Consider the following 57,671-nt stretch of genomic DNA (forward strand, 5'->3'; position numbering starts at 1 on the left):
ACGGGTAAACCACCTGTTCATCATTTTCATTGGAGGCGGGCCACCATGTCCTTGCTGGTGATAATAAATTTGTACGGGTAAACCTTTGGCTTCAGCCGCTTTATAAATTCGATAGCTATGTTCAGGCATTACATTCCAGTCATTAAAGCCGTGCGACATCAGTAAGGCCGCTTTCATGGGTTTCATGGCATTTAAATAGTCTCTACCTGCCCAAAATTTATTGTAATCACCAGTTATACGATCCATTCCCTGGGCCATTTCTTCATCTCTTATTGTTTTATTTGCATATGCTCTTTTATCTTCTGCGCCACTGTGTATGTAATCGTATAAAACATCAACATCTTCTCCTAAATAACCGCCAGGACTTCTTACTAAGCCATTTGAACGATAATAATGATAGTAAGAGGTATTTGGCGCGATAGGTATGATGGCCTTTAGCCCTTCAACGCCGGTAGTTGCCGCTGCAAGCGGGATTGTCCCATTATACGAAGTTCCTGTCATTCCAACATTTCCCGTACTCCAATAAGCTTTAACTTTTTCGTTCCCATCAGCAGTGGTATAACCATTATCCTTTCCCCCCAGCCATTCGATAACGGCTTTTGGTGCTAACGATTCGTTTATTCCACCTACTGTTGGAGACCCTTGCGAAAGTCCGGTACCTGGCGAGGAAGAGTGTATTATAATAAAACCTCTTTTAACCCATTCTCTAATTAAAGAGTTTGAGATAATTGGTCTTTTGCCCGTGCGTGTTACCTCTGGGTGTACACGAGTTACAGCAGATTTTTCGCCAATTTCGTGCTTTACATCCCAAAATACACCTTTATCGTTTCCGGCCGTTCCGGCGTAATATGGGCTTGATTCGTAAATGACAGGTAATTTTAGTCCCTCTGTTTCGGTTTGGTAGGGACGTGTAACATCAACATGCATGCGGTCAGGTTTCCCATCGCCGTCAGTATCAAATGTTGTTTCTACCCATAAATCGGTACGGATCCACTTGTCGGGCGTATCGAATAAGGTTACAATTTGTGCTTCACCATCTTTAAATACAGGAATGGTTTTAGCGGCTTCATTTTTTTCTTGTGCAAAAGCAGAAAAAGCCAATGGAATTAATAAAAAGGGGAGTTTAAATAATTTACCTTTTTTAATATTAAGGTTTATCATGGTTTTTAGTATTAAAATAGTTTATAGTTGTTTCCTTTGTGTTGTAAAAACAAAAAACAAGGTTTTTTTTGAAATTTGCTGCTTCGAAATTAATTAATTATAGTTATATAATGCTATTTTAAAGCGAAGCTCCTTGTATTTGATCATCTGGATGAATCTGAACAGATACGCGGCCACTGATTATTATTTCTTATATTTGCCTTGCTCAAAGGGGTGCTTTTTGATCTTGCAATGTCTGTTGCCTTCAATTTGCTGAGATTATACCCATTTAGAGGTTTAAGCCAAAAGGTTTAAGGTATAGGGTTTAGCCTTAGGCCCTACACCCCCAAACCTTACACCTTCTAATGAACCTGATGCGGGTAATGCCGCCGTAGGAAGAGGTTAAAATTTACAAAACTGTTTCGCCCCGAAAACAGGATCTAATTATTTTTACTGGCTGCAAGGCAAATTATTGTAAATGAATTTTCAAGATTGGTTTAAGCTTTTTCAGGAGCAGATTTTACACACCTCATTAATCGAATGGTTGGCTGTAGGTTTTGGGGTATCTGAAGTTTTACTGGCGAAGAAGAATAGTATCTGGCTTTATCCAACAGGAATAATTTCGATCCTGTTATCGATGTTTCTACTCTTAAATGTAAAGCTGTATGCAGAAACCTTACTGAGCATTTATTATCTGGTGATGAGCGTTTACGGATGGATCATCTGGAAGAAAAGAAAACAGGACGGAGAAAATCAGGTTTCATGGTCGAGCAATAAAGAATTAACCATTGCTGTTTTAATTTCTGTGATTGGTTTCGGCGTACTTTATCTTGTATTGAGGCATTATACCGATTCGGATGTGCCTGTTTTTGATGCCTTTGTATCTTCAACAGCGTGGGCAGGTATGTGGCTGTTGGCCAAGCGTAAAATAGAAAACTGGATATTCCTGAACATTTCGAATATTGTTGCCATTCCATTGCTGTTTCATAAAAAGCTTCCACTCATGGCCTGTTTAACTACATTTTTATTCACCGTAGCCATATTTGGATTTTTAGACTGGAAGAAGATCATAAACAAAAGTAGACTCAAATTGGCTTAATTACCTTCCTAGGTAAAGCAAAAAATAATCATGCAAGAAACATTAAGCATCACCTGGCAAGAAAAAGTAAAAGCTTATGCAGCGCTTTCTGAAGAAATGGGTAAACTTCATCCCGAAATTTTAGAACTGGCCTATCAGGAAAATTGGTTTAAGCTTTTTGTGCCCGAAATTTATGGCGGACCAAACAAAAAACTTCCTGAAATTTTAAGATTGGAGGAAGAATTGGCTGAAGCTGATGGAAGTTTAGGCTGGACCATTACACTCTGTGCAGGTGCAGGCTGGTTTGCCGGATTTTTAAATCCTAAATTGGCTGCAGAGATTTTTGCTGATCGTGAAGTTTGTTTTGCCGGGAGTGGTGCCGTTGGTGGGGTGGCCATTAAAACGCAAAGTGGGTATCTGCTCAATGGAAAATGGAGCTATGCCAGCGGGGCATTGCACGCCACTATATTTACAGCCAATTGCACGCTTAAAAACGAAAATGGTGATGATATTTTAGATGAAAATGGAGAACCTGAAATAAAATCATTTATCCTTAAAAAGGAGGAAGTAAATATTTTACCCGGATGGTCTTACTTTGGTTTAATTGCAACAGGCAGTCATGCCTTTGAAGTTTGTGATTTAAACGTCGACGAAAATAGGACCTTTAAAATTAACCAGCATATTGAAGTGGCAGATTCAGGCTTTGATTATCCCTTTTTACAGCTCGCAGAAACCACGTTAACAGTAAACAGTTTAGGGATGACCAATCATTTTATCAAACTGGTAGAGCAATCTTTTTACTCGCGTTCTGGATTGGGGAGATATAATGAAGCGCAAATTTTGTTCTTTAACAACGAACTTAACCGTTGTAAAGAAGAGGTACTAGGTCTTCGTGCCAAATTCTACCATGCGTTTGAGGAGTCCTGGAATCAGTTAATGGGCGATGGTGAAATTAATGAGGATATCTTAATGGAGGTGAGTTCAATCAGTCGTAAATTGGCCCATGCCTGTTGGAAATCGGCAGCTACTTTATTCCCATACTGTGGCTTAGCGGCTGCAAAAAAGGAATCAGAAATTAATAGGGTTTGGAGAGATATTCATACGGCAAGCCAACATGCTTTACTTACTTTCGAAATTTAATTATTCCAAAAGCGCTGGTTTAATTTTATCTTTAAAATCAGTAGCAAACTTATTAAGTTTAGGTTGTATCACAAATGCACAATAAGGTTTCCCCTGATTGTTGCTAAAATAGTTTTGATGATAATCTTCAGCCTCATAAAATTCGGCTATAGGAGAAACTTCTGTCGCAATGGGCTTATCGAAAATATGTTGTTGGGTTAAATCTTCGATCATTTTCTCCGTCTGTTTTTTCTGATCTTCATTTTCATAAAAAACCACCGAGCGGTATTGCGTGCCAACATCATTACCCTGCCTATTTAAAGTTGTTGGATTATGGGTTTTAAAGAATACCAATAAAAGCTCATTGAACGAAATAACACTTTCATCGAATGAGATTCGAATTACTTCTGCGTGTCCGGTATCGCCGTTACAAATTTCCATATAGGTAGGATGCTTTAAATCTCCCCCCATATAGCCTGATGTAACCTGGCTTACTCCATTTAACGTCTGAAAAACGGCTTCGGTGCACCAAAAGCAGCCGCCGCCAAATGTTGCTGTTTGCATATCCTACGTATATAAAATCTATTCCAATTTTTAGATCAATCAAAAAAAGACATTTTTTTGATATTAAAGATTGGTTGGGTATCGATTATTCCTATAAGTTTTAAGGAGGTGCTATTTGGACAGCGCTTTAGGATAAATACTTCAATATCCTTAAGACTAGGTAATCTTAATTAACTACAGATAAAAAAGGATGCATACAGATATAAGAATCTGTGTGTATCTGTGATTAAAAATTAACTAAATGAAATTGATAAATACATCACAAAATGTATCTTATATAGCATGAAAACAAAAAAGCCTGTAATTACGATTACAGGCTTCTACTTTTATTGATATTGAATATATATCGGTTTTGGTGTAAGCTTTAACAGCTCTTCTGGAGTCATCAAACGCTTCGGATCTTTCTTTAGATCATTTTTGTAAAACAATTTAAAGCCAGTAAACTGTACAGGCTCGCCCTGTATAAAGTGGCGGTAGGTGCCTTTTTTCAATTCAGGTTCGCCCCATCCATCCATATGTACCACAACCTGAACCTCAGGACGTAATTTAATATTAGCAGAATTCGTTACCATTTTCTTTGTAAAACGGTGCAATACAAATACTTTTGGAGGCAAGTTGTATTTTTTAACAATATCTGCTAAATATCCGGTTACATAGTTAACATCGGCAGCATCGTAGGTGCCGATTTTTTTGCCTGGCAATGTTCCGTCTTTCATCGAAAATTCAGGGTCGATACCTAAATGAACGTATGGCAATTCCAGGTATTTTGCGATATGAGGTAACTCGGCTTTTATTGTGCTTAAAGCTACCTGAAGATCTAAAAATACAATGGTATTAGGCTGCATTTTGGCAATTTTCAAAACAGAATCAATCTGTTTGTTGCCCATTCTGTTGATGTATTTTCCATCTTTCCCCGGTGTTCCACTTGCTACTGCAGCAATATAGTGTAATCCTGGTTGTACAGGGGTAGAGGGATCAGCCTTTTCCCAATGTTTAACCTCAGCATTTAAACGTTTCCACATTTCTTTAGGCGCATATTCGCCAAGCGCACCCATTTTTTTCGAATGTAGGTTTCCATAATAAACAACGATGCGTTTAAAAGGTAAAATGGCTCCCGCCAAAGGATATGGTTGTTTTTTTACTGGCCATCTTCCGGTAGTATCTCCGTTTGCCAGTTTTTTCACCAACGAATCGTAAAGCTTTGGATCAACAGGTTTCATTACGTTTACCGTTGAGTCCGTTTTCTTTTTAGTTGAATCAGAAGAGAAGATTTTGCCGATACCGCCACTGCTCTTACCGTCTGAATTACAGTTGGCAAATAAGCTGATTGCGGCAAAACCAAGTATTAGTGTGCCTGCTAATTGAGGGAATTTCATAAATATTATATAGATAATTAAAGTTTAGACAGTTTCCGAATCTGTTTTGATGAAAGTAGGGTGGAAATCTGGTAGTTTAAAATAAAGTAATCAACATTTACACATTACAGAATTTGCCAAAAACACCCAATGGCAATTTAATGCCCGAAGTAGCTTGTAGAAACAGTTCTCCGGTTTCGAGGTTTTTAACTGATGGGAATGAGGTACGGATTAAATTTTCTACAATTACCGACGAAAACCCTAATGAATAAGTATTTAGGATTAAGAAGTGTTCTTTTTCATCCAGCAGTTGTACCACATCCTGCATCATTTCCTGAATATGATCTTCCAGTTTCCATTTTTCGCCATTAGGGCCGTGGCCATAAGCAGGAGGGTCTAAAATGATTCCGTTGTATTTTTTGCCTCTTTTTAATTCTTTTTTTACAAACTTTAAGGCATCTTCTACCATCCAACGGGTATCCTTCAAGCCTGAAAGCTCCTGGTTTTCGTTTGCCCAGGTAACAACCTGTTTAATCGAATCTACGTGCGTAGTTTCAGCACCTGCTGCATTGGCAATTAGTGATGCCGCACCAGTATAAGCGAAAAGATTTAAAACTTTAGGCTGTGGCGTTTTAAATTTTTTAATCGATGAAGAGATGAAATCCCAGTTTACTGCCTGCTCAGGGAATACGCCCACGTGTTTAAAAGAAGTTAAACCTAAGCGGAGTTTAATGGCCACTTCATCATTTTTATATTCTACATGCCAACGATCAGGAATAGATTGATTTTTCTTTACCCATTCGCCAGAAGTAGCCGAACGGCCCCTGAAAGTAATGTTGGCCGTTTTTTTCCAATCCTGTTCTGAGTATGTTTTTTTCCATACCGCCTGTGGTTCAGGACGGATAAGGGTTACATTTCCAAAACGTTCTAATTTTTCAAAATCCCCGCAATCAATCAGTTCATAGTCTTTCCAGTGGGTTGGGGCAAGTAATTGTATCATGTATTTAAAATAACTTTAAATTTGGATAGCTTTTGATGTATTGATCATCAGTTATCAGGGTTAGATCATTTGCTAGTGCCTGTGCTATAATAAGTCTATCAAATGGATCCTTATGTATTAATGGTAATGTAGAATAAGTAGTAAAGTCATCTTTAGCAGGCTGAAGAATTTTTACTCGGTACTTATCAAGTAATTCATAAATTGAGTTAATATCGTCTTTTAACTTTAGCTTTCCGATATTAGTCTTTATTGTAATTTCCCAAATGCTTACAATGCTAATATATTTTTCTGTTACAGGATTGTTTATGATCTCTATAATCTTTTTTGAAATTGAGTTATCTCCATTAATAAAGAATAGGAATATGTGTGTATCAAGCAAAAAACGCATTACATATAATCCTTGAGATCATCCAATGGTTCGTTAAAATCATCAGAAATATAAAGAATTGTACCTTTGGCAGCGCCATATAAGCTTTTTGGCTCTTCAACAACATTTGCTTTTTCACTTGCCGATTTAGGAAAGCTCTTCGAATGTTTAGCTTTTAAAAAATCAATAAAATCTTCTACCTCGTTTACCATGCTTTCTGGTAAGGTTTCCAATTTGTGAATGATATTTTTTGTAGCCGTTGTCATAACTAAACAAATATAAGAATTTTCTTAAAACTTATCTTTTGCTGCCTTCATAAAGCGGCTGGCGAATACGAAATCGTTTAATTCTTTAATATCAGTATGTGCAATTTCTTTGTTGCTGCCTTCCCAGAATTTTTTTCCTTCGTGTAGGAATAAAATATAGTCGCCAATACCCATAACCGAGTTCATATCGTGTGTTACTACAATAGTAGTGGTTTTGTATTCTTCGGTAATTTCCTGAATCAACTCATCAATTACGATGGACGTTTTTGGATCTAAGCCTGAGTTCGGCTCATCACAGAACAGATACTTCGGGTTCATAGATATAGCACGTGCAATACCCACACGTTTTTTCATTCCGCCCGATAATTCTGCCGGGAATAATTTGTTTTTACCTGCAAGGTTTACCCGTTCCAAACAAAAATCAACTCTTTCAAGCTTTTCTTTTCTGCTCTGATCAGTAAACATGTTTAAGGGGAACATGATGTTTTCTTCAACAGTCATACTATCGAATAGGGCAGAACCTTGAAACAACATACCAATTTCTTTACGTACTTCGATCCGTTGCTCGTAGGTCATCGGCGTAAAATCGCGGCCATCGTACAATACCGAGCCCGAATCTGGCTGATGCAAACCAACCATGCATTTCAATAATGTTGTTTTTCCTGATCCGGAGCCACCGATAATCAAATTGGTTACCCCTTCTTCAAACTTTCCAGAAATGCCTTGTAATACATCATTTCCGGAGAAAGATTTATAAATATCTTTAATTTCGATCATTACAATAAAAGTTGAGTAACTAAATAATCGCAAACAAGAATAGAGATACAGCTAATTACAACTGCTCTTGTACTGGCCTGCGAAACTTCTAAAGCACCACCACGAACATAAAAACCTTCGTAAGCTGGAACTGATGTAATAATGAAACCAAATACAAATGCCTTTACCAAAGCAACCGTGATGGTGTAAGGATTAAAATCAGTTGTTATACCTTGAATATATTCTGCAGGAGTAACAGCACCCGAAATAGAACCGCCAATATATCCACCGGTAATACTTAAAAACATAGAAATGATTACCAGCATGGGTACCATGGTTATGCCCGAAATAATTTTAGGAAGGATGAGGTAGCCAGGTGCATTTATACCCATAATTTCTAAAGCGTCAATCTGTTCAGTAACACGCATCGAACCAATTTCTGATGAAATGGCCGATCCGATTTTTCCTGCCAGTACAATTGCACTAATGGTTGGGCTTAACTCTAATATACTCGAGTCGCGGTTTACAGAACCGATAATTGTTTTTGGAATAAAATCACTAACCAACTGGAAAGCAATTTGTAGCGTCATTACTGCACCAATAAAAGTAGAGATGATAGCAATTAAACCTAAAGAGCCTACACCAACATAATCCATTTGTTTGGCAATTTCTTTTAGGTATATTTTCAGTTTTTCCGGCTTTCTGAATACAGACTTGAGTAGCAGGATGTATCTGCCGAAATTGGTAAAATTCATTCCGTATGTATTTGCTTAATTTAAATGATCGTTCTATACTACTACAAAGAAACAATAAAAATTTGGAGCACTTTGCTAATTGTAAAAATATTCGTGGTTTTGAATATAAATATGGTTTTTTGTTAACAAAAATTAAACCATAAATAAATGAAAGCTGTAATAACCGGAGCAACTAAAGGAATTGGTAGAGCTATTGCGACTAAATTAGCCCAAAATGGGTACGATTTAGTTTTGGTAGCAAGGGGTTTAGATGAACTTGACAGGCTTCGACAGGAACTAACCCCTTATGGGAATGCTATTTTTACGCAGACAGCAGATTGTTCTGTTAAAGAAGAAGTGTATGCTTTTTTAAATTCGACTGCTATAAATCTTGATCAAGTAGATGTTTTAGTAAATAATGTGGGGATCTTTTTGCCTGGCAGCATGCTCGATGAGGATGACGAAACTTTCGAAAAACAGCAGCATATAAATACAAATGCCTGTTATTACATCAGTAAATTTTTTGGAAAAAAAATGCGCTCAGCTAAGCGAGGCCATATATTCAACATCTGTTCGGTGGCCAGTAAAGCACCTGTAAAAAATGGAGGCAGTTATAGTGTAACAAAAGCAGCGATGTTAAGTCTTAATCATGTATTGCGGCAAGAGTTAGCACCTCACAATGTTAAAGTAACTGCATTTTTGCCAGGTTCTACTAAAACTTCATCCTGGGAAGGAACAACAATTCCGGATGAAAAATTTGTACAGCCTGAAGATATTGCAGAAACTTTGTTTACCATTTTAAACTTAAGTAAAGGGGTAAATGTAGACGAGGTTTTGATTACTCCGCTTGATTTTTAAACACAAAATGAACAACGTTATGGAAAAGAAGCTTTTTAGAAACGAACACGATAAGATGATTGCCGGTGTAGCTTCGGGACTTGCAGATTATATGCAGGTGGAGGTTACCATAATTAGATTATTGTTTGCATTATCGGCTATATTTATGGCTGGAGGTGGCTTAGTTGCCTATATAGTAATGTGGATTATTGTTCCGGTTAATAATGATCCGGCAGCAAGATTTTCTAAATTTAACGATTACTTTGGCAAGAAAAACCCAAATGCACAACCCTTTGGAACTGCCGATCCTTTTGCAGGACCAGCGAACCAAGGAAACCAGAATTGGACACAACCTGTTGATGGTGGACAAAAAACGCCTTTCGAAACACAGCCCGATTTCAATAAATTCAATAAATCTAACGATACTGGTCGCACCATAGGCGGATTAATATTGCTAGTAATAGGATGTTTTTTCCTGATGCGCGAAATGGATTTTATACCCGACTGGTTTAGTATCCACAATTTATTCAAGTACATGTGGCCATTGATATTTATTGCCTTAGGTGTAAGTATTATAGCTAAATCAAAAAGAAAGAATGACTGGGCTGCTTTTCAGAACCAACAGGAGGCTGAACAACAAAAAGAAGCTGAACAACAAAAAACAGCTGATTTTTCTGAAACTATTGTAGAAAATGAACCTACGGCACCAGCTAACAAAGATGATAATTCAACATCCGCTAACCCTCAAGTATAAATAGAATGAAATTAGATAGATTAATTTGGGGTATTATCCTGCTTTTTATTGGCGGTGTACTTCTACTCGAAAACTTTGATGTAATCAACTTTTATTGGCGCAACGTTTGGAGCTTTTGGCCAGTGTTCTTAATTATAGCAGGTTTAAATATCCTGTTCAATAAAAACAACTCGCAAACAGGTAGTATCATTTCTATTGGCGTTTTAGTAGTGGCTTTGTCGTTCCTTTTTTACAAAGGACAGCAAGTACCCGAGCATGGTAACTGGTGGGGGCACCATTTCAAAAAAGATATCGATGTTAATATCGACCATAATGATGGCGACAACGACGATGATGATGACGATAGTGATACCTCATATAATCACTTAAGTTTATCTGAGCCATTTGTAGCTGCAGATAATGCGAAAAAAACAGTACTAAATATTTCCGGAGGTGGCATTTCATTTAATCTTGATGGTGAAACAACCGAGTTGATTAATGCCGACGTAAAGAAAAGACATGGTAACTTCTCTTTAAAGAAATTGCTTACCGATAGCGCTATCGTACTTACTTTCCAGATGGATGATAAAAAGAGTAAATGGAATTTTGGTGATGGTGGTAACGATGTTAACTTTAAATTGAATAAAGAAGCCAACTGGGATATTTTAATGAAACTCGGAGCTGGCGAAGCAAATTTTGATTTTGCCAATTACAAAGTGCGTACCTTCCGCTTTGATGGTGGGGCAGCAGCTTTGGATATTAAATTCGGAGATTTATTGCCAATAACCGACGTAATTGTGAAATCTGGCGTTGCCGATGTTAACATTAAGGTGCCTACCAACTCGGGTTGCCGAATTAAAACCAAAACAGGTTTATCAGCTAAAGATTTCGATGGTTTTGAGAAATTGAGTGATGGTGTTTACGAAACCTCAAACTATAAAACCTCAACCAAAAAAATCTTTATTAATTTAGATGGCGGATTGAGTAACTTTGAAGTAAGCAGATATTAAAAAGGCAGAAGGTTTTAAGGTGGGGGATGTAAGGTTGATTCTTGTAGAAGAAATTTTTATAAAATGCTGATCTTACAATCCCAAAATCTCATCATCCTGATCCAATCCAATGAATCCTGATCAATATATAGTTGTAATTAATGGAAAGCCACAAGGGCCGTATAGTTTAACCGAACTGAAAGATTTAAACATCAGTGCGAATACGTTTATACGTAAACCCGGAATGGACGATTATAAAGAAGCTCACGCAATTCCCGAATTGCGTGAGCTTTTGGGTTTTAGTTATCAAAAAACAGCACCCCAATATTTTGCCGCTTTCGATCAAAGGCTGTTGGCATCGGTAATTGATCATTTTATTATTTTTGGAATATATAGCATTATCATTTTAACGAGTTATATTTTTATTGAAGGCAAAGATCAGCGGATTATGGCTTTTCTAATCCCATTTCCATCCATATTTATTATTAAACTCATTTATGGTAGCATTGCCGAAGCATCAGCCAGTCAGGCCACTATAGGTAAAAAACTTCTCAATATTAAAGTAACCGATTTAGAGGGAAGCCGGGTTTCTTTTTGTGTTTCTCTAGTCAGGAATTTTTCTAAAATCTTATCTGTAATTCCTGTTTTCTTTGGCTATTTATACAGTTTCCTCAATAAGAAAAACCAGTGTTGGCACGATATTGCAGCCAATACGTTGGTGATAAAAGATCGGTTGATATAAGTTAGAAAAGCAAAGTCAATACAACTATTTCGTTACTCGGGCTGTACGCTATATCTTTGGCTGGCCTTCGGCTACGCTCAGGCTTACAGCCAAAGGATGCCGCTTCCATCCCGTTTATGAACCTGGGTCGGTGCAATGATGCCAAACCCACCCACCGTTAAAAAATAAACCAATTTCAATTTCTACTTTCAGTTAAAAGATGTTAAATAAGAATTAAGCTACTATTCTATTGATTAGTTTTAGTGAAATTAATCTAATATGCTACGTATCCTTCTCACCACAATTTTTGTTTTTTATCAACTTACTTCTTTTTGCCAAACTTCAACAGATTCGTTAAAACCTGTTAAGGATGAATATAATTTAGGTTTCGAAAAAACAGTTCCCAAGTCTAAGTCTTCTGTTGGTTGGAGTACGGGTACAACCAAAAGTGGATATAAGGTCGAAATCGATTCAACCCAAAAATATACAGGTAAATATTCCTTGTTGATAGAAAATATCGCCAAAGATGTAGAATCCAATTATGCCATGTCTAATTTAATTATACCTTCAAAATTTGAAGGGAAGGAAGTAGAAATCAAATTTTATCTAAAATTAGAGCATGTTACCGGACATGCAGATTTTCCATTTAGAATTGATGATGAGGATAATGATAAGTTACAATTTACCAATCTACTAGCAAATAGGATATACGGAACGCAAGACTGGAAGCAATATAGCCTAAAGTTACCCCTTCAAAAAGAGGCCACAAAAATTTATCTTTTTCCTATGCTTTACGGTCCAGGCAAACTCTGGCTTGATGATGTTCAGATATTAATTGATGGTGTAGATATCAGTCAGGCAAAAATAAAACCAGATTATAATCCTAATGCCCCACAAGCTATTAATTATGGCAGTAATGCGACGGCATCGGGCAGAGTGAAAGTGAAAGATGCCGAACTGTATTACGAAACCTATGGAAAAGGCGAGCCCCTGTTATTATTACATGGAAACAGCCAATCGATCAGCGTTTTTAAAAAACAGATTAAAGCATTCTCAAAAATTTATAAGGTTATTGCAGTAGATACCCGTGGACAAGGAAAAAGTACCGATTCCAGTACTCAGCCACTTTCATATGACCTCTACGCCGAGGATATGAAAACATTACTTGACTCTTTACATATCAGTAAAACCAATATTTTAGGCTGGAGCGATGGTGGAAATACGGGGTTGATCATGGCGGCTAAATATCCTACATATATAAAGAAACTCGCCGTTACCGGAGCATGTACAAACCCAAATGAAGCAGTTTCGACCAGTACTTTAGAAGAGGTTAGCAAAGCAATTGAAAGTTTGAAAACCAGACAAGATGTTAAATCTAAGTATCAGGTTAGGTTATTTACCATGTTGCTTACCGAACCGCATATTACTGCTTTTGACCTGAAGAAGATTAAAGCACCAGTTTTGGTAATGGCAGGTGAGAAGGATATGATTTTAGAGAAGCACACTAAATTTATTGCGGCTAACATCTCTAAATCGCAACTATTTATTTTTAAGGGCGCTTCACATTATGTGCCTGTAGAAATGGTTTCAGAATTTAATACTAAGGTGCTTGCCTTTTTAGATAAATGAAAAATGTAATTAAGGTTGTTGGTCTTTCCTGACTTTATCTTTTACAACATTCCAACATTAAAACATTCCAACAATCCTTATCTTTGCAAACAGATGGAAAATTTATTGGCAAAACATGATCTGGCAGGCGGATATTGCAACAGTTTAACAACTTATTCGAGGTATTTAACCCGAGAAGTTAACATAGGTGATATTGCTTTAGGCGGGCACAATCCAATCCGGATTCAATCGATGACTACTACCGATACCATGGATACTTTAGGTACTGTAGAACAGACGATCCGCATGGTAGAATCTGGCTGTGAGTATGTTCGTATTACCGCACCGAGCATTAAAGAAGCCGAAAATCTGGCCAATATTAAAAAAGAACTGCGTTTCCGAGGTTATAATGTGCCATTAATTGCTGATATCCATTTTACGCCGAATGCTGCCGAAATGGCTGCGCGCATTGTAGAAAAAGTAAGGGTTAACCCAGGCAATTATGCAGATAAAAAGAAGTTCGAGAATCTAGAATATACACAGGATGCTTACAATGCAGAGTTAAGCCGGATTTACAAAAAATTTATCCCTTTAGTTAAAATCTGTAAAGAGTATGGTACCGCCATGCGCATTGGCACTAATCACGGATCGCTTTCTGACAGGATTATGAGTCATTATGGCGATACCCCTCGTGGAATGGTAGAATCGGCAATGGAGTTTATCCGCATGTGTGAAGACCAGAATTACTATAATCTGGTGATCTCGATGAAAGCCAGTAATACCCAGGTAATGGTTCAGGCTTATCGTTTGTTGGTAGAAACCATGGCTAAAGAAGGGATGAACTATCCTTTGCATTTAGGCGTTACCGAAGCAGGTGATGGAGAAGATGGCCGCATTAAATCAGCCGTTGGCATTGGAACCTTATTAGAAGATGGTTTGGGTGATACCATTCGTGTTTCGTTAACGGAAGACCCTGAATTTGAAGCACCAGTTGCTAAAGCCCTGGCAGACCGTTATGCTTTAAGGAGTCCGAAGTCTGAAGTCGGAAGTCCCGAGTCGACTACACTACGCTCTACGCCCCACGCCCCCCGCCCAACTTATTCCCCTTACGAGTACAATCGCCGTATTACCACTGCTGTACAGCATATTGGTGGGCATCACCATCCGGTAGTGATGATCGATGTTTCGAAGGAAAACTTAAAAGATCCTTACTTTTTAAGTTCAATTGGTTACAATTACAGTGCAGGTTTAGATAAATATAACTTGGCCGATCAGGCTTGCGATTTAGCCTTCTTAGGTGATAATTTGCCATCTTTTTCTTTCCCTGGGAATTTAAAGCAAGTTTATAATTACGAAACCTGGTTAAAACTTAACGATAAAAACAATTGTCATCCTTTATATACGCTTGCCGAATATGGTTCTGCGGATGTTAAAGACGAATTTTTGAATTTCGTACAGATTGATTCAAAACAATTTAGCGATGCAACAATTGCACAATTGGATAACACCGTTGTTTTAATTTTGGAGACTTCTGCAACACATGGGATGGCTGAACAAAGGGCCTTTTTTGTTGCTTTGCAGGAGAAAAATATTCAGATCCCGGTAATCATTAAGAGATCTTACCAAGATGCAGATGCCGATCATTTAATGCTTTATGCTGCAACCGATATTGGCGCTTTATTTACCGATGGCTTTGGAGATGGGGTATGGATTGATGCAGAAGGTCAAAACCTTTCGTTGATTAATTCTACCAGTTTTGGGATTTTACAGGCTACACGTACACGCATCAGTAAAACAGAATATATTTCTTGCCCAAGCTGCGGAAGAACACTTTTCGATTTACAAGAAACCACTCAGCTGATCCGGTCACGTACCGATCATTTAAAAGGAATAAAAATCGGTATCATGGGCTGTATTGTTAATGGGCCAGGTGAAATGGCCGATGCCGATTACGGTTATGTGGGCACCGGCCCAGATAAAATTACCTTATACCGTGGTAAAGAAGTAGTAAAGAAAAATGTAACTACCGCCTATGCGCTTGATGAACTGATCGACATCATTAAAGATGATGGCAACTGGGTAGAGAAGGTTTAATAATTAATACTACGCTGTAGTTTGTATACTCACAAACCACTATGCTGTCATTCTGAGCGCAGCGAAGAATCTATATCCTGGGTAGCACCGGATTACAAACTACTGCGCCATTATCAATACTAGCATAGTTTTAACAGCACCAATATTCTTAGCAGATTCTTCATTGCATTCAGAATGACAAAGACTAGAGCACCATTTAAATTTGTAATCAATAAATCCTAAATTGCCTTAATGAATATCCCGGAGTTTCAATCCCTGTTTAACGAACTTAGAAATTGGCTTGCTGGCAAAGGCCTTGCTGATGGCGAACTCGTTTATTCTTACTTTTTTATCGGGTTGCTTGGCGTTATTCTATTTTTGTTCATCACCATATTTTTAACCCGACAGCTTTTTATCGGTGTGGTAAAAAGTGCAAAAACAAAGTCAGACTGGCAAAAAGCTTTATTCGAATTTAGGGTTTTCAGGGCTTTTGCTTTAATATTTGGGGCCTATATCATCTATAATGTTGTTCCTTATCTTTTTATCGATTTTACAAAAGGGTTGTTTTATGCTTTAATATTTGCTAAAATCTACATGGTTTTAGCCGTAATGTTTGCTGTAAATGCATTTCTGAATGCTTTGGTATCCATCATGGAATCATCAAAGAAATACGCCGATAAACCCATTAGAAGTTACAAACAGGTAGCCAAAATTGTATTTTATATTGTTGGTTTTGTGCTCATCCTGTCCATTATTCTTGGCGAATCACCGCTTTATGTTTTCGGTGGTTTTGGCGCAGTTACCGCTGTTTTCATTTTGGTTTTCAGAGATCCGATTTTAGGTTTTGTAGCTTCTGTACAAATGAGTGCCATTGATCTGGTTAGGGTAGGCGATTGGATTACAGTAGAAAAATATGGGGCAGATGGTGAAGTAACCGAAATTAATTTAACCACCATTAAAGTGCGTAATTGGGATAAAACGGTAACCATTGTGCCGAGTTACGCTATTGTGAGCGAGTCGTTTAAAAACTGGCGAGCAATGGAAGAAAGTGAGGGCAGGAGGATTAAACGCCACATTAATATTAAAATTTCGAGTATTAAATTCTGCGATGAAGAGCTGATTGGAAGGTTGCAGAGTATCGATTTTTTGAAAGATTACCTTAAAGAAACGCAGGCTTTTATAGAACGGTATAATGCCGAAAATACCGTGAATCCCAATAATCTGGTTAATGGCCGTCACATGACCAATATTGGTACTTTTAGGGTTTATGCAGAAAAATATCTGGAGAGCAATCCGCATATCAATACCGATTTAACCTTCATGGTGCGCCAGTTACAGGCCACAGAAAACGGATTGCCGATTGAAATTTATGTTTTCTCGAAAGAAAAAGGATTAAGGAAATTTGAAGAGGTTGCCGCCGATATTTTCGATCATTTATTAGCTGCGGTACCTTATTTTGATCTGGAAATTTTCCAAAGCCCAAGTGGCAGCGATATGCGAAATTTTGTAAGGAGAGGGGATGATTAGTATTGAAAAATTAGAACTCCCATAAATAATTTCCACCAAAGTAGTTTCTTAGGAAAACCAAAGAAATGATAATCAAAAAGACTAAAATTCCTTGAAGGGTAACGTTTTGTGCTAGTTTACTGTTAAAATAGAGAATTATCGCTAGCAAAACACCTAAAGTACTGGTAACTAATCCAAAAAAATCATCCTTAAAAAACCGGGTTTTACAAACAATAATTACATCAGATTTCCTTAAACCATAATAAAGGATAATGCCGGTTACTTTTGATCTATAGATTAGCAGGGAATCTTTCTCGTTTATTTCATTGAAAAGTTTAGGTGGGATCCTATATTTTTCATGAAAGGTTTGAGCACTAAAAATGCGTTCCTTTCCGTTTTTGGAGCGATAGCCCTCAAAATCAACAATAAATTCAGTATTTGATTTTACGGGCGAGAAATTACTGTCAAGAAAAATGATAAAACAGAAAAATAATGTTAATCCAATTAAGATCTTCTTAAATAGAGCTTGATTGAAGCCTGAGAAGTTGATTCTATCTTGAGCCATAATTTATGATGGCCCAAGATAATTAATTTATACTTCACTTATAAAAGTGATTACCTTTTCGCAAACCTTAAACAACAGCGGTGGCAAAGTTTCATTGGTATAAGGTTGCGTAGCGCCGTAAACATGGTTAGCGCCTTCAATTTTAACTAATCTGCTATTCGGATTGGCTTCTGCCAAAGTTTGTGCGGTTTCAAAAGGAACATTTACATCATCATCACCATGGATAATCAACCACGGGATGTTTACCCGTTTTGCAGCATCTAAAATATTCAATGCTGCTGCATTCTCTTCAAAATCTTCCAATAAACCAATATTTAATGGCATTTGCTCTTTGGTACGGGCATTGGTAACGAATATTTTGCCGGTTTTTTTCCATTCAGCTTCCTGTTCTTTTTTCCACAGGCTGGCAAAATCACCAATGGCACTCCAGGTAATCAGTTTGTTGATCCTTAAGTCATTCGCAGCCTCAATAATCGATAATCCACCACCGCGGCTATGGCCTATCAGGTTTACCTTTGTGTCTTTACCGTATGCTTTTTCGATAAAATCGAGTACCGCATTTAAATCAAAAAGTTCTTTTGATACGGTATTATTGGCAAAGGCATCCATATCGGTTACATCTTTCGGGTCATTAACTGGCACACCGCTATGCGATAAATTGAACTTAATGTAACGGTAGCCATTGCTGGCAAAATGCCTGGCCACTAAATTGTGCGCCCCCCAATCTTTAAAACCTTTAAAGCCATGAACAAAAAGTACAATGGGCGTATTAGGGTTTTTTTCATCAAAAGTGATATCACCAATAATTAATTTTCCGTCAGAACCGCTAAGGCTAAAATTGCTTTGTGTAATCATAATTTAAGGAATTGATACAAATTATAAACCTACGAAATCTAATTTTGTTGTGTGTTTTTTGCATTAACCTGATGGATGTATTTGTTATGGAAGCGCCAAGAAAACCATTAATAGTTGCAGAGGCCTATATTATCTAAACCCGATAACAGTGGAAATATTTTTTATTGCAGGTTTTCGGCAAACCCAGACTAACGTTCCCAAAAAGATTGTAACGAATAGCGGGGCTAACACTAAAATGAAATACAGCTCCTGCTTTTCAAAAAATAAAAATTACCCATTACGATTTTTATAATAATACCATACCAAACAGATAAACAATAACTGCAAAGGCAACCTTGCCCAGGCTATAAATGGTGTGGCCGATATTTTGCCAAATATGAACAGCATCTTCTGGATCATGCAGATGTGCGTAGGCATAAATGCGATCAACATTAGGATAATCAGCACAGCTGCAAGCTTTTTCGTCTTCTTAATCAACAATAAAACCCCAAAAACAATTTTTAATATTCCGGAAAAATAAATTAAAAGCCAGGTGAAGGCAACCATTTTGGCATAATCACGTAATATACTGCAATGGATAAAAAGTGGTTACATTCAGTCAGGACGTAGAAGAGGGCGTAAATTCGGAGAAAAATTTTACGATTGGTTTGTTCATATAAATCAATATGGTTTGATTAATCTTTAAGCTCTTTATTTAAAACCGTTCTAAATTGATGTAAATTACAGGTTAATGACAGTCACATGCGTTCACCCTGTTACTTTTGTATCCCGATAATAGTTAATAACGGAAGCACTTGGAATATTTAAAAGTAATAGCTTTTACGCATCACCACATCGACCTGAAATCTTTAGGGAAATTGGTTATTTGTGATCAGAGTTTAGATAGCAGGTTGAAGAATGTTCAAACAGAACTTCCCGTTAGTGAAATCTTCTACATCGGAACCTGTAACCGTGTGGAGTTTGTTTTCCTTACCAAAGAGAAAACCGACAAAGAATTTGTAACCAGATTCCTTACTGTTTTAGACATGGGACTGCCTCCTGAATTTATGGAGCGTTTTCTTGATAATGTTACGGTATACGAAAACGAAGAAGCTTTTAACCATTTGCTCAGAACATCGTGCTCTTTAGAGAGTTTGGTGGTTGGTGAAAAGGAAATTCTTGCCCAGATCCGTAAAGCTTATGAAAACTGCCGCGATGCAGGTTTTACTGGCGATTACATGCGTATGATTATGGATCGTGTGGTTAAAACCGCAAAAGAAGTTTATACGCACACCAATATTTCAAAAAACCCCGTTTCTGTTGTTTCATTGGCCTACCGGAAGCTAAAAGAGTTAAATATGTGTGGCAACTCACGTATCTTGATTATTGGCGCCGGCGAAACCAATCAGAACATTGCAAAATACCTCAACAAACATAAATACTCGAATTTCTCGATTTTCAACCGTACGTTTTCTAAGGCCGAATCTTTGGCAGAAGAACTAGGTGGTAAGGCTTATCCTTTAGCAGCGCTTGAAGATTTTAATGAAGGATTTGATGTGATCATTACCTGTACCGGCTCAACTGAGGCAATTATTAACGAAGCCTTATACGCTAAATTGTTAAACGGCGATCAAGGCAAAAAGGTAATTGTAGATTTGGCCATCCCGAATGATGTTACCCCGGCAGTAATTCATAACAACCCTGTACATTATATCGAAGTAGAATCGCTAAAAGAGGTAGCACGCAAAAATATCCAGGAACGTTATAACGAACTGGTACATGCCGAAGAAATTATCAGCCATAACATTACCGAATTTTTCTCTGTTTTAAAACAACGCCGTATCGAACTGGCGATGCAGGAAGTACCAAGAAAGATTAAAGAGATCAAAAATACAGCCATAAATGGTGTATTTGCCGATGAAATTAGTCAGATGGATGAGGCTTCACGCGAAGTTTTAGAACGTGTAATGAACTACATGGAGAAAAAATACATCAGCGTTCCGATGGTAATGGCCAAAGAAATTTTGGTTAATCAATCTTAATTTTACCGCAAAGATCGCTAAGGGCTGGCGCTAAAAACGCCAAATCTCGTTTCTATCATTTTTTTTTCTGTCATTCTGAACGCAGTGAAGAATCTTTTATCTTTAGATAAATCCGGAAACCAATTCCCTCGTCGTCATGCTGAACTTGTTTCAGCATCTTTCATGCAATCAACTTAAATGGACTTACATTCCTTATATGGTTCAAACGCCATCTAACATATCATAGTGAAGTCAGGTATTATCATCTGACTTATAGTATATCTAAAAGGATCATGTGTAAGATGGTAACATCTTACACCACGTTATACTTTCATGTCGTAAATGTCACAGAAATCCTTTAAATCACTCATTCTGTAACCTCACTGTCTCATTTTTAAACAATTCATGGTATAAACCACTAATTAAATTAAATTTGCAACTCATTTAACCTTTATAGTGAAGAAATTAACCATTGGAACACGCGGTAGCGACCTGGCTTTATGGCAAGCAAATCATATAAAAGATGAATTGGCTGCGATTGGAATAGAAGCAGAAATAAAAATCATTAAAACGCAGGGAGATAAAATCCTGAATTTAAGATTGGATAAACTGGAAGGCAAAGGCTTCTTTACCAAAGAATTGGAAGAAGAGCTTTTAGGTGGAACGATTGATCTGGCTGTACATTGCCTTAAAGATTTACCTACTACACACCCTGAAGGATTGATCATCGCCGCTTTACCACCACGTGAAGAAGCAAGCGAATACCTATTGATTTTAAAAGATTGTGTAGATGTTTCGCAAAAGCTTTCGTTAAAAAAAGGCGCAATGGTTGGCACTTCATCTAATCGCCGCAAAGCCCAGCTATTGGGTTTACGTCCCGATTTGGAGGTTGAAGATTTACGCGGAAATGTACCCACCCGTATCCAAAAACTTCGTGATGAAGATTACGATGCCATTCTGATTGCAAAAGCTGGTGTTAAACGCTTAAATCTTGATGTAAGCGATTTACATGTGGAAGAATTAGAAACTACTGAGTTTATTCCGGCACCCGCCCAGGGGGCTTTGGCTATTCAGATCAGGGAAAATGATACCGAGCTTTTTGGTGCATTGCAAAAATTGCACGACCCGGAAACTGCAGAGACTGTAACTGTAGAACGTAAGGTTTTAAATCTTTTCGAAGGCGGTTGCCATATGCCTTTGGGCTGCTATTGCAAAAAAGAAAATGGAAAATTCGAAATATGGACTTCAAAAGCCGAAACGGCTGACCATTTTCCTGAGCGTTTGTTTTTACGCGCAGAAAGTACCGAAGGTTTGGCAGAAAAAATTGTGGCCAAGTTTAATGTAGAAAGAAAGAAACCGGCAAAGGTTTTCATCTCGCGCGAAATTGGTGAGCACAGTTATTTCCGTAGGGCATTAGAAAATAATAATATTGAAATAGAAGGACGTTCATTAATCCGTACATTCCCGATAGTAACGGTTTTAGATCAGTTTATCTTAAGACACGTAGATTGGGTTTTCTTCAGCAGCCGCAACAGCGTAGAATATTTTTTCAACCTAAAACCGGTAATGCCAAAGAAAACAAGGTTTGGTGTGGTAGGAAGGGGATCTGAAGATGCATTGCGTAAATTTGGCCATATTGCCGATTTTGTTGGCGAAAGTGGCGATATTACCGAAGTTGCAGAAGATTTTGCGCAATTGGTTGGCGGTCAGCAGATACTGTTTCCAAGAGCGCAGGATTCTTTACAATCGATTCAAAAATCATTACCAGCTGATGCTAAAATAATCGATCTGCCGATTTACGAAACAGTAATCGAAGATGATATTGACCAAAGTTATGCTGATGTGCTGATTTTTACCAGTCCATCAAATGTTGATGCCTATTTCGCTGATAATTTATTGGAGCCTGGCCAACAGGTAATTGCTATTGGAAACTCTACCGGTAAGAAATTTGATGAAATGGGTGTAAAATATGCTTTGCCTTATTCGCCTGATGAAATTGGACTAGCTGAGGCAGTGTTTGGGATTGAGATTAAGTAAGGTTTAGGGTGTAAGGTAAAAGGCATAAGGTTTAGGGCGTAAGGTAAAGGGCAGAAAGCGTAAGGCCATCTATGAAATCCAAAAATCTGTGTAATCATTCAATCTGTGCAATCACCCCGAAGGAAAAAATAAAAAGATATTCAGGTCTCGATACTTGATACTAAATACTTGATATAAATAAAATGTTAAATCGTCCGCGTAGATTAAGGAAAAACCCATTGGTGAGAGAGATGGTAGCCGAAACCCGGTTATCGAAAGATATGTTTGTGTACCCTTATTTTATAGTGCCAGGCAGCAATGTTACCCACGCCATTGATGCCATGCCAGGGGTAAACCATTATTCGGTTGATACCCTGGTTAAAGATGTAGCGGCCGGAATGAAAAAAGGACTCAACAAAATTATGCTTTTCGGTGTGGGCGATGAAAAATCTGAAGACGCGAAATCTGCTTATCATGATCATTCCTTGGTTCCAACGGCTGTTCGTGAATTAAAAAAACAGTTCGGTGATGATTTATATGTAATTACCGATGTTTGCGTTTGTTCTTATACCACCCATGGCCATTGCGGTATTTTAGAGAACGATTATGTTCAAAACGATAAAACAGTAGAGGTAATCGCTAAAATGGCTTTAACACATGCCGAAGCTGGTGCCGATATGTTTGCCCCGTCTGACATGATGGATGGACGGATTGAAGCCATACGTAATCTTTTAGATGAAAACGGTTTTGTAAACGCAGCCATTATGAGCCATGCCACAAAGTTTGCTTCAGCCTATTATGGCCCGTTCAGAGAGGCTGCAGACTGTGCACCAAGCAAAGGCGATAGGAAGGCTTATCAGATGGATTTTAGAAACCCATTAGAGGCTTTGCGCGAAGCCGCTTTAGATGAACAGGAAGGCGCTGATGTTTTAATGGTGAAACCAGGTTTAGCTTATCTGGATATTATCCAACGGTTAAAACAGGATACCAATTTGCCAATTGCTGTTTATAATGTGTCAGGCGAATACTCGATGGTAAAAGCAGCTGCCGAACGCGGTTGGATAGACGAGCAAAAAGTTGTAATGGAAACGATGCATGCCTTCGCCCGTGCAGGCGCAAGTATTATTACCACTTACCATATTAAAGATATTTTAAATAACAACTGGATTTAGATAAGCTGAAAGCTTAAAGCAAAAAGACCAAAGCCATTGTATAGCGCTTTACTTTTCGCTTTAAGCTTTAGTCTTTCAGCTTTAAGCTTAATAAAAATGTTAGATTCATTAAAGAAAATGTTTTCAGGCAACGAAGCCGATATTCCGGTAAATACAGGTAGTAAACCTGATATTTCGAGAGTAAAATCTGCCGAATTGTACGAGAAATCAAAAACGTATTTCCCTGGTGGGGTAAACTCACCTGTTAGGGCTTTTAAATCTGTTTATGGTACGCCACTTTTTATCGAAAAAGGTGATGGCTGTTATATTTGGGATGCCGATGGTAATCAGTTTATCGATTTCTGTGGTAGCTGGGGACCATTAATTTTAGGGCATAACAATCCTAAAATCCGCGAAAAAGTTACCGAGGTAATGCAGAACGGAATGAGCTTTGGTGCGCCAACAGCTTTAGAAAATGAATTGGCTGAGCTGATTATCAAAAACAACCGTTTTGTTGAGAAAATCCGTTTTACCAGTTCTGGTACCGAAGCGGTAATGTCTGCCATACGTTTGGCAAGAGGTTTTACCGGTCGCGATAAAATTTTAAAGTTCGAAGGCTGTTACCACGGTCATAGCGATTCGCTTTTGGTTAAAGCCGGTTCTGGTTTGGTTACTTTTGGTGAAACCTCTTCTGCGGGTGTGCCAAAATCTTTTGCTGAAGAAACCATCGTTGTACCCCTAAATGATAAAACAGCTATTGAACAAGCTTTTGCTCAGTTCAAAGATCAGATTGCAGCAGTAATTATTGAGGGTATCCCTGCAAATAATGGTTTGATTATTCAAGATGAAGAATATATTCATTTCTTGCGTAAAATCTGTACGGATAACGGTTCCCTTCTGATTTTCGATGAAGTTATTACCGGTTTCAGGGTAGGCTTTGAAGGAGCTGCGGCGCATTATGGCGTTACACCTGATATTGTTACTTATGGCAAAATCATTGGTGGTGGCTTACCTGTTGGGATGTATGGTGCACGTGCTGAAATTATGGCACATATCTCTCCTGATGGCGGTGTGTATCAGGCAGGAACCTTGTCTGGAAATCCGGTGGCTATGGCAGCAGGCATTGCAACATTAACAGAACTGAACAAATCAAGCTTTTACAAAGATTTGAATACCAAAGCGCAAGAATTTGTAGCCAGTATTCAGCGTTTTGCAACCGCACGTAACTATAAATTTAAGGTATTTACCATTGGTTCTATCTTCTGGTTTGCTTTTACCGATAAAGATAAAATCCAGTCGGCTGATGATATTGATGCCAGCAGCATGGAGAAATTCAAAATTATGCACCGCGAGTTATTGAATAGAGGAATTTATTTAGGCCCATCGGGATATGAAGTTGGTTTCGTATCTTCAGCACATACTAAGATCGAATTGGAAAAAGCGAAACGTGCTATTTTTGAAGCATTAGATTTAGTATTTAAGAAGTAAGACTTTTTTGTTTAACCACAGAGGACGCTAAGTTTTCACAGAGAGCAAGAGGTTTGTTCGGAAAATCGTCATTGCGAGGAGGAACGGCGTAGTAATCTTAGTCAATTGGTTTTAAAATACCGGTAGTAGTAAGATTGCTGTGTGCTTCGCAATAGCGGACAGAGTAGAATAAATCGGTGAAATCACATTATCTGTGTAATCAACCCGAAGGAAAAGATATTTAAAATTAAAAGCCCCTTTAGGGGTTGGGGTATGAAGAAATCTATAATTATATTTTACGCATTATTGCTTTACGCACTGATTCAACTCATTTCGTGGGGAACATTGGTGGTGCGTTTGCAGCCAAGCCGCATGACCATGATTATGGGCGAAGGTTCAGTGTTTTTGTTTTTGCTCTGTATCGGCGGTTATTTCCTTCATCAATCGTTAAAACGTGAAGATAAATTAAGGGAACAGCAGCAGAACTTTCTGATGTCAATTACACATGAGCTGAAATCGCCTTTGGCAGCGATAAAACTTTCTATCCAAACCATTGTTAAACGTGATTTGGATAAGGCACGCCAAACTTCATTGCTTAACAATTCGCTAAAAGATATCGAGCGTTTGGATGATCTGGTTGAAAATATGTTGTTGGCCACCAAGATCGAAAACCGTTCCTATACTTTTCCGAAGGAAGAATTTAACTTCTCGGAGCTGGTATATAAAATCACGGATAGGCTACAGGTTCACTCTTGCGGATGCGAGCAGATTATAAATGCTAAAATTCAGCCAAATTTGCAGGTGGTGGGTGACAAATTTGCCTTATCGTCAGTAGTAACCAATTTAATTGAGAATGCGGTGAAGTATTCGAACCCGTGTGATGAGATAAATGTGCATTTAAACAAAGTTGATGGGCATATTCAATTAAGTGTGGTAGATCAGGGGCCGGGTATTTCAGATGCCGAAAAAATGTTGATATTTGATAAGTTTTACCGCGTTGGTAACGAGAATGTCAGAAAAGCGAAAGGAACAGGTTTAGGCTTGTTTATTGTGAAAGAGGTTTTACAATACCATGATGCAGATATTACAGTAAAAGACAATTTGCCTCAAGGAAGTATTTTTGAAGTAACATTTAGTTAATCTCAATTATGTCACAAAAATTAAGAATTCTATTGGTAGAAGACGAGGATCACTTGTTAGATGCTATCAAATTAAACCTGGAACTTGAGGGTTATAAAGTTCACGCCGTTAAAGATGGCAAAACCGCTCTTAAAATTTTTAAAGAAGAACGCTTTAATCTAATTATTTTAGATGTAATGTTGCCTGAAATGGATGGTTTCCAGGTTTGCGAAACAATCCGTTTAGAGAATGCAGAAGTTCCGATTATGTTTTTAACAGCTAAAAACACTTCAGAAGACCGTGTTTTAGGTTTGAAAAAGGGAGCTGATGATTATTTGGTTAAACCTTTCAACTTAGAAGAATTAATTCTTCGTGTTGGTATTTTGGTTAAACGCAGTTTAAAATCTGATGATTTAAAAGAATTGAATTCTTACAAAATCGGTGATAAAACAATTTATTTTAACTCTTTCGAATTAAAACACGATGATGGCACCATCACACCGTTAACCAAAAAGGAAACGATGTTGTTGAAACTGTTGATCGAACGTAAAAACGATGCGGTTTCAAGAGAGCAGATTTTAGAAACCGTTTGGAATTATGATGTTTATCCTTCAACAAGAACAATCGATAACTTCATTTTAACTTTCCGTAAGTATTTCGAACCAGATCAAAAAAATCCAGTTTATTTCCACTCGATCCGCGGTGTAGGCTATAAATTTACTGATAGTCATTAATGTACAATAATAAGGGCAGATATGCTTTAATGGCTGTTTTTGCGCTTGCTGCATTGGTTTGTGTATTTTACAATCAATATCAGCTGGCCGCTGTTTCAGGACTGTTGTTTGCCTTTGTTGTTTGGAGCCATTTTAAGCATAGTTCGGTTTTGATGGCATCAAAACATTTCAAGAATAACGAATTCGGTAAAACCAAAGCCTTATTGGCTGAGGTGGTTAAGCCAGAGCGCTTGGCTAAAAGCCGAAGGGGTTATTACGAATTTATGCAAGGCAATATGGCTTTGAAGGAAGAAGACTATGATAAAGCCGAGTATCACTTTCAGTTGGCAAGCCGCTTTCCGGTAGGAGGTAAAAATGAGAAATCGTATGTACTGATCCATTTGGCTAATCTCGCTTTGCGGAAGAAAGATAGAGAAAGGGCAGAAGCTTATACGAAATTGGCCAAAGAGCTTGCCGAAACGCAACGCTCGAAAGACATTCTCGTTAAAATTGAAAAAGAAATAAGCAAGTTATAATATTAATATTGTCATTTTGAATAACGAAGCACCAGTTTAGGGATAAAAAGGTACTTCGTTTTTTTTTTATTTATACCTTTGCAAAATTAAAATTTTAGGCAGTCCGTCATCCTGAACTCAGTTCTGGATCTAACTAAAGAAAGATGCTGAAATAAATTCAGCATGACGTGTAGTGCGACACCAGATACAATCATGAAGAATAACCTATTTTTAGACGCAGCATTTTCAAAACAAACCGAACGCCCACCAGTATGGATGATGCGTCAGGCAGGTCGTTTTATGCCACAATATTGGGAAATTAAAAACAAATACTCTTTTTTAGAGATGTGTAAAAATCCAGAAATTGCTGCAGATGTGACCATGTTGCCTGTTGATTTGTTGGATATTGACGCCGCGATTTTATTCTGTGATATTTTGGTAACCGGAGAGGCTATGGGTGGTGATTTGAGTTTTACTCAAGGCGTTGGACCTAAATTTGCAAATCCGGTACGTACCGCTAAAGACATCGAAAACTTAAATGTTGATTGTCTGGACGAATTGCAATATGTTGCTGATGCGATTAAAGTGATTCAACAACGATTGGATAACAGAATTCCATTGATCGGTTTTGCAGGTGCACCATTTACCGTAATGAGTTATTTAATTGAAGGAGGTTCATCTAAAGATTTTAAATTAACCAAGCTCTTTATACACAATCAGCCAGAGCTGGCGCACAAACTTTTGGCTAAAATTGCTAAAGTAACGGCAGATTACCTGAATCTTCAGATTACTGCTGGCGTTAATGCTGTTCAGATTTTTGATAGTTGGGCACTTGCTTTATCATGGAATGATTATCAGGAGTTTTCTCACCATTATATTCAGGAAATCATTGCTAACTTAAACAGAAAAGATATTCCGGTTATTTCTTTTTGTAAAGGGAGCTCAGTTTTTGCTCCGATTATGGCAGAAGCTAAACCAGATGTAATTTCAGTTGACTGGAATGCTGATTTATTGAACATTAAAAATGCTTTGCCAAAAGGTATTGCCGTACAGGGAAATTTAGATCCACATATTTTATATGCAGATAAAGCAGTAATTAAAGCACAGATCCATAAATTGTTTGAACGCATGCGTGGTACCGAAGGTTTTATCTTCAATTTGGGCCATGGTATAATGCCAGATATTCCCTTCGATAACGTTAAATACGCAATTGAAGTGGTTAAAGAGTTTAGGTATTAAATTCTCGTCAACCCATAATAGATAAATGATAGAAACGCTATTGCCATATTATCGATATTTCATAGCAGTACATGTTGTATTTGTAATCAGCTGGATGGCAGGACTGTTTTATATCCTGAGTCTTTTTATTTACCATACCGAGGCAAACGATAAACCTGAACCCGAAAAAAGTATCCTCCAAAAACAGTTTGTTAAAATGGAGGCTACTTTGTGGAAAATTATCGCCACCCCAGCCATGATCATTTCTGTTTTGGCAGGTGTATCTATGCTGACTTTAAACCAAGGCTTGCTTCAAGCCGATTGGATGTGGGTTAAGCTAGGTTTTGTTGTTGGCTTACTCATTTATCATTTTATCTGTCAGAACATCGTTAAACAGCTTAAAAACAACCAGTATAGGTTAAACAGCTTTCAATTGAGGTTGTGGCGCGAATTGGCAACGATTTTTATGATTGCCATTGTATTCGTGGTAATCCTGAAAAACGCCATTAACTGGATTTACGGTTTAATAGGGATAATGGGCATAGCAATGGCCATTATGATTGCGGTTAAACTGTACAAGAACTATCGTAAAAAACGTGGCGAATAATCTGTATACCACAATTCACTAGGGCACTGAGAATATTGTTTGTAATTAGCGGTGTTAATAAAAGCTTTGTGTCCTTTGTAACCTTGGTGGTCGACTCGTAAATCACTTTGTTTCCTTTGCGTAAACTTCGCGTGCCTCGCGGTTAAATAAACCAAAAACTATTCTAAATTTGGGCGATAAAATTCAAGCGCATGTTTACAACTACAGGTCTGAAAAAGGCCTTACTGCTAATACCATTTCTTTTTAGTGCTTATTTCGCTTCGGCACAGTTTGATCAATCGGCTTTCGAAAACCGGATACGTCCCGATAGCAGCTTAACCAACGAGGTTCACTTCAACTTTTATAATTTAAACTATGTTCGTAATTACGAGTATACCAACGATTTTCATGATGGTTATACTTTGTACGGAACACAGTTACAGCCTCAAATTGTTTACTACGCGCATCCTAATCTGGCGATTACCGCTGGTGCTTTTATCAGAAAGGATTTTGGTAGAAACGGGATTTCCGATGCGAAACCTTTATTCAGCGTAAAATACCACAAAAGAAATCTTACTTTAATTTTTGGAAGTTTAGAAGGTAACATTCAGCATAAGTATATCGAACCTTTATACGATTTCGAAAGAACCTTAACTACGCCAATTGAATACGGAACACAGTTATTGGTTGAGCGCAAGAAGTTTACTTTAGATGCCTGGATTGCCTGGCAGAAAATGATTTATAAGGGTGATCCTGCTAAAGAGGAAATTATTGGCGGTTTATCTACCGAAAGTACCATTGCAGAAGGTAATGGCTGGAAATTTAGTTTGCCTGCCCAATTTTTGGCCTTTCATCAAGGTGGACAAATTGATGTACTTAAAGAAATTCCGATTACGACTATGTTTAACGGTGCAACTGGTTTAAAACTGCACAAAGCAATTAATACCAACATTAAACAGGTATATACCGACAACTATATTGCGGTGTATAAAGATTTTTCACCTGATAAAAGAAGAGCTTACCAAGGTGGCTTTGGTCTATGGTTAAATGCGGGTGTAGAAAGTAAATGGGGCAGTTTGGTGGCTTCTTACTGGAAAGGCAACAACTTTATTTCGATTAAAGGTATGCCACTTTATGAATCGGTTTCAGATAACCTGTACAGTCCGGGCTTAAAGCAAAGTGCTAGAAACATTGTTTCGTTGCGTTATGCTTACCAAAAAGAGTTAATCCCACATTTATACCTTGATGTTCGTTTCGAGCCGCATATTGATCTTGATCATACCGATAAACAACTTCAGTTTAACCATTCATTCTTTTTGACCTACAAACAGGATTTTAAATTGTTTAAGGTGAAGAAAGGTGAGAGGTAAAAGGTGTAGGGTTTAGGGTGATTAAACTCATACCGATTCAAACTCCGCAGGTTTCTAAAACCTGCGGAGTTTTATGCTTATACAGCCATCCGGAGGTCCCCTTTGTGTTCCTACTCCTTTGAAACTTCGGAAGTCCCTGCCAATTAAACCCGATAGCAGCGAAAAACACGAAGGTGAGGAACGAACCAAGGCTTTGAAGCGAATAGCGGGATTAACACCTCAAAAATGCTCCTGCCTTTGCTTTCCAAATAAAAAACAATATCTTTCTTGAAAAAATATTTCAACTATATCTTGCTGATAATCAACTGTTGTTTGGTTATTTTTAACTTTATTTAACTTTTTTTCTCACCTCATGCAACCATTGTTTGTAATCTGCCATCTTCTATTTACAAACACACAATGAAATTGACGCGAAGCTATACGATAAACGATTTGATGGAAGGCTGCAAAGCTGGCGACCGGAAAATGCAGGAGCTGCTTTACAAGCAAACTGCATCGAAAATGTTGGCCGTTTGTATGCGCTACGCCAAAGATAGAATGGAGGCAGAAGATGTGCTGCAGATGGGATATATTAAAATTTTCCAGAAAATAAAAGAGTATAGAGGCGATGGTTCTTTTGAAGGCTGGATTAGAAGGGTTATGGTGAACACCGCGATTGAAAGTTACCGTAAAAATTTACGCAGCTTAAATGTGGTTGAAATAGATGAAGCTTACGAGCAACCATCAACCGGATTTGATTTTGGCACTTTAGGGATGCAGGATTTAATGAATGTGATACAAAAATTGGCAGATGGTTACCGCATGGTATTTAACATGTACGTAATTGAAGGCTATTCGCACAAAGAAATTGGAGAAACACTTGGAATCTCAGAAGGTGCGAGCAAATCGCAACTGTCGAGAGCAAGAGCGATATTAAAAGAAGAAATTATAAAAATGGAGGGATTTGGTTATGCAACCTATACGGGATAAGGATTTTGATCAGTTATTTAAGGATGCTTTTGCTGATGCGGAAGTAACGCCTTCGAGGGATTTATGGAGCAATATTGAAAGTGAAATAGCACCTAAGAAAAAAAGAATCATACCGATTTATTGGTTGTCTGCGGCCGCTGTATTATTGATCGCTACGATTGGGATTTTGGTTTATCAACAGCAAAATACCAGCAGTAGAGGTAAACAATTGGCCAGTAACACGATTGAAAAAGCGAAACCAGTGGTACAAGAGCCAGTTGTTAAAGATTCTTTGGCTACAATTGTTGCTCCAGTTGAAAATATAACACCAGTTTTGCCAGTTCGAGCTAAGGCAGTAAGTGCTATTGCCAAAATAAAGGTGAAAAAAGACGTTAAACCTGCTGTGGAACAACCGCGGATAGTTACGGCTCCTGAAATGCAAAAGACAATTATAGCTAAAGTTGAAGAACCTAAAAAAGATATCAACACAAAAATCGAAGAGGCGATTTTACAGCCAAAAGAAGAGATTTTAACTGCTGTTGTTGCAACGCCAGTTAAAACGGACGATCCTGTTAACGAAAACGAACAGAGCAATAAAGGCATCCGTAATGTTGGGGATGTGGTAAACCTCATTGTTAATAAAATGGACAAAAGAAAAGATAAGCTGATACAGTTCCGCACCGATGATGATGATTCTTCTTTGGCATCGATCAATATCGGCCCATTTAAAATAGGTAAACGAAATAAGAAGTAAACAGTTTTCATTATCAGTTCACAGTTGCTAGTATCTGAACCTTAAATATTACATATTCAACTTTATAACATTCAATAATTCACTCATTCAATAACTCAACAACACACACACATATATGAAACGTCTAATTTATACAACACTTTTGGTAAGCGGACTTGCCGGTGTTATGGCTCAAGGTGCTTTTGCACAACAAGATAGTACTAAAAAGAAAATGGATTATAGTGAAGGACATGGTATCATCATTAAAACCAAATCTACAGATTCAGTTAAAAAAGGCCGTTTCGTGGGCGGAATTACTTTTACCAGAGTTGATTTAGGTTTCTCCAGGTTAATCGATAATGGCAGTTTCAACTTATCGCCAAACAACGATTTTTTGGATTATAAAGGTGGCAAAACCAGTACTTTCTCTTTCGATGTTTTGCAATTGGGCTACCGTTTCAACTCTAACTTTAAGGTTTATGTAGCCGGTGGGTTCGACTGGACATTGATCCGTTTAAGAAAAGACATTACTATTGCTAAAAACGCTAACGAATTTGTATATACCGATCAGGCACCTGTACATTTTTCAAAAAACCGATTCTCGAGCAGTTATGTACACATTCCCTTAAACTTCGAATTCCGTACCAGCGAAAACAAAAACAGCAAAAGATTTTACCTGGTTTTAGGTCCGGAGGTTAGCTTTTTGCTAAACGGAAAAATTAAACAGATAAGCGAAGAACGTGGTAAAGAAAAACAATACGATAGCTACCATTTTCAATCGGTTCGTTATGGAGGCACAGTTAGATTTGGCTATGGTGGTATAGGATTATTTACCAAATATTACTTTAACGATATGTTTACTACCACTCAACAAGCTGGCTTAAAAAATATGAGTTTCGGGGTTACCTTCGGCTTAAATTAAAACAGCAACACACAAATAAAACAGATCCTGTTTCGGTTAGGCGAGACAGGATTTTTTATTTTATAATGTTTTTAGAAACATTGTAGGTGTTAATACACTTAGCTTACTCTTTTTATAATCTTTAATATTTCGCGTAATTATAGCATTAATTGATCCATGGTTTTCAGCCGAAAAATTTTGGAGTGCATCTTCAAAATCTATGAATTCAGAATCGATTGAAGTCAAAATAACGTTTTTGTCAATTATTAAAATATCTAAAAAAGTAAATAATATCTTAAAGTCGGCCAAAATGTCTTTATGATTAAAGTGTTTTCTCAACAAATAATACGTGTTGGCTATTATTAAACCCGAAACAAAACCATTGATTTTTTGGTTGACACATAAATTCAGAATTTTTGATGAATCAATAAAAAATGGTTCTCGTTTCAGAAAAAAATCAAGTAAAACATCAGAATCAATGAGAATATTATCTTTCATTATTATTTAAATATTTTTGATATTTCTCATCCCTGACTTTCTCCAGCTCTTTTTTATAATCATAATCATCAGGTAATTCTACTTTCGGGCGGAGCATCAAAGATTTTATGATTGGAGAAAGTTCATCATCTTCTCTTACAATCTCTTCTTTTTTGATAACAGCTTTTAAATAATTCTCTACTACTGCAGAAAGACTTCTGCCTTGTTGTTCTGCATAAGCTTTTGCCTGTTTAATAACAGACTTATCTATGGTTAAGGTTAGTTTAGTGTTCATGGCCTTATAATTGCTGATGTCAAGATGTAAAGATACATAGTTGCCTGGATACGTGCAAAAATAAAATATAATGCACGTGTAATTTTGTTTGCACCTTAAACCTTCCACCTTAAAACCCTCTACCTTTTTCTTATCTTTACCACGTGAGCAATACCATAATCAACGTTAAAAATTTAACCAAGCAATATCAGGCAGAACAGGCCGGAGGTATTAAAAATGTAAGTTTCGAAATCAAAAGAGGCGATATAGTGGCCATAATCGGAGAAAGTGGCAGTGGAAAATCGACCTTACTGAAATCCATTTACGGATTGCTGAAAACCGATGAGGGTGAAATCTTTTTCGAAGATCAAAGGGTTAAAGGTCCTGATGAACAACTCATTCCAGGCCACAAACAGATGAAAATGGTTACGCAGGATTTTTCGTTAAATATTTATGCGAAGGTTTACGATAATATTGCCTCACAACTCTCAAATACCGACCTTAAAACCAAAGCCGAAAAAACGCTTCAGATTATGGAGCACCTTCGGATTTCGCCACTCCAGAACAAAAAAATCATCGAACTGAGCGGGGGAGAGCAGCAGCGTGTAGCCATAGCAAAAGCAATGGTTGCCGATACACAGGTTTTACTTTTAGACGAACCTTTTAGTCAGGTTGATGCGCTACTTAAGAATCAACTGCGTGCCGATATTAAACGAGTAGCCTCCGAAACTGGTGTTACCGTAATTTTGGTTTCTCACGATCCGGCTGATGGTTTGTTTTTGGCCGATCAGTTACTGATTCTAAAAAAYGGCGAATTGCTACAAACCGGAAAACCAGCTGACATTTACCAGCACCCAAAACACATTTACACCGCTCAGATTTTAGGCAATGCTGTGGTTTTATCAAAAGCCGATGCCGAAAAAATTGGTTTAAAAACGGAAAAAGAATTCGTTGTGTTTTATCCCGAATGGGCTGAAATAAGCAATAGTTGGAGCAGCAGGCGCTATGAGGTAAAGGATGTGTACTACAAAGGTTTTTATGATGAACTGCTTTTGGAAAGAAATGGTGTTAACATCCGTGTCTTACAGCTAAACAGGGGAGAGCATAAAAAAAACGACCACGTTCAATTGAACATCAGTCGTTTTTTGGAGTTTTAAATACTAGTTATAAATCGTTTCCAACAAGAACTATTTTTACCCTTACTGTTGATGTAGGTTTTATTGGAGTTGTTGCCTGGTAATCTGAACTTTGTACATCGATAGATACACCGCCTTTGTATACTTCAAAACTATAGGCATCAACATTATAAACAAAAGGTAGCGCTATATAACTGGCTCCACTGTTATAAGAAATGTAAACCAAAGTTCCTTCATTGTCGACATGATACTGGTCGATTTCAGGAACAGAAATATCTGCAGTAAATGTTTTTTGGTCATTACTTAATACCCATGCATTGGGAGATATATCTTTAACGACAGTTAAAATGGCATTGCCTGGTTGAACAATCGTGTCTTTTTTGCAAGAAGCCAGACCTAGTGTGGCAATGCAAAGCATTAAGATGGTAAATTTTTTCATGTTGATTAGTGTTTATTTGTGTGTGTGATATCGGTATTACAAATCTGTTGCCAAAAAAATATAATTGTGGATTAATGGATTAATTATTGTGCAACAGATTAAATACATAAATGTTGGCACCTTATTTTTTTAAAACATGAAGCTCTTTTTTCGCCTCTTACCCTGGTTAATTTTAATCGTTGCGGGGTATTTATTTATCTCCAAAAAGTTCAGCATCAATACCTCTGTAGAGAGCAAACATCAGCTTCTGGTAGAGAAAATTGAGGCCATTGGTAAATTGGAGCTGGTAAGGTACCAGATTAGCGATGTTTTAGAACATAAAAATAAAACAGACTTTTTACCCGAAGCAAGTGTTTTATTGATTGTTAAAGCCGAAGCAGTAGGTTGTATCGACTTAACAAAAATTACCCGTGAAGATATTGATATTGATGCGGACACCGCTGTAGTAAATTTGCCACAGCCTGAAATATGTTATGTAAAAATCGACCATAAAAATTCGCGTGTTTACGATACGAAAATGGCTTTCTTCCGCGAAGCCGGTTTGGTAGATGAAGCGTATAAAGCAGCCGAAAGACAAGTAACTGCTGAGGTTAAAAAATCGAGTATTTTAACACAAACAAAAACCAATGCTACAACGGTACTTAAACCGATTATAGAAGGTTTGGGCTATAAGAATGTGAGGTTTACTTTTGAGTAGGGCTTAGAAGGTTTAAGGTTAAGCGATCGTCACCCTGAATTTATTTCAGGGTCTTTTTGGAAAGAGTAGAACTAGTAAAACTTCGGAGGTTTGCAGGATAGATGCTGATCCCGAAGGTTCGGGACAGCATGACGACATAACCAAATCTTATTTCAAAAAATCTTCTCTATGTGGATTAAAAATATCAATCAATAAACCCGCTTCTAAACAAAATACACCATGAAATACATTTGATGGGGCAAAGAAAACATCACCTTCATTTAAAATTTTCTTATCATCACCCATGGTTACTTCAAAACTTCCTTTTGCTACATAGCTCATTTGTAAATGAGGATGATTGTGAATGGTACCAATGGCATCTTTTTCAAATTCCACTTTAACCAACATCAACTGATTATCGTAAGCCATAATTTTGCGTTTAACGCCTGCTCCTAAATCTTCCCAATCAATATCGCTGTCAGCAATTAATGCCTTGTTGCTTAAGTCTTTGAAATTCATTTTTCTCTATTAAGATGTGTCATGTTGAGCTTGTCGAAACACTGTGATTGTCCTTCGACAGGCTCAGGATGACAAAGGAATTAAATTATACTTTGCGTGCTTAGCGAAAAACTTTGCGCCCTTCGCGGTTAAATAACCTTAAACCAAATACTCAAACAAAGTCTGATCCTGGTTTAGCTCAATAATTTCAAATTTAAAATCTTTCATGCGTTGTAATAAACTTGCATAATCGTTTTTATTAGAAAGTTCAATACCAACCAAAGCGGGGCCATTTTCTTTATTTGTTTTTTTAATAAACTCGAAACGGGTAATGTCATCCTGTGGACCTAAAACTTCATTCACAAATAACTTTAAAGCACCTGGTCTTTGTGGGAAACGTACAATGAAATAATGTTTCAAGCCTTCGAAAAGCAAAGATTTCTCTTTAATCTCCTGCATACGCTCAATATCGTTATTTCCACCGCTTACGATACAAACTACCGTTTTACCGGCAATCTGGTCTTTAAGCTGATCTAATGCAGCCACAGACAGTGCTCCCGCAGGTTCAACCACAATGGCATCTTCGTTATACAATTTTAAAATGGTCGTACAGATTTTTCCTTCAGGGATTAAATGCATCTGATCAAGCAGTTCCTTACAATATTCGTAAGTGATATGGCCAATTCTTTTTACAGCTGCACCATCCACAAATCGGTCTATTTCTTCTAAGGTAAACGGACCACCATATTCCATCGCCGTAACCATTGATGGTGCACCAAGTGGTTCAACACCAACTAATTTCACTTCAGGCTTAACGGTTTTCATGTAAGCGCTTACACCCGATGCCAAACCGCCTCCACCAACCGGCATTACAATCATATCCAGGTCAGGTAGATCTTCGTAAATTTCTACACCAACCGTTGCCTGTCCTTCAATTACTTTTTCATCATCGAAAGGTGGAATAAAAGTGGCTGATTTTTCGGCACTATAAGCTAAAGCTTCTTTTAAACAATCATCAAAAGTATCGCCTACTAAAACCACTTCAACATTGTCGCCACCAAACATGTAAGTTTGTTTAACCTTTTGTTTCGGTGTAATCTCTGGCATAAAAATCACCCCTTTAATGCCGAGTTTTTTACATGAATAGGCCACGCCTTGTGCATGGTTCCCCGCACTTGCACAAACTACACCGTTAATTAATGCATCTTGTGGCAAGGAGCTAATTTTATTGTAAGCACCACGCAATTTGTACGAGCGTACAATTTGCAAGTCTTCTCTTTTTAAATAAATATTGGCATTGTAATGAGCAGAAAGTCCGGCGTTAAACTCTAAAGGTGTACGTTTTACCACCCCTTTTAACCTTTGCGATGCAGATAAAAAATCTAATGTATTCGGTGTTGTAGTATTCATTGTTGTAGTATCAAGTAGAGAGAATCAAGTACCAAGACTGATATTCTCTTATATTTTTTGTAAAGCAGGGTTTGGTGTTCCATCGGTTGCAGCTGTCCTGCTTTACATTTTATTTCGCTGCGCTTCATGCTCATTTCAATCAGGTTTAGGTGAACTAAGTGTTTGTGTTTCAAACTTAAATCCTCCCCTGTCCCCTCCCAAAGGGGGGCACCCCTCAAAGTTTTTTTGAGGCAATTCGCCGATCGCTTTTAGCTTTGGTCCTTAACCTTTCAGCTTTTACGCCAAATGCAAAGCAACCAATTGGTTTAAATCGTAATCGTTAATGCCTTGTTTGCTATCGGCTAAAACCAAAAATTGTTTGTAAACAATATCTAAATGATCTTTTTCCAATTTATGGCCTAAACGGTCTAAATGGTGTTTTAAAGCATGGCGTCCGCTTCTTGCAGTCAATACAATAGTTGCATCAGGGAAACCAACATCTTCTGGTTTAATAATTTCGTAGTTTTCACGGTTTTTCAAGAAACCATCCTGGTGGATACCTGAGCTATGTGAAAATGCATTTCCACCAACAATTGCTTTGTTCGGTTGTACCGGCATGTTCATCTGGTTCCGCACCATATGGCTCATTTCATAGAAACGGGTCGCATCAATTTGGGTGTTTAAGCCTAAAATCTTGTGCGTTTTCAAAATCATGACGACTTCTTCCATAGATGTATTGCCTGCACGCTCTCCGATGCCGTTAATGGTACATTCTACCTGGCGGGCACCATTTTGTAAGCCTGCGATAGAATTCGCTGTAGCCAAGCCTAAATCGTTGTGGCAGTGCACAGAGATAATGGCTTTATCGATATTTTTTACGTTCTCTTTCAAAAAAAGAATTTTCGAGCCATACTGATCTGGTAAGCAATATCCGTTGGTATCTGGAATATTTACCACGGTGGCACCGGCAGCAATTACTGCTTCAACCATTTTAGCTAAAAATTCGATATCGGCACGGCCGGCATCCTCTGCGTAGAATTCAACATCTTCCACAAATTTTTTCGAATACCTTACGGCTTCAACAGCACGTTCCAAAATTTCTTCGCGGGTACTGTTAAACTTATGTTTAATGTGGAAATCGGATGAACCGATCCCTGTGTGGATACGTGGTCTTTTTGCATAACGTAAAGCATCTGCAGCAACATCGATATCATTTTTATTTGCACGGGTTAACGCACAGATAATCGGGTTGGTAACTGCTTTTGATAATTCAATTACACTGTTAAAATCTCCTGGACTAGATACCGGGAAACCAGCTTCAATCACATCAACACCTAAAAGCTCAAGTGATTTAGCGATTTCTACTTTTTGGTTTGTATCTAACTGGCAGCCTGGAACCTGCTCACCGTCACGCAATGTCGTGTCGAAAATATAAACTTTGTTTGGGTCGTGAATCATAATCTTAAGTTTAGGAAGTGATTAATTTTTGTGATAAGAATTTAAGAACCAATTTGCCCATTTCGGCTGTGCCTAAAACTTTAAACCGGTTTGTATTTTGGTCGGCAATGTCATGTGTTCTAAAACCTTCTTTCAATACCTGGTCGATGGTGTCAACCAATAATTTGGCTTCTTCTTTTAGTCCGAAGCCAATTTCTAACATTAGTGCTGCCGATAGGATAGAAGCCAATGGATTAGCTAAATCTTTACCTGCAATATCGTGTGCAGAACCGTGGATCGGCTCGAAGAAACCTGTGCTTTCGCCAACAGATGCCGAAGCCAGCATACCCATTGAACCTGCAATCTGCGAAGCCTCATCTGTTAAAATATCTCCAAATAAATTGGCGGTTAAAACCACATCGAATTTTTTAGGGTTTTTGATCAACTGCATGGCTGCATTATCGATAAACATATGCTCTGTTTCTACATCAGGATATTGTTTTGCAATTTCCTGAACAGTTTCGCGCCATAAGCGAGAGCTTTCTAAAACATTGGCTTTATCTACCGAACATAATCTTTTGTTACGTTGCTGTGCAGCCTGGTAAGCTTTATGTGCAATGCGTTCTACTTCATAACGGTGGTAAATCATTAAATCTGAAGCCGTATTACGGTCCTCCGAGCGTGTTTTTTCACCAAAGTAAACATCACCTGTTAATTCGCGGAAGAACAAAATATCGGTTCCTCTTAAAATTTCCGGTTTGATGCTCGATGCCTGAAGAAGTTCATCAAATAGTAATATTGGGCGGAGATTAGCGAATAAACCCAGTTCCTTACGGATTTTTAATAGACCTTGTTCTGGTCTAACTTTTAAACTTGGGTCGTTATCATATTTGGCGTGGCCAATGGCTCCAAAAAGGATAGCATCACTTTGTCTTGCTTTTTCTAACGTTTCATCTGGCAAAGGCTCGCCGGTAACTTCAATAGCCGCATGGCCCATTAAAGCTTCTTCGAACACAAATTCATGGCCAAAAATTTCGGCAATTTTTTCTAATGCTGCTTTTCCCCAAGTGGTAACCTCGGGCCCAATACCATCTCCAGGTATTACTAAAATGTTCTTCTTCATTGTTGACTCCTCTTTTGCTTTACAATTGCTTATTGGTTGCCACGGAAGCACAGAAATCACAGAAAAATTTTGTTTCCGTGTTCACCGTGTTTCCGTGGCCAAGCTTGCATCAGCTTAATATTTCTGTGTTTAAACTTTCGACGACTTTTACCTCGCCTTTTTCTAACAATATTCTTTTTTCTATGCAGGTTGGCAGCTGCGATTCAAAATGGCCAACGTAAATTAAGGTCATCCCGTTGCTGCACAATTCATCAACCAATTGGTTAAAATGTTTTGTTTGCTGTTGGTCTAAACCCTGGCAAGGTTCATCCAGAATTAACAGTTCCGGATTTTTTATAATCGTTCGCGCTAACAATACCAATCGCTGTTTACCGAGTGGAAGTGCGGTTAATAATTCATTTTTGTTTTCGGTTAATCCAAAATACTCAATCAGCTCATCAACTTGTGCTCTTTTGCTATAAGGCAATTGCTGAAACAGCCCCACGGTATCGTAAAAGCCCGAAGCAATGCATTTCCAAACGGTTGAAGTGGCATCGAAATACCAATGAAACTCCGGCGATATTAAACCAATATGCTGCTTAATATCCCAAATGCTTTCGCCAGTTCCACGCCTGTTGCCAAACAAATAAAGCTCGTTGGCGTAAGATTGGGGGTGATCGCCGTTGATTAAACTCAATAAAGTAGATTTTCCTGAGCCATTAGGGCCTTGCAATAACCATTTTTCGCCAGCTTTAACTTCCCAGTTGATGTTTTTTAGCACCTGTTTTTCGCCATAGCTGATGTTGACATCAACCATCGTTACCATATCAGTTGATGAATAAATTGGCGACTCCTTTAAAAAAGCGGGGATTTTCCTTTTATGTATTTCAGGTGGAAGATCTCCAATTTCTCTTGAAAATGAGCTTACAATCTGCCCGTCTATAATCTCCGCAAAAGAATCGATGCTTTCTGGAAATTCTAAATCATTACAGATTAAAATTAATTGTACACCTTCTGCTGTAATCTGGTCTAAAAGTGTATTCAGGTTTTTGCGCGATGCTTTATCTAAACCGGTATAAGGCTGATCGATAATTAACAATTGAGGTTTTAACCATAAGGCTTTAACCAGCTGCAGTTTTTTATGTTCGCCGCTTGATAATTCGATTAGCTGTGAACTGGCAAAAGTAGCAAAGCCCAGTGCTTCTAAAATGGGTTCAACCAGATCGAAATGAAGCCCTTTTTCTTTGCCGTAAGCTACCAGTTCTGCATGTACTGTTAAAGTATCATTGGCCTGTAAACTGGTGTAGCGTTGCTGATAATAAAAGTTTGCAACACCTTCGAGATTTTTAAACTGATACCAGCTTTCTACAAATAAAACTTCGGCCGGTAATTTACTTTGGGCGTCGTAATTGATTTCAATACTACCTTGAGAAGGAATTAAACCCGCAATCGCTTTAGCCAAAGAAGTTTTTCCACTGCCACTTTCGCCCCATAAAACCCAGTTTTGGCACACATTTACTTCCCAATACAAATCCTTTAGTACCGCTTTATTGCGGTAACTTAAGTTTAGGTTTTGTATGTAGACAAATGGTTTAAGCATTATTTTGCTTGTTCAAATTCTGCGATTAATTCTTTTTGGGCCAAGATGAAATCGATATCATCATAACCGTTTATCAAACACGATTTTTTGTAAGGATTGATCTCAAATGATTCTTGAGCACCAGTTTCTACAATGGTAACCGTTTGATTTTCTAAATCAACTTCTAGGGCTGATTTTGGATTGTTGTCAACCGCGTTGAAAATCTGCGCCAAGAATTCATCACTTACCTGGATGGGTAATAAACCATTGTTCAAGGCATTTCCTTTAAAGATGTCGGCAAAGAAACTGCTGATTACCGCGTCAAAACCAGCATCTTGAATAGCCCATGCAGCGTGCTCGCGACTACTGCCACAGCCGAAGTTTTTTCCTGCTACTAAAACCTGGCCGCTATAGGTTGGGTTATTCATCACGAAATCAGCTTTAGGCTGGTTATCGTTTTCATAACGCCAATCGCGGAACAAGTTTTCGCCAAAACCCTCGCGGGTAGTCGCTTTTAGAAACCTCGCAGGGATAATCTGGTCGGTATCGATGTTCTCTATATTTAAAGGCACTACTGCCGATGTTAATTTTGTGAATTTTTTCATTATTAATGACGATTACACAGATTTAAATGATTTCACCGATTGGGGTGATTTCACTGATTTAATATTTATTATAAACCTTCAGCCTTCCACCTTAGTAAAGTGTTCAACTGTTGGGAAGGGATCATAAAAGTGATGTAATAACTTTTTCCAATCCTGGTATGCTGCTGACCCTCTGAAACCTTCGGTATGTGCCTCCAGTGTTTTCCAGTTTACCAACAGGATATATTTATTTTCTACCTCTATACATTTTTGAAGCTGATGCGAAATGTAACCTTCCATTGAGGAAATGATTTTTTGTGCTTTGTTAAAAGCTTTTTCAAAATCAGCCGATAATCCGGCTTTTACATTTAATATGGCAACTTCTAGTATCATATATTTTAAAGTTGTCATTCTGAGGAACGAAGAATCTGTTTCTTAGCTTGCAGATGCTTCATTCTTCAGTATGACTTTATTTTAAGCCTTCTCCAACAAATCCCTTACATCAGTAATTTTTCCGGTTACAGCAGCAGCTGCTGCAGTAAGTGGACTGGCCAATAATGTACGTGCATTTTGCCCTTGTCTGCCTTCGAAGTTTCTGTTTGATGTAGATACACAATATTTACCTGCCGGGATTTTATCTTCGTTCATACCTAAACAGGCACTACAGCCTGGTTCGCGTAATTGGAAACCAGCGGCTTCGAAAATTTTATCCAAACCTTCGTTTTTAGCTTGTTGCTCAACTTGTTTCGATCCTGGAACAATCCAAACCGTAACATTATCGGCTTTGCGTTTATCTTTAACAAAATCGGCAACTTCGCGTAAATCTTCAATGCGTGAGTTGGTACAGCTTCCGATGAATACATAATCAACCGGTTTCCCGATTAATGAGGAATCGTCATCAAAGCCCATATAATCTAACGCTTTCTGGTACGAAAGTTTTTCTTTTTCTGGTTGTGCACCAGTTGCCGGAATATGTTCCTGAATACCCATACCCATTCCTGGGTTTGTACCATAGGTAATCATAGGTGCGATATCTGCTGCATCGAAAGTTAAAACACTATCGAATTTCGCATCAGCATCGCTATATAATGTTTTCCAATAAGCTAAAGCTTTATCCCACTCTTCGCCAGCTGGAGCAAATTCTCTTCCTTTAATGTAATCGAAAGTGGTTTGGTCAGGTGCAATTAATCCACCGCGTGCACCCATTTCGATACTCATGTTACAGATCGTCATACGGGCTTCCATACTTAAAGCTTCGATTGCTGAACCTGCGTATTCTATAAAATAACCTGTACCGCCTGCGGCAGAGATTTTAGCAATAATGTATAAGATAATGTCTTTAGCGCCAACACCTTTTTCAAGCTCGCCGTTTACCTCAATTTTCATGGTTTTAGGTTTCGACTGCAATAAACATTGCGTTGCAAAAACCTGCTCTACCTGCGAAGTACCGATACCAAATGCAATGGCACCAAAAGCACCATGGGTTGAGGTATGGCTATCGCCGCAAACCATGGTTTTACCTGGTAAGGTGATACCCAACTCAGGGCCGATAACATGTACAATGCCTTGAAAAGGATGGCCTAAACCATACAGTTCTACACCAAATTCTGCACAATTTTTGGTTAACATATCCACCTGATAGCGCGAAAGCTCCTCTTTAATTGGCAATAACTGATTTAACGTAGGTACGTTATGATCGGCAGTTGCAACAGTTTGCTTCGGACGAAAAACAGGTAATCCTCTTTTACGCAAACCATCAAACGCCTGCGGAGAGGTTACCTCATGTATTAAGTGTGTATCAATGTATAAAATATCAGGAAATCCTTCTTCACTTTTTACAACGTGAGCATCCCAAATTTTTTCTACTAATGTTTTTGACATTTTATTATTATTTAATGTTTGTCAGTCTGAGCCTGTCGAAGACTTTTTCGTTATAGAAACAAAAAGAGTTCCTTCGACAAGCTCAGGATGACATTCTTTTGTTTCTATGCAGTTTTAATCGCTTTCATTGCAGTCATTGCTTTACGCAAAGTTGCTCCAATCTGTTCTACCTGGTGAGAGCGGATAGCCTCGTTGATATCGATTAATTGTCTGTTATCAACAGCGCCATCTTTACCTTCATTGAAGTTTTTACCAACTAGATCAGTATCTACTTTTTTCATGAAATCGCCCAAAAGCGGTTTACAAGCCTGATCGAACAAATAACAACCGTATTCAGCAGTATCAGAAATAACACGGTTCATTTCGAACAATTTCTTACGTGCAATGGTGTTGGCAATAAGTGGTGTTTCGTGTAACGATTCGTAGTAAGCCGACTCTGGTTTGATACCTGCCTGTACCATGGTTTCGAAAGCCAATTCAACACCAGCGCGAACAAAAGCTACCATTAAAGTATAGTTATCGAAATATTCCTGCTCACCGATTTTAACATCACCAGCAGGCGTTTTTTCGAAAGCAGTTTCGCCGGTTTCAGCTCTCCATTTTAATAAATTTTTATCTCCGTTTGCCCAATCTTCCATCATGGTCCGGCTAAATTCGCCACTCATAATATCATCCTGGTGTTTTTGAAATAATGGACGCATAATATCTTTCAATTCTTCCGAAATTTCGAAAGCTTTGATTTTAGCTACATTGCTTAATCTGTCCATCATGGCCGTAATACCACCTTGTTTTAAGGCTTCGGTAATTACCTCAACACCATATTGAACCAATTTAGAAGCATAACCTGCATCGATTCCTTTTTCTACCATTTTATCGAAAGATAGGATAGAACCTGTTTGCAATAAACCACAAAGGATGGTTTGCTCGCCCATTAAATCTGATTTTACCTCAGCTACGAAAGATGATTTTAATACACCAGCTCTGTGACCGCCTGTACCTGCGCAATATGCTTTTGCCTGTGCCAATCCTTTACCTTGAGGATCGTTTTCAGGGTGAACTGCAATTAAGGTAGGAACACCAAAACCACGAACATATTCTGCTCTAACTTCGCTACCTGGGCATTTAGGCGCAACCATAATAACGGTTAAATCTTTACGGATCTGCATACCTTCTTCAACGATATTGAAACCGTGAGAATATAACAAAGTAGCTCCTTCTTTCATTAAAGGCATAATTGCATTTACAACAGCAGTATGTTGTTTATCTGGAGTAAGGTTAATTACTACATCTGCATTTGGAATCAGTTCTTCGTAAGTGCCAACTGTAAAATTGTTTTCAGTTGCATTTTTCCACGAATCGCGTTTGCCTTCAATTGCTTCCTTACGTAAAGTGTAGCTTACATCTAAACCACTATCTCTTAAATTTAAACCTTGGTTTAAGCCTTGTGCGCCACAACCTACAATTACCAGTTTTTTACCTTTTAATGCGCTAACGCCATCTAAAAATTCAGAACTGTCCATGAAGTCGCAAACACCTAATTGGTTTAATTTTTCTCTAAGAGGTAATGTGTTAAAATAATTTGCCATTGTTTTTTATTGGTTAATTTCTATTTAATTATCGTTATATATTCTTTTTTACTTCGGGTTGATTACACAGATGAGGTGATTACACTGGCTTTTTTTATAATCAGTTCATATCTCATCTGTTTTACATCTCCCATTTTATACCAGTTTCTTCAGCGCCCATGCATAACCTTGGTGTACATTATCGTGGCCAATAGTTGTGATCAGAATTTCTTCAATGTTGTTCATCTGTACGCCATAGGTAGCTGTTGTAAAAGGAGTGATGCTCGAAAATTTTCCGTTCGCATAATCTTCTTTTATTTTTTCAATGCTTTCTAACGCGATGGTTTTCAATTCAGCTACTTCTTCTTCTATTACGGTGTAAGTTGGCTTCGTATCTTTTTTATAATACTCGTTAAATTTTACCGAAGCAGCATCTTGTAATACACCTGTACGAACATAACAAAGCGTTTGCGTGCTCACTACAACATGGCCAAAATTCCAGATAATGTTATTGTTGTAACCATCCGGAATTTTATTTAATTCTTCGATTGTTAAATCATCTATCAACTTAATAAATGCCTTGCGTGAGTTTATTATAAAATCAAATACCTCGTTCATCATATTATAATTCGTATCTATCTACTTATCGTTTTGTTTTTCAGCTTCGGTTAATGTTTCGTTAAAGGTAATCTTGTTAAAGAACGGGTCGTTTACTGTTACTGCCCAGGTTCCGTAAAAAGTTTTCTCCAAACCTGGCCTGTTGTACTTATATTTTTTATCTATTATTTCTTTATGAAATGCTCTCAATCCTATACAATCTACATATACATTTGCACCGGGAGAACTATCTCCATGGTGCTCACTTAAATGGAGTTCGATGCCTCCTAATGAAATCTGCATATAAACAGGGGTATTTTCTTCAAACGTGTGTTCCCAGTCTATTTTAAAGCCCAGCCAGTTTACGTAAAACTCTACTGCTTTATCGTAATCGAAAATTCTTAAAATTGGTATGGCTTTATTGCATTTCATATTACATTGTAAAAATCTTCCCCCCTTTTTCTAAAAACTCATTTTCTACCAATTCTTCACCTGGTTCGAAAGCTTCGAATTCCTTTAGTTTTTCGTGGAAACCTGCACTGTCTTTAATAATGGCTACTCTTGCAGATCTCACAAATTCAATTAGTTCGTAAGGTTCTAAAGCTTTCACCAAAGCATCAGTTTCTTCGCGGTGACCAGTTACTGCAAAAACGGTATAATCTTTACGGATCACTACCGCACTTGCACCGTATTGTCTTAATAAACGCTCTACGGTTACTTTTTCTGCAATTTCATCTGTAGAAACTTTGTAAAGCGCCAGTTCCTGCCAGATAATTTCTTCGTTGGTGTTGAAATAAACTTTCAATACCTCAATCTGTTTTTCTATCTGACGGGCCAGCTTTCTCACTACCTCGTAACCTTCGTGGATGACGATGTTGAAGCGGTGTATTCCTTCAATTTCTGATGCGGAACTGTTTAAGCTTTCGATATTGATTTTTCTTTTCGAGAAAATAATCGCAATCCTGTTGAGTAAACCAATGCGGTTTTCGGCGTACACCGTAATGGTATATTCCTGTTTTCCTTCTAGGTCAACGGTGTCTTCTGTATATTTTATTTTATCTTCAGTACTCATGATAGTTTCTTTTTTATCTTAAACCTCTACCTTACTTCAACCTGATTTCGCTTACACTCATTCCTTGAGGAACCATAGGGAAAACATTATTTTCTCTGCCTACCATAACCTCTAATAGGTAAGAACCTTCGTGGTTGATCATGGTCTCTAGTGCAGTTCTTAGGTTTGCACGTTCATCAACTTTGCTCGCTTCGATATAATACGATTTTGCTAAAGCAACAAAGTCAGGGCTGGTGATATTCACGAAAGAATAACGTTTATCATGAAAAAGCTGTTGCCATTGACGAACCATACCTAAAAAGCGGTTGTTCAAAATCAGAATTTTTACTGCTGCGCCAAACTGCATAATGGTACCCAGTTCCTGAGGCGTCATCTGGAAACCACCATCACCGATAATTGCGATAACGGTTTTATCAGGTGCACCATATTTAGCACCAATTGCTGCTGGTAAACCAAAACCCATTGTACCTAAACCACCAGAAGTAATGTTGCTGCGGGTATTGTTGAATTTAGCATAACGACAGGCCACCATTTGGTGCTGACCAACATCGGTAACGATTACGGCATCGCCACCACAGATTTCGTTGATGTTGCGCAATACTTCGCCCATGGTCATTTCATCACCAGTTGGATAAAGCTCGGGAGTGATGACTTGATCTATTTCCTCCTGGTTATATTGTCTGAACTTAGCTAACCAATCTTCGTGTTTGTTTTCGTTAACTAAATTGGTTAATAGGGGCAAAGTTTCTTTACAGTCGCCCCAAACACCAACTTCTGCCTTAACATTTTTATCAATTTCGGCAGGGTCAATATCTAAATGTACCACTTTAGCTTGTTTGGCATATTTATCTAAACGACCGGTTACACGGTCATCAAAACGCATACCGATGGCAATAATTACATCAGCTTCGTTGGTTAATACGTTCGGGCCATAATTACCGTGCATGCCTAACATACCTACATTTAACGGGTGTGAAGTTGGAATAGCACCTTCGCCCATAATGGTCCATGCAGCAGGGATTCCTGATTTATTGATAAAAGCTTTGAATTCTTCTTCGGCTTTACCCAAAATAACACCTTGTCCAAATAAAATGAAAGGTTTTTTTGCTGAATTGATTAATTCGGCTGCCTGCTCGATATATTCTACCCTAACTTTTGGCTTCGGGCGATAACTTCGGATGTGGTTGCACTTTACATATTCAGGAAATTCCTCCAATTGTAATTGTGCATTTTTGGTAATATCGATTAAAACAGGACCTGGTCTGCCACTTTTAGCGATATAAAAAGCTTTAGCCAATACCTCTTGAATTTCTTTGGCATCAGTAACCTGATAGTTCCATTTTGTAACCGGAGTAGTAATGTTAATCACATCAGTTTCCTGAAAAGCATCCGTTCCCAATAGGTGGGCGAAAACCTGTCCGGTGATACAAACCAATGGCGTACTATCGATTTGCGCATCTGCCAAACCAGTAACCAAATTGGTTGCACCTGGCCCGCTGGTTGCGAAAACAACACCAACTTCGCCGCTTGCTCTTGCAAAACCCTGAGCGGCGTGGATACCACCTTGCTCATGGCGAACTAAGATGTGTTCTAATTTATCAGCATAATCATAAAGAGCATCATAAATAGGCATGATTGCTCCTCCCGGATAACCGAAAATGGTGGTTACACCTTCTTCAATTAATCCATTCAACAAAACTTGCGAGCCTGTTCCTTTAAATAAGGTTTTTGAGGTTTCTGCTTTCGCCTCGTTTTGTTGTATTGTATCTTGTGCAGTTTCCATAGTTATGTTTTTGCGGTTCTACTATTCTTTAATTTTAAACCCAATTCTTTGTCTGTCGTTCCATTTTAATTGAGCAATTTTCTCGTCTATTAAATTTTCCATTGCATCATACAGCTCGTTGAGCTGAACATCATGTTCCCCAATCCGTTCTTTAATTTCTGTTAACTGTTCATTAAGGTTGCTTTGCTTCAGCAAAATTTTCCGAACGTCAACAAAGGCTCTCATAATGGCAATATTCATGTTAATTGCCTTATCACTTTTCAAAACGCCACTCAACATGGCAACCCCTTGCTCTGTAAAGGCATAAGGCAATTTTCGAGTACCTCCCCAACTTGAAGTCACAATTTGTGACTTCAAGTTGGTTCCGCCTGTCATCACAATTTGTGATGATGTACCTTGATTACTTGCATCAATCTGAAGTTTTATCTCTTCAAACTCAGCAGAAGTTAACTGAAACATAAAATCTTCAGGAAAACGCTTTATGTTACGTTTTACCGCCTGATTCTGTGCCTTCGTTTCAACTTCATAAAGCGATGCCAAATCGAAATCCAGCATTACTCTTTCTCCCCGGATTTCATAAATCCTATTCTGAATACTTTTAATTATTTGCATAATCTATTTTATTAGTAATCAATTAATCTGGGGGATGATTTTTTGATTTTAGTATTCGTCAGTTACGCAACCACTAGCTGCGTCTGAAACTGTTTTAGCATATTTATATAAAACACCTTTTGTTACTTTTAATGCTGGTTGTACATAGTTTTTTCTACGCGCTGCAATCACTTCGTCACTTACCTGTAAGCTAATGATGTTGTTTACCGCATCGATCAAAATCCGGTCTTCATCTTCTACCAAGCCTATTAAGCCACCTTTGTAGGACTCAGGTGTAATGTGACCAACCACAAATCCATGTGTACCACCAGAGAAACGTCCGTCGGTAATTAAAGCCACTGATTTGCCTAAACCAGCACCAATAATTGCTGAGGTTGGTTTTAACATTTCTGGCATACCTGGCGCACCTACCGGACCTGAATTTTTAATTACGATTACATCGCCAGGTTGAACACGTCCGCTTGAAATTCCGGCAATTAAATCGTGTTCGCCGTCGAATACACGTGCAGGGCCTTCAAATTTCTCACCTTCTTTACCACTTATTTTTGCAACAGAACCTTTTTCAGCCAGGTTTCCGTAAAGAATCTGTAGGTGACCAGTGGCTTTAATCGGCTCACTTAGTTTCTGGATGATTTTTTGATCATAATCCATAACCGATTTTACATCGGCTAAATTCTCAGCCAGGGTTTTTCCGGTAACAGTTAAACAATCGCCATGTAATAAACCCTCGTTTAATAAATATTTCAATACTGCCGGGATACCTCCATATTGATGTAAATCCTGCATTAAGTATTTTCCACTAGGTTTGAAATCGGCAAGTACGGGTGTTACATCACTCATGCGCTGGAAATCATCCTGAGAGATTTCGATACCGATAGCTTTACCCATTGCAATAAAATGTAATACTGCATTCGTACTGCCACCTAAAATGATAATAGAACGAATGGCATTTTCGAATGCTTTTCTCGTCATAATATCAGATGGTTTGATATCTTTCTCTAATAAAATTTTGATGTATTTACCCGCATCTAAACATTCTTGTTTTTTCTCCTCGCTGATTGCTGGGTTCGAAGATGAATAAGGCAAACTCATACCTAAAGCCTCAATTGCTGATGCCATTGTGTTTGCAGTATACATCCCTCCACAAGCACCTGCACCAGGGCAAGTATGTTTTATGATGCCCTGATAGTCTTCCTCAGAAAGGTTGCCACATATTTTCTGCCCCAGAGCTTCGAAAGCTGAAACGATGTTCAATTCTTCGCCTTTGTAATGGCCAGGCGCAATCGTACCACCATAAACCATAATTGAAGGGCGATCTAAACGTGCCATGGCCATAATCGCGCCAGGCATATTTTTATCACAGCCAGGGATAGAGATAATTCCATCGTAATATTGGCCACCGCAAATGGTTTCGATACTATCAGCAATTACATCGCGGCTTACCAGCGAGTAACGCATACCATCTGTACCGTTGCTCATCCCATCACTTACGCCAATGGTATTAAAAACCAAGCCCACTAAATCATTATTCCAGACCCCTTTTTTCACATCTTTTGCCAGATCGTTAAGGTGCATATTGCAGGTGTTACCATCGTAACCCATACTTGCAATACCGACCTGTGCTTTAGCCATATCAGCATCAGTTAATCCGATTCCATAAAGCATAGCTTGCGCTGCCGGTTGTGTAGGGTCTTGTGTAAATGTTTTACTGTACTTGTTTAATTCGCTCATTGTTTAAATTGTATGTATGCTGTTGTATTTCAATTATTTCTTTTTGAGGCAAAAAAAAACCGCCTCTTGTGGGAGGCGGTTTCGATATGGTATATTTTTAATATTATACGCAACGATTTCCACCTCTCTTTTGAGAAATGACAATAATTAGGTTGCTAATAATGTTTGTGTTTATATTCATGTCTTTGATGAATCACAAACATACTAACTATTTAAAAAATTAAAGAACTATTTAATCTTATTTATTTTTTTACTCCGATCACGATTCCTGTTGCCCAAACCTGCTTGGTTAAGTGCAGATCATCACGGGATTCTAAATCTTTGATCAATTTTATAGCCTTATCCTGGTGGCCATCAGGCCAATTCGATTGTGGCAGCATATCATCGATGATGTAAAGTCCGCCGGTATTAAGCATAGATATCGCCTCATCTAAAAGCAAATATTTTCCATGCCAGGTATCAGCAAAAATATAATCGAACTTTTTGTCTTTATTCTTTTCAATCCATTCCGCACCATCGGTATCAACTAATGTTAAGCGTTCATCCTCACCAAGAAAAGTTTTGGCAATCGCTAAAAATTTAGCGTCATTATCTATCGAGGTAAGTGTACTATTTTGATCTAAACCATCTAATATCCAGGAAGTAGATAAACCTGTTCCTGTTCCAAGTTCCAGAAATTTACCTGAAGGCTTGGTAGAAGCAAGTGTTCTGAGCAAAGAGCAAGTCAACACATCAGATGCCATGTCAAATCCTGATGCTTTTGTTGCACCATTAATTTGCTGGTAGGCCTTCGGGAAGTGTTGATTGATTTCTTCAGTCATTTGTTTTTAAGTACTTTCTTATTCTTTAAATTTCTTTTTTGGTTGATGGTTTTTTAGTTCATGGTATATGGCCGAATTGGCTATCAACCATTGGCTATTTAACTATCAACCAACATTCTACCTGCTATATAATCACTTCGTAATTTACTTTTTCGAGTACCAGGTTTTTATAAGCTCGCTGTATGGTATAACCGAGAGATTCTCTCCACAACGGGCGATATACGATATCATCAATTGATGCTATACCTGCTATCTCGGTTGCTGTTCCACATAAGAAAGCGCTGTCGGCATTTTTTAAATCTTCTGTAGTTAATTTTTTCTCAATGCATTCTATATCCAGAACGGTGCAAAGTTCTTTTACGGTTGCACGTGTAATTCCTGGTAAAATATTTCCTAAAGATGGTGTAAACAGTTTTCCGTCTTTTTCAAGAAAGATGTTTGCTCCAGATGCCTCGGCAACAAAACCGTGCATATCCAAAAGCAAAGCCTCGTCATAACCTTTAATATTTGCCGCAGTAGTAGCTAAAATAGAATTAACATAGTTTCCACTCAATTTCGCCTCCATTGGAATCGATTTTGGGTTTGGCCTTTCATAATCAGAAACTGTTAATTTTAACAATTTGTTACCAGAATATGCATCCCATTCCCAGGCACAGATTAAGATCGAAACCCCACTCGGCTCGTTTAATTTCATGTTCGGGTGGCAAAATACCAGGGGACGGATATAAGCATCTTTCAGTTTGTTCAACTGAAGTAATTTATAGGTTGCTGCAATTAATTCCTGTTTATCCCATGGGAAAGGAATGTTTGCCAATTGGCAAGAACGCTCTAAGCGATCGAAATGGGCCGCGGCTTTGAAAATGCGGTTGCCGTTGTGTGTTTTATAGGCTCTAATACCCTCGAAAGCAGCATAGCCGTAGTGTAGCGACTGCCCGTAAAGGTCGGTACTGCTATTTACAGCTTTTTCGAACTGTCCATCAAGGTAAATAATCGTATTAGAATTATAGTATTTCATCTGTTTATTCTTATTGTTTTTAACCGTCAGATGGAGCTTACCATGATAAATAAGCATTCCATTTTTTATTTTGACTATTTATCATGGGCGGTTCATAATACTGTCTTTTTGTTATTTAAAAAAAGCGTCCCGTTTGTATCGGGACGCTTTAGGTATATTTAGTTTTTTAAAATCTATTTAAACTGCGTCCGCTTATTACCCCATAAAATGTTTAGGAGTAGGAGGTTAAGTAAAATGACAGGTAACACTACATTACCAGCTGCTTTTGCAGTAGTAGCGGTAGAAAATATGTTGTTCTGAATAGTCATTGTTATCTTATTGTTTATAAAAACCAATTTAGTTTTTGGTTCATTAATATGCAAGAGAAATCAGAAAAAAGTTAAATAAGAATATAATTTTGAAAATGAATCTATATTCAGAATATTATTCTTAATTAGAGTTGGATTAGTTATTTAATGCCGATAGCCGTAGACCAAATATCAAAACGGTATACAGTCTGTTTGTTATGCTTGCATTATAAATTTTCTATTTTTCTGCCTAAAACGAGTTAAAGGCTGTATGAAATTGAAAATTCTGGTCAGATTTTGATGTTAAAATGCTAAGAATTATTGGTGTTTTTTTGTGGATATTAAAGTATTATTAAACTGGCTTGATTGTTTATTGTAAAGTTGTGTAATTTAATATTAGAAACTATTCCTATGAAAATAATTTATATCTTTTTTGTTGTATTAATCGTATTATTTAGTGGTTGTTCCCCGTCAGATTCAACCTCACATCTCAAAATGGGGAACCAGGCCATTTTAACTTCTGATACGGTAAAATTATCTGTTAAGGTGGCAGGCAAAGGACCTGTTTGTATCTACTTACATGGAGGCCCTGGTCAGGACTTTCTTTCCTTTGAAAAAATGGGTGGAGCAAACCTGGAGAAATGTTTAACAATGGTTTACCTGGATCAAAGAGGATCTGGTCATTCGCAAAATGCAAAAAATTATAGTTTAGACCGGATTGTTCAAGATGTTGAAGAACTGCGGTTAAAATTGGGCGTAGAAAAAGTGTACTTACTTAGTCATTCATTCGGTGGTATTCTGGCCATTAACTATGCCTTGAAGTATCCAGAACATTTATCTGGCATCATCATGGCGAATACAATAGCCCATTTCATGAATCCAAACCAGGTGAAGGAACAAATTGAATATGGATATCGGTTACTAAAAAAGGATACCACTATAAATGAAACAGATTTTAAAAAATTAATGAACGGAGCGGCGCTGGTTAGAAAAAAGTTAAGCGCGGTGCATCTTGGATATAAATATATTGCCAATGATGTAAATACCGTTATCAAAATGGACAGCATCGAAAACTCCTATAAACGTACATCAGATTTCGGAATGACTCTTTTTATGCCTTTAATGGATAGCACAAAGATGCAGAAGTATCCAGAATATTTTAAAGATTATGCTTTACTTACCAGTGAAATTAAAACACCGGCCTTGATTATAACGGGTAAGGATGATCACGCTGTTGGACCGAACTATTACAAAAATTATAAATTTAAAAACCAAAAGGTAGTGCAATTAAACGGCTCGCACATGCTTTATTATGAAAACAGTAAGGAATTTACTGTGGCGGTTTGTGATTTTGTTAAACAATAACATAAACAAAAAACCTCCCTGATTTTTAAATCGGGAGGCTTTTTGTTTTCGTCGCTCTGAGTTCTTTTACAGATGCTGAAATAAATTCAGCATGACGAATAATTAGATTAAGCGACGCCTTCAGCTAAAACCACAATTTTGTTGTGAATAGCTTCTACTACACCGCCTTTAATAAAAAAGCGTTGCTCATCAGCTTTGTTTGCTTTTATAATAACTTCTCCATCTTCTAAAGTAGAGATGATAGGGGCATGGTCTTTTAAAATCTGGAAAGAGCCTAAAGTACCAGGAACCGTAACTGCTGTTACTTCACCTTCGAAAACTTTTTTATCTGGAGTTAATATTTCTAAATTCATTTTTTTTAGATTTAAGCATCAAGTAGCTAGTATCAAGTAGCAAGATCCTGTTTATAGTCCTGATACTTAATACTCAAATCTCGATACTAGTTCGCTTCTGCTAATAATTTTTTACCTTTTTCGATCGCATCTTCAATGCTACCAACCAAGTTAAATGCAGCTTCTGGATACTCATCAACTTCACCATCCATGATCATGTTAAATCCTTTGATGGTATCTTTAATGTCAACCAATACACCTTTTAAGCCGGTAAATTGCTCAGCTACGTGGAAAGGTTGAGATAAGAAACGCTGAACACGACGTGCTCTTGATACAACTAATTTATCTTCTTCAGATAATTCGTCCATACCTAAGATCGCGATGATATCTTGTAATTCTTTATAACGTTGTAAAGTTTCTTTAACACGTTGTGCAGTGTTATAGTGCTCATCACCTAAAACAGCTGGAGAAAGGATACGTGAAGTAGAATCCAATGGATCTACCGCAGGATAAATACCTAGTTCAGCAATTTTACGCGAAAGTACTGTAGTAGCATCTAAGTGGGCAAAAGTTGTTGCCGGAGCCGGGTCAGTTAAATCATCCGCTGGTACGTATACCGCTTGTACTGATGTAATTGATCCACGTTTTGTTGAAGTAATACGCTCTTGCATTAAACCCATCTCAGTTGCCAATGTTGGTTGGTAACCTACAGCTGATGGCATACGACCTAATAAAGCCGACACCTCAGAACCTGCCTGCGTAAAACGGAAGATGTTATCAACGAAGAAAAGGATGTCTTTTCCAGCGCCTTCGCCATCACCATCACGGAAATATTCAGCAACAGTTAATCCTGATAATGCTACACGTGCACGTGCACCAGGAGGCTCGTTCATTTGACCGAAAACCAATGTTGCTTTAGATTCTTTTAATTTTTCAGTATCAACAGCTTTCAAATCCCAACCACCTTTTTCCATTGAGTGTAAGAATTCGTCACCATAGTTGATAACACCTGACTCAATAAACTCACGAAGTAAATCGTTACCCTCACGAGTACGCTCACCAACACCTGCGAATACTGACAAACCAGCATAAGCTTTAGCGATGTTGTTTACCAACTCCATAATTAATACGGTTTTGCCTACACCAGCACCACCGAATAAACCGATTTTACCACCTTTTGCGTATGGCTCTAATAAATCGATAACTTTAATACCTGTAAAAAGTACCTCAGTTTCAGTTGATAAATCTTCAAACTTAGGAGGAGTAGCATGGATAGGACGACCATCAGTTTTATCAACTGTGTTGATACCGTCAATCGCTTCACCAACTACATTAAATAAACGACCTTTAATTTGGTCGCCAACTGGCATTTTAATCGCAGCACCAGTGTCAACTACGTCCATTCCACGAACTAAACCGTCTGTAGAGTCCATCGAGATTGCGCGTACACGATCTTCACCTAAGTGCTGTTGAACTTCTAAAACAATTTTTTGTCCATTTTCTTTCGTTATCTCTAACGCATCAAAAATTTTAGGTAGATGGGCATCATTAGCAAAGCTAACGTCAACCACAGGGCCGATAATTTGTGCTATTTTTCCTAAGTTAGGCATATCTGTTGTGAGTAAATTTATTACAGTCAATGAATTAAAGCTGTTTATAGGGGCTCCAATTCGGTTGGCAAAGTTAAGTTTTTCTTACTTAATTTTAAATATATATTATAAATTTTTTCAACATGGTTTTTATAGATAATTTAGAGCCATAAATAAGGCGTATGAAAACCATTTTAACAACAGGCAGCAACGGTCTTTTAGGACAGAAATTAACTGAAAAAATTCTCGCCGAAGGAAGGGTAAAGCTTGTTGCCACTTCTAAAGGAACAAATCGCTATCCGGTAAAGGATGGGTATAGATATGCAGAAATGGATATTTTAAATGCTGTTCAGGTTAGGGAAGTTATTGAAAGATACAGCCCTGATGCCATTGTGCACACCGCCGCAATGACCAATGTTGATATTTG

General features: G+C 37.9%; 58 protein-coding genes (2 of these 58 cut by a window edge). 26 read left to right on the top strand and 32 right to left on the bottom strand.

All coding sequences use genetic code 11. The annotated features are described in order from the left end of the window. Positions 1–1,161, bottom strand: partial view of a Xaa-Pro dipeptidyl-peptidase gene (locus AC1DNH_RS19350; protein ID WP_477584903.1) — the 5' portion only. 702 nt of this gene lie to the left of the window's left edge; only the first 1,161 of its 1,863 coding nucleotides appear in the window; it begins with the start codon at positions 1,159–1,161; its stop codon lies off the left edge, out of view. A gap of 457 nt (positions 1,162–1,618) precedes the next feature. On the opposite strand from AC1DNH_RS19350, the gene pnuC reads away from it, so the two are divergent. Both pnuC and AC1DNH_RS19360 read left to right on the top strand, forming a co-directional pair. Further along, the gene (gene pnuC, locus AC1DNH_RS19355) at positions 1,619–2,239 is read left to right on the top strand and encodes a nicotinamide riboside transporter PnuC (RefSeq protein ID WP_029275787.1); all 621 of its coding nucleotides are present in this window, start codon (positions 1,619–1,621) and stop codon (positions 2,237–2,239) included. A 30-nt stretch (positions 2,240–2,269) separates the two neighbouring features. Next, positions 2,270–3,358: an acyl-CoA dehydrogenase family protein gene (locus AC1DNH_RS19360; RefSeq protein WP_477609973.1), complete on the top strand. Its 1,089-nt coding sequence runs from the start codon at positions 2,270–2,272 to the stop codon at positions 3,356–3,358. Here AC1DNH_RS19360 and msrA read toward each other — a convergent pair whose 3' ends face one another. From msrA to AC1DNH_RS19395, 7 genes are all read right to left on the bottom strand, one after another. After that, positions 3,359–3,901 carry a peptide-methionine (S)-S-oxide reductase MsrA gene (msrA, locus tag AC1DNH_RS19365; RefSeq protein WP_477584641.1) on the bottom strand — a complete coding sequence of 181 codons (543 nt, stop codon included), beginning with the start codon at positions 3,899–3,901 and terminating at the stop codon, positions 3,359–3,361. Between the two features lie 326 nt (positions 3,902–4,227). Beyond that, a complete protein-coding gene (locus AC1DNH_RS19370) occupies positions 4,228–5,277 on the bottom strand; it encodes a hypothetical protein (protein WP_477584640.1) in 1,050 nt (349 codons plus the stop codon). A gap of 97 nt (positions 5,278–5,374) precedes the next feature. Then, the gene (locus AC1DNH_RS19375; RefSeq protein WP_193420498.1) at positions 5,375–6,256 is read right to left on the bottom strand and encodes an RsmD family RNA methyltransferase; all 882 of its coding nucleotides are present in this window, start codon (positions 6,254–6,256) and stop codon (positions 5,375–5,377) included. Between the two features lie 4 nt (positions 6,257–6,260). Next, entirely contained in the window at positions 6,261–6,644 is a 384-nt protein-coding gene (locus AC1DNH_RS19380; RefSeq protein ID WP_477584639.1) for a type II toxin-antitoxin system VapC family toxin, read from the bottom strand. After that, on the bottom strand, positions 6,644–6,889 hold the full coding sequence (vapB, locus tag AC1DNH_RS19385) for a type II toxin-antitoxin system VapB family antitoxin (RefSeq protein WP_477610412.1): 246 nt from the start codon (positions 6,887–6,889) through the stop codon (positions 6,644–6,646). Before vapB ends, AC1DNH_RS19380 begins: the two co-directional genes overlap by 1 nt. A 24-nt stretch (positions 6,890–6,913) precedes the next feature. Continuing rightward, complete coding sequence (locus AC1DNH_RS19390) at positions 6,914–7,666, bottom strand: ABC transporter ATP-binding protein (RefSeq protein ID WP_086547603.1); 753 nt, start codon at positions 7,664–7,666, stop codon at positions 6,914–6,916. After that, positions 7,666–8,400 carry an MlaE family ABC transporter permease gene (locus AC1DNH_RS19395; protein WP_029275780.1) on the bottom strand — a complete coding sequence of 245 codons (735 nt, stop codon included), beginning with the start codon at positions 8,398–8,400 and terminating at the stop codon, positions 7,666–7,668. The genes AC1DNH_RS19390 and AC1DNH_RS19395 overlap by 1 nt, the downstream gene beginning before the upstream one ends. Before the next feature lie 147 nt (positions 8,401–8,547). On the opposite strand from AC1DNH_RS19395, the gene AC1DNH_RS19400 reads away from it, so the two are divergent. From AC1DNH_RS19400 to AC1DNH_RS19430, 7 genes are all read left to right on the top strand, one after another. Continuing rightward, positions 8,548–9,237, top strand: coding sequence for an SDR family oxidoreductase (locus AC1DNH_RS19400; RefSeq protein WP_477610411.1), 690 nt, complete (start codon positions 8,548–8,550; stop codon positions 9,235–9,237). A gap of 19 nt (positions 9,238–9,256) precedes the next feature. Then, a complete protein-coding gene (locus tag AC1DNH_RS19405) occupies positions 9,257–9,970 on the top strand; it encodes a PspC domain-containing protein (protein ID WP_477610410.1) in 714 nt (237 codons plus the stop codon). 5 nt (positions 9,971–9,975) lie between these two features. Continuing rightward, positions 9,976–10,959, top strand: a complete 984-nt coding sequence (locus tag AC1DNH_RS19410) for a LiaF transmembrane domain-containing protein (protein ID WP_477584634.1) — start codon at positions 9,976–9,978, stop codon at positions 10,957–10,959. A gap of 109 nt (positions 10,960–11,068) precedes the next feature. Further along, the gene (locus AC1DNH_RS19415; RefSeq protein ID WP_477584633.1) at positions 11,069–11,680 is read left to right on the top strand and encodes an RDD family protein; all 612 of its coding nucleotides are present in this window, start codon (positions 11,069–11,071) and stop codon (positions 11,678–11,680) included. 258 nt (positions 11,681–11,938) lie between these two features. Then, positions 11,939–13,288 carry an alpha/beta fold hydrolase gene (locus tag AC1DNH_RS19420; RefSeq protein WP_477625587.1) on the top strand — a complete coding sequence of 450 codons (1,350 nt, stop codon included), beginning with the start codon at positions 11,939–11,941 and terminating at the stop codon, positions 13,286–13,288. 93 nt (positions 13,289–13,381) lie between these two features. After that, the gene (gene ispG, locus AC1DNH_RS19425; RefSeq protein ID WP_477625588.1) at positions 13,382–15,361 is read left to right on the top strand and encodes a (E)-4-hydroxy-3-methylbut-2-enyl-diphosphate synthase; all 1,980 of its coding nucleotides are present in this window, start codon (positions 13,382–13,384) and stop codon (positions 15,359–15,361) included. Positions 15,362–15,592: 231 nt separating this feature from the next. Beyond that, positions 15,593–16,867, top strand: a complete 1,275-nt coding sequence (locus AC1DNH_RS19430; protein ID WP_477608234.1) for a mechanosensitive ion channel family protein — start codon at positions 15,593–15,595, stop codon at positions 16,865–16,867. A gap of 10 nt (positions 16,868–16,877) precedes the next feature. On the opposite strand, the gene AC1DNH_RS19435 is transcribed toward AC1DNH_RS19430, so the two are convergent. Further along, complete coding sequence (locus AC1DNH_RS19435; RefSeq protein WP_477584367.1) at positions 16,878–17,411, bottom strand: hypothetical protein; 534 nt, start codon at positions 17,409–17,411, stop codon at positions 16,878–16,880. Positions 17,412–17,438: 27 nt separating this feature from the next. Further along, a complete protein-coding gene (locus tag AC1DNH_RS19440; RefSeq protein WP_477584369.1) occupies positions 17,439–18,266 on the bottom strand; it encodes an alpha/beta hydrolase family protein in 828 nt (275 codons plus the stop codon). Positions 18,267–19,060: 794 nt separating this feature from the next. Between AC1DNH_RS19440 and hemA the strand changes: the two genes are divergently transcribed. The 13 genes from hemA to AC1DNH_RS19505 all read left to right on the top strand — a co-directional run bounded on the left by hemA (position 19,061) and on the right by AC1DNH_RS19505 (position 33,024). Next, positions 19,061–20,287, top strand: coding sequence for a glutamyl-tRNA reductase (gene hemA / locus AC1DNH_RS19445; protein WP_477584371.1), 1,227 nt, complete (start codon positions 19,061–19,063; stop codon positions 20,285–20,287). Between the two features lie 435 nt (positions 20,288–20,722). Next, positions 20,723–22,303, top strand: coding sequence for a hydroxymethylbilane synthase (gene hemC, locus AC1DNH_RS19450; RefSeq protein ID WP_477608232.1), 1,581 nt, complete (start codon positions 20,723–20,725; stop codon positions 22,301–22,303). Between the two features lie 182 nt (positions 22,304–22,485). After that, positions 22,486–23,454: a porphobilinogen synthase gene (hemB, locus tag AC1DNH_RS19455; RefSeq protein ID WP_477608230.1), complete on the top strand. Its 969-nt coding sequence runs from the start codon at positions 22,486–22,488 to the stop codon at positions 23,452–23,454. 96 nt (positions 23,455–23,550) lie between these two features. Beyond that, on the top strand, positions 23,551–24,921 hold the full coding sequence (gene hemL / locus AC1DNH_RS19460) for a glutamate-1-semialdehyde 2,1-aminomutase (protein ID WP_477584780.1): 1,371 nt from the start codon (positions 23,551–23,553) through the stop codon (positions 24,919–24,921). Between the two features lie 252 nt (positions 24,922–25,173). Then, positions 25,174–26,040, top strand: coding sequence for a sensor histidine kinase (locus AC1DNH_RS19465; RefSeq protein ID WP_029275766.1), 867 nt, complete (start codon positions 25,174–25,176; stop codon positions 26,038–26,040). A gap of 8 nt (positions 26,041–26,048) precedes the next feature. Further along, positions 26,049–26,753, top strand: coding sequence for a response regulator transcription factor (locus AC1DNH_RS19470; protein WP_025146905.1), 705 nt, complete (start codon positions 26,049–26,051; stop codon positions 26,751–26,753). After that, entirely contained in the window at positions 26,753–27,268 is a 516-nt protein-coding gene (locus AC1DNH_RS19475; protein WP_477608226.1) for a hypothetical protein, read from the top strand. Before AC1DNH_RS19470 ends, AC1DNH_RS19475 begins: the two co-directional genes overlap by 1 nt. A 192-nt stretch (positions 27,269–27,460) precedes the next feature. Beyond that, positions 27,461–28,486 carry a uroporphyrinogen decarboxylase gene (hemE, locus tag AC1DNH_RS19480; protein ID WP_477584782.1) on the top strand — a complete coding sequence of 342 codons (1,026 nt, stop codon included), beginning with the start codon at positions 27,461–27,463 and terminating at the stop codon, positions 28,484–28,486. A 25-nt stretch (positions 28,487–28,511) separates the two neighbouring features. Next, complete coding sequence (locus AC1DNH_RS19485) at positions 28,512–29,072, top strand: CopD family protein (RefSeq protein ID WP_477584783.1); 561 nt, start codon at positions 28,512–28,514, stop codon at positions 29,070–29,072. A gap of 191 nt (positions 29,073–29,263) precedes the next feature. Further along, positions 29,264–30,421 carry a hypothetical protein gene (locus tag AC1DNH_RS19490; protein ID WP_477625589.1) on the top strand — a complete coding sequence of 386 codons (1,158 nt, stop codon included), beginning with the start codon at positions 29,264–29,266 and terminating at the stop codon, positions 30,419–30,421. A 399-nt stretch (positions 30,422–30,820) separates the two neighbouring features. Next, positions 30,821–31,390 (top strand): RNA polymerase sigma factor, encoded by a 570-nt coding sequence (locus AC1DNH_RS19495; RefSeq protein WP_477584973.1) that lies wholly within the window; start codon positions 30,821–30,823, stop codon positions 31,388–31,390. After that, the gene (locus AC1DNH_RS19500; protein ID WP_477584974.1) at positions 31,371–32,123 is read left to right on the top strand and encodes a hypothetical protein; all 753 of its coding nucleotides are present in this window, start codon (positions 31,371–31,373) and stop codon (positions 32,121–32,123) included. The genes AC1DNH_RS19495 and AC1DNH_RS19500 overlap by 20 nt, the downstream gene beginning before the upstream one ends. 115 nt (positions 32,124–32,238) lie before the next feature. Then, positions 32,239–33,024 (top strand): outer membrane beta-barrel protein, encoded by a 786-nt coding sequence (locus AC1DNH_RS19505; protein WP_477610588.1) that lies wholly within the window; start codon positions 32,239–32,241, stop codon positions 33,022–33,024. 60 nt (positions 33,025–33,084) lie between these two features. Here AC1DNH_RS19505 and AC1DNH_RS19510 read toward each other — a convergent pair whose 3' ends face one another. Further along, positions 33,085–33,501 carry a PIN domain-containing protein gene (locus AC1DNH_RS19510; protein WP_477610589.1) on the bottom strand — a complete coding sequence of 139 codons (417 nt, stop codon included), beginning with the start codon at positions 33,499–33,501 and terminating at the stop codon, positions 33,085–33,087. Further along, positions 33,491–33,775, bottom strand: coding sequence for a DUF6364 family protein (locus tag AC1DNH_RS19515; protein ID WP_477610590.1), 285 nt, complete (start codon positions 33,773–33,775; stop codon positions 33,491–33,493). The genes AC1DNH_RS19510 and AC1DNH_RS19515 overlap by 11 nt, the downstream gene beginning before the upstream one ends. 143 nt (positions 33,776–33,918) lie before the next feature. On the opposite strand from AC1DNH_RS19515, the gene AC1DNH_RS19520 reads away from it, so the two are divergent. Beyond that, positions 33,919–34,911 (top strand): ABC transporter ATP-binding protein, encoded by a 993-nt coding sequence (locus AC1DNH_RS19520; protein ID WP_477582601.1) that lies wholly within the window; start codon positions 33,919–33,921, stop codon positions 34,909–34,911. A 7-nt stretch (positions 34,912–34,918) separates the two neighbouring features. Here AC1DNH_RS19520 and AC1DNH_RS19525 read toward each other — a convergent pair whose 3' ends face one another. Continuing rightward, on the bottom strand, positions 34,919–35,329 hold the full coding sequence (locus AC1DNH_RS19525; protein ID WP_477582599.1) for a hypothetical protein: 411 nt from the start codon (positions 35,327–35,329) through the stop codon (positions 34,919–34,921). 136 nt (positions 35,330–35,465) lie between these two features. Between AC1DNH_RS19525 and AC1DNH_RS19530 the strand changes: the two genes are divergently transcribed. Further along, positions 35,466–36,026, top strand: coding sequence for a DUF4230 domain-containing protein (locus tag AC1DNH_RS19530; RefSeq protein WP_477582597.1), 561 nt, complete (start codon positions 35,466–35,468; stop codon positions 36,024–36,026). Positions 36,027–36,173: 147 nt separating this feature from the next. On the opposite strand, the gene AC1DNH_RS19535 is transcribed toward AC1DNH_RS19530, so the two are convergent. The 17 genes from AC1DNH_RS19535 to ilvE form a co-directional block, all read right to left on the bottom strand. Continuing rightward, entirely contained in the window at positions 36,174–36,524 is a 351-nt protein-coding gene (locus AC1DNH_RS19535; RefSeq protein ID WP_477582595.1) for a cupin domain-containing protein, read from the bottom strand. A 138-nt stretch (positions 36,525–36,662) separates the two neighbouring features. Then, complete coding sequence (gene ilvA, locus AC1DNH_RS19540; protein WP_215125555.1) at positions 36,663–37,913, bottom strand: threonine ammonia-lyase IlvA; 1,251 nt, start codon at positions 37,911–37,913, stop codon at positions 36,663–36,665. Between the two features lie 276 nt (positions 37,914–38,189). Then, entirely contained in the window at positions 38,190–39,350 is a 1,161-nt protein-coding gene (locus AC1DNH_RS19545) for a 2-isopropylmalate synthase (RefSeq protein ID WP_083488690.1), read from the bottom strand. 10 nt (positions 39,351–39,360) lie between these two features. Then, positions 39,361–40,452, bottom strand: coding sequence for a 3-isopropylmalate dehydrogenase (leuB, locus tag AC1DNH_RS19550; RefSeq protein WP_147224934.1), 1,092 nt, complete (start codon positions 40,450–40,452; stop codon positions 39,361–39,363). Positions 40,453–40,561: 109 nt separating this feature from the next. Further along, a complete protein-coding gene (locus AC1DNH_RS19555) occupies positions 40,562–42,031 on the bottom strand; it encodes an ATP-binding cassette domain-containing protein (RefSeq protein ID WP_477582593.1) in 1,470 nt (489 codons plus the stop codon). Then, on the bottom strand, positions 42,031–42,615 hold the full coding sequence (gene leuD, locus AC1DNH_RS19560) for a 3-isopropylmalate dehydratase small subunit (protein ID WP_029276483.1): 585 nt from the start codon (positions 42,613–42,615) through the stop codon (positions 42,031–42,033). The genes AC1DNH_RS19555 and leuD overlap by 1 nt, the downstream gene beginning before the upstream one ends. Before the next feature lie 78 nt (positions 42,616–42,693). Further along, entirely contained in the window at positions 42,694–42,987 is a 294-nt protein-coding gene (locus AC1DNH_RS19565; RefSeq protein ID WP_477582591.1) for an antibiotic biosynthesis monooxygenase family protein, read from the bottom strand. Positions 42,988–43,068: 81 nt separating this feature from the next. Beyond that, positions 43,069–44,475: a 3-isopropylmalate dehydratase large subunit gene (gene leuC / locus AC1DNH_RS19570; RefSeq protein WP_477582589.1), complete on the bottom strand. Its 1,407-nt coding sequence runs from the start codon at positions 44,473–44,475 to the stop codon at positions 43,069–43,071. Positions 44,476–44,579: 104 nt separating this feature from the next. Continuing rightward, the gene (ilvC, locus tag AC1DNH_RS19575; protein WP_116251731.1) at positions 44,580–46,061 is read right to left on the bottom strand and encodes a ketol-acid reductoisomerase; all 1,482 of its coding nucleotides are present in this window, start codon (positions 46,059–46,061) and stop codon (positions 44,580–44,582) included. 135 nt (positions 46,062–46,196) lie between these two features. Beyond that, a complete protein-coding gene (locus AC1DNH_RS19580; protein ID WP_477609925.1) occupies positions 46,197–46,661 on the bottom strand; it encodes a DinB family protein in 465 nt (154 codons plus the stop codon). Positions 46,662–46,679: 18 nt separating this feature from the next. Next, positions 46,680–47,069, bottom strand: a complete 390-nt coding sequence (locus AC1DNH_RS19585) for a glyoxalase superfamily protein (RefSeq protein WP_477609923.1) — start codon at positions 47,067–47,069, stop codon at positions 46,680–46,682. A 1-nt stretch (position 47,070) separates the two neighbouring features. Continuing rightward, on the bottom strand, positions 47,071–47,709 hold the full coding sequence (gene ilvN, locus AC1DNH_RS19590) for an acetolactate synthase small subunit (protein WP_116251728.1): 639 nt from the start codon (positions 47,707–47,709) through the stop codon (positions 47,071–47,073). Positions 47,710–47,740: 31 nt separating this feature from the next. Continuing rightward, the gene (gene ilvB, locus AC1DNH_RS19595) at positions 47,741–49,492 is read right to left on the bottom strand and encodes a biosynthetic-type acetolactate synthase large subunit (protein ID WP_057931986.1); all 1,752 of its coding nucleotides are present in this window, start codon (positions 49,490–49,492) and stop codon (positions 47,741–47,743) included. 21 nt (positions 49,493–49,513) lie between these two features. Then, the gene (locus AC1DNH_RS19600; RefSeq protein WP_477583200.1) at positions 49,514–50,104 is read right to left on the bottom strand and encodes an ORF6N domain-containing protein; all 591 of its coding nucleotides are present in this window, start codon (positions 50,102–50,104) and stop codon (positions 49,514–49,516) included. Between the two features lie 48 nt (positions 50,105–50,152). After that, entirely contained in the window at positions 50,153–51,835 is a 1,683-nt protein-coding gene (gene ilvD / locus AC1DNH_RS19605; protein WP_477583201.1) for a dihydroxy-acid dehydratase, read from the bottom strand. A gap of 242 nt (positions 51,836–52,077) precedes the next feature. Then, positions 52,078–52,656 (bottom strand): O-methyltransferase, encoded by a 579-nt coding sequence (locus tag AC1DNH_RS19610; RefSeq protein WP_477583202.1) that lies wholly within the window; start codon positions 52,654–52,656, stop codon positions 52,078–52,080. Between the two features lie 124 nt (positions 52,657–52,780). Further along, on the bottom strand, positions 52,781–53,671 hold the full coding sequence (ilvE, locus tag AC1DNH_RS19615; protein ID WP_057931982.1) for a branched-chain-amino-acid transaminase: 891 nt from the start codon (positions 53,669–53,671) through the stop codon (positions 52,781–52,783). A gap of 698 nt (positions 53,672–54,369) precedes the next feature. On the opposite strand from ilvE, the gene AC1DNH_RS19620 reads away from it, so the two are divergent. Continuing rightward, positions 54,370–55,323 carry an alpha/beta fold hydrolase gene (locus tag AC1DNH_RS19620; protein WP_477609677.1) on the top strand — a complete coding sequence of 318 codons (954 nt, stop codon included), beginning with the start codon at positions 54,370–54,372 and terminating at the stop codon, positions 55,321–55,323. A 107-nt stretch (positions 55,324–55,430) separates the two neighbouring features. Here AC1DNH_RS19620 and atpC read toward each other — a convergent pair whose 3' ends face one another. Further along, the gene (atpC, locus tag AC1DNH_RS19625) at positions 55,431–55,676 is read right to left on the bottom strand and encodes an ATP synthase F1 subunit epsilon (protein WP_029276466.1); all 246 of its coding nucleotides are present in this window, start codon (positions 55,674–55,676) and stop codon (positions 55,431–55,433) included. Positions 55,677–55,762: 86 nt separating this feature from the next. After that, the gene (gene atpD / locus AC1DNH_RS19630) at positions 55,763–57,265 is read right to left on the bottom strand and encodes a F0F1 ATP synthase subunit beta (protein WP_029276465.1); all 1,503 of its coding nucleotides are present in this window, start codon (positions 57,263–57,265) and stop codon (positions 55,763–55,765) included. A gap of 161 nt (positions 57,266–57,426) precedes the next feature. On the opposite strand from atpD, the gene AC1DNH_RS19635 reads away from it, so the two are divergent. Further along, on the top strand, positions 57,427–57,671 hold the start of the coding sequence (locus AC1DNH_RS19635) for an SDR family oxidoreductase (protein ID WP_477609675.1). Its footprint extends 664 nt past the window's final position; the window shows 245 of its 909 coding nt (coding positions 1–245); its start codon is at positions 57,427–57,429; the stop codon falls past the right edge of the window.

Source organism: Pedobacter sp. 01N310 (assembly GCF_056399805.1).

Coding starts and splice junctions, on each gene's coding strand:
- ilvD (WP_477583201.1), bottom strand. CDS start 51,835: ATGAGCGAATTAAACAAGTACAGTAAAACATTTACACAAGACCCTACA.
- pnuC (WP_029275787.1), top strand. CDS start 1,619: ATGAATTTTCAAGATTGGTTTAAGCTTTTTCAGGAGCAGATTTTACAC.
- hemB (WP_477608230.1), top strand. CDS start 22,486: ATGTTAAATCGTCCGCGTAGATTAAGGAAAAACCCATTGGTGAGAGAG.
- ilvN (WP_116251728.1), bottom strand. CDS start 47,709: ATGAGTACTGAAGATAAAATAAAATATACAGAAGACACCGTTGACCTA.
- leuC (WP_477582589.1), bottom strand. CDS start 44,475: ATGTCAAAAACATTAGTAGAAAAAATTTGGGATGCTCACGTTGTAAAA.
- AC1DNH_RS19495 (WP_477584973.1), top strand. CDS start 30,821: ATGAAATTGACGCGAAGCTATACGATAAACGATTTGATGGAAGGCTGC.
- AC1DNH_RS19535 (WP_477582595.1), bottom strand. CDS start 36,524: ATGAATTTCAAAGACTTAAGCAACAAGGCATTAATTGCTGACAGCGAT.
- ilvB (WP_057931986.1), bottom strand. CDS start 49,492: ATGGAAACTGCACAAGATACAATACAACAAAACGAGGCGAAAGCAGAA.
- AC1DNH_RS19375 (WP_193420498.1), bottom strand. CDS start 6,256: ATGATACAATTACTTGCCCCAACCCACTGGAAAGACTATGAACTGATT.
- AC1DNH_RS19470 (WP_025146905.1), top strand. CDS start 26,049: ATGTCACAAAAATTAAGAATTCTATTGGTAGAAGACGAGGATCACTTG.
- AC1DNH_RS19475 (WP_477608226.1), top strand. CDS start 26,753: ATGTACAATAATAAGGGCAGATATGCTTTAATGGCTGTTTTTGCGCTT.
- AC1DNH_RS19500 (WP_477584974.1), top strand. CDS start 31,371: ATGCAACCTATACGGGATAAGGATTTTGATCAGTTATTTAAGGATGCT.
- atpD (WP_029276465.1), bottom strand. CDS start 57,265: ATGCCTAACTTAGGAAAAATAGCACAAATTATCGGCCCTGTGGTTGAC.
- AC1DNH_RS19440 (WP_477584369.1), bottom strand. CDS start 18,266: ATGATTACACAAAGCAATTTTAGCCTTAGCGGTTCTGACGGAAAATTA.
- AC1DNH_RS19525 (WP_477582599.1), bottom strand. CDS start 35,329: ATGAAAAAATTTACCATCTTAATGCTTTGCATTGCCACACTAGGTCTG.
- AC1DNH_RS19435 (WP_477584367.1), bottom strand. CDS start 17,411: ATGGCTCAAGATAGAATCAACTTCTCAGGCTTCAATCAAGCTCTATTT.
- AC1DNH_RS19530 (WP_477582597.1), top strand. CDS start 35,466: ATGAAGCTCTTTTTTCGCCTCTTACCCTGGTTAATTTTAATCGTTGCG.
- ilvE (WP_057931982.1), bottom strand. CDS start 53,671: ATGAAATACTATAATTCTAATACGATTATTTACCTTGATGGACAGTTC.
- AC1DNH_RS19370 (WP_477584640.1), bottom strand. CDS start 5,277: ATGAAATTCCCTCAATTAGCAGGCACACTAATACTTGGTTTTGCCGCA.
- atpC (WP_029276466.1), bottom strand. CDS start 55,676: ATGAATTTAGAAATATTAACTCCAGATAAAAAAGTTTTCGAAGGTGAA.
- AC1DNH_RS19430 (WP_477608234.1), top strand. CDS start 15,593: ATGAATATCCCGGAGTTTCAATCCCTGTTTAACGAACTTAGAAATTGG.
- ilvC (WP_116251731.1), bottom strand. CDS start 46,061: ATGGCAAATTATTTTAACACATTACCTCTTAGAGAAAAATTAAACCAA.
- AC1DNH_RS19360 (WP_477609973.1), top strand. CDS start 2,270: ATGCAAGAAACATTAAGCATCACCTGGCAAGAAAAAGTAAAAGCTTAT.
- AC1DNH_RS19380 (WP_477584639.1), bottom strand. CDS start 6,644: ATGCGTTTTTTGCTTGATACACACATATTCCTATTCTTTATTAATGGA.
- AC1DNH_RS19395 (WP_029275780.1), bottom strand. CDS start 8,400: ATGAATTTTACCAATTTCGGCAGATACATCCTGCTACTCAAGTCTGTA.
- leuD (WP_029276483.1), bottom strand. CDS start 42,615: ATGAAAAAATTCACAAAATTAACATCGGCAGTAGTGCCTTTAAATATA.
- AC1DNH_RS19490 (WP_477625589.1), top strand. CDS start 29,264: ATGTTTACAACTACAGGTCTGAAAAAGGCCTTACTGCTAATACCATTT.
- AC1DNH_RS19515 (WP_477610590.1), bottom strand. CDS start 33,775: ATGAACACTAAACTAACCTTAACCATAGATAAGTCTGTTATTAAACAG.
- AC1DNH_RS19465 (WP_029275766.1), top strand. CDS start 25,174: ATGAAGAAATCTATAATTATATTTTACGCATTATTGCTTTACGCACTG.
- AC1DNH_RS19565 (WP_477582591.1), bottom strand. CDS start 42,987: ATGATACTAGAAGTTGCCATATTAAATGTAAAAGCCGGATTATCGGCT.
- hemE (WP_477584782.1), top strand. CDS start 27,461: ATGAAGAATAACCTATTTTTAGACGCAGCATTTTCAAAACAAACCGAA.
- ilvA (WP_215125555.1), bottom strand. CDS start 37,913: ATGAATACTACAACACCGAATACATTAGATTTTTTATCTGCATCGCAA.
- AC1DNH_RS19390 (WP_086547603.1), bottom strand. CDS start 7,666: ATGATCGAAATTAAAGATATTTATAAATCTTTCTCCGGAAATGATGTA.
- AC1DNH_RS19510 (WP_477610589.1), bottom strand. CDS start 33,501: ATGAAAGATAATATTCTCATTGATTCTGATGTTTTACTTGATTTTTTT.
- AC1DNH_RS19620 (WP_477609677.1), top strand. CDS start 54,370: ATGAAAATAATTTATATCTTTTTTGTTGTATTAATCGTATTATTTAGT.
- AC1DNH_RS19410 (WP_477584634.1), top strand. CDS start 9,976: ATGAAATTAGATAGATTAATTTGGGGTATTATCCTGCTTTTTATTGGC.
- hemL (WP_477584780.1), top strand. CDS start 23,551: ATGTTAGATTCATTAAAGAAAATGTTTTCAGGCAACGAAGCCGATATT.
- AC1DNH_RS19555 (WP_477582593.1), bottom strand. CDS start 42,031: ATGCTTAAACCATTTGTCTACATACAAAACCTAAACTTAAGTTACCGC.
- AC1DNH_RS19405 (WP_477610410.1), top strand. CDS start 9,257: ATGGAAAAGAAGCTTTTTAGAAACGAACACGATAAGATGATTGCCGGT.
- AC1DNH_RS19580 (WP_477609925.1), bottom strand. CDS start 46,661: ATGATGAACGAGGTATTTGATTTTATAATAAACTCACGCAAGGCATTT.
- AC1DNH_RS19545 (WP_083488690.1), bottom strand. CDS start 39,350: ATGATTCACGACCCAAACAAAGTTTATATTTTCGACACGACATTGCGT.
- AC1DNH_RS19505 (WP_477610588.1), top strand. CDS start 32,239: ATGAAACGTCTAATTTATACAACACTTTTGGTAAGCGGACTTGCCGGT.
- vapB (WP_477610412.1), bottom strand. CDS start 6,889: ATGACAACGGCTACAAAAAATATCATTCACAAATTGGAAACCTTACCA.
- AC1DNH_RS19600 (WP_477583200.1), bottom strand. CDS start 50,104: ATGCAAATAATTAAAAGTATTCAGAATAGGATTTATGAAATCCGGGGA.
- ispG (WP_477625588.1), top strand. CDS start 13,382: ATGGAAAATTTATTGGCAAAACATGATCTGGCAGGCGGATATTGCAAC.
- AC1DNH_RS19610 (WP_477583202.1), bottom strand. CDS start 52,656: ATGACTGAAGAAATCAATCAACACTTCCCGAAGGCCTACCAGCAAATT.
- AC1DNH_RS19420 (WP_477625587.1), top strand. CDS start 11,939: ATGCTACGTATCCTTCTCACCACAATTTTTGTTTTTTATCAACTTACT.
- AC1DNH_RS19485 (WP_477584783.1), top strand. CDS start 28,512: ATGATAGAAACGCTATTGCCATATTATCGATATTTCATAGCAGTACAT.
- msrA (WP_477584641.1), bottom strand. CDS start 3,901: ATGCAAACAGCAACATTTGGCGGCGGCTGCTTTTGGTGCACCGAAGCC.
- AC1DNH_RS19400 (WP_477610411.1), top strand. CDS start 8,548: ATGAAAGCTGTAATAACCGGAGCAACTAAAGGAATTGGTAGAGCTATT.
- leuB (WP_147224934.1), bottom strand. CDS start 40,452: ATGAAGAAGAACATTTTAGTAATACCTGGAGATGGTATTGGGCCCGAG.
- AC1DNH_RS19415 (WP_477584633.1), top strand. CDS start 11,069: ATGAATCCTGATCAATATATAGTTGTAATTAATGGAAAGCCACAAGGG.
- AC1DNH_RS19585 (WP_477609923.1), bottom strand. CDS start 47,069: ATGAAATGCAATAAAGCCATACCAATTTTAAGAATTTTCGATTACGAT.